Annotated in this window: 43 protein-coding genes (2 of these 43 running past the window's edge); 20 read left to right on the top strand and 23 right to left on the bottom strand. The window is 35.9% G+C overall.

Annotation, left to right across the window (positions count from 1 at the left end; all coding sequences use genetic code 11):
• The 4 genes from GON26_RS04440 to GON26_RS04425 form a co-directional block, all read right to left on the bottom strand.
• Nucleotides 1-534, bottom strand: the 5' portion of a protein-coding gene (locus GON26_RS04440) for a DUF4276 family protein (protein WP_160373522.1). 150 nt of this gene lie to the left of the window's left edge; 534 of the gene's 684 nt are visible here — the first part of the coding sequence; its start codon is at nucleotides 532-534; the stop codon falls past the left edge of the window.
• On the bottom strand, nucleotides 531-1,628 hold the full coding sequence (locus GON26_RS04435) for an AAA family ATPase (RefSeq protein ID WP_160373521.1): 1,098 nt from the start codon (nucleotides 1,626-1,628) through the stop codon (nucleotides 531-533). Before GON26_RS04435 ends, GON26_RS04440 begins: the two co-directional genes overlap by 4 nt.
• A gap of 81 nt (nucleotides 1,629-1,709) precedes the next feature.
• Nucleotides 1,710-3,506 (bottom strand): translation elongation factor 4, encoded by a 1,797-nt coding sequence (gene lepA / locus GON26_RS04430; protein ID WP_160373520.1) that lies wholly within the window; start codon nucleotides 3,504-3,506, stop codon nucleotides 1,710-1,712.
• 163 nt (nucleotides 3,507-3,669) lie between these two features.
• The gene (locus tag GON26_RS04425; protein WP_160373519.1) at nucleotides 3,670-4,386 is read right to left on the bottom strand and encodes an NUDIX hydrolase; all 717 of its coding nucleotides are present in this window, start codon (nucleotides 4,384-4,386) and stop codon (nucleotides 3,670-3,672) included.
• 391 nt (nucleotides 4,387-4,777) lie between these two features.
• Here GON26_RS04425 and GON26_RS04420 point away from each other — a divergent pair, with 391 nt between their 5' ends.
• The 15 genes from GON26_RS04420 (at nucleotide 4,778) to GON26_RS04350 (ending at nucleotide 35,000) form a co-directional block, all read left to right on the top strand.
• Nucleotides 4,778-6,271: a xylulokinase gene (locus GON26_RS04420; RefSeq protein WP_160373518.1), complete on the top strand. Its 1,494-nt coding sequence runs from the start codon at nucleotides 4,778-4,780 to the stop codon at nucleotides 6,269-6,271.
• Nucleotides 6,272-6,273: 2 nt separating this feature from the next.
• Nucleotides 6,274-7,593 (top strand): xylose isomerase, encoded by a 1,320-nt coding sequence (gene xylA / locus GON26_RS04415; protein ID WP_160373517.1) that lies wholly within the window; start codon nucleotides 6,274-6,276, stop codon nucleotides 7,591-7,593.
• 47 nt (nucleotides 7,594-7,640) lie between these two features.
• A complete protein-coding gene (locus tag GON26_RS04410; protein ID WP_160373516.1) occupies nucleotides 7,641-10,730 on the top strand; it encodes a SusC/RagA family TonB-linked outer membrane protein in 3,090 nt (1,029 codons plus the stop codon).
• Between the two features lie 12 nt (nucleotides 10,731-10,742).
• On the top strand, nucleotides 10,743-12,323 hold the full coding sequence (locus GON26_RS04405; RefSeq protein WP_160373515.1) for a RagB/SusD family nutrient uptake outer membrane protein: 1,581 nt from the start codon (nucleotides 10,743-10,745) through the stop codon (nucleotides 12,321-12,323).
• Between the two features lie 17 nt (nucleotides 12,324-12,340).
• Nucleotides 12,341-13,213 (top strand): hypothetical protein, encoded by an 873-nt coding sequence (locus tag GON26_RS04400; RefSeq protein ID WP_160373514.1) that lies wholly within the window; start codon nucleotides 12,341-12,343, stop codon nucleotides 13,211-13,213.
• Nucleotides 13,214-13,351: 138 nt separating this feature from the next.
• Entirely contained in the window at nucleotides 13,352-15,835 is a 2,484-nt protein-coding gene (locus GON26_RS04395) for a glycoside hydrolase family 2 TIM barrel-domain containing protein (RefSeq protein ID WP_160373513.1), read from the top strand.
• Nucleotides 15,836-16,026: 191 nt separating this feature from the next.
• Complete coding sequence (locus GON26_RS04390; protein WP_160373512.1) at nucleotides 16,027-18,426, top strand: glycoside hydrolase family 31 protein; 2,400 nt, start codon at nucleotides 16,027-16,029, stop codon at nucleotides 18,424-18,426.
• 185 nt (nucleotides 18,427-18,611) lie between these two features.
• Nucleotides 18,612-20,618 (top strand): glycoside hydrolase family 97 protein, encoded by a 2,007-nt coding sequence (locus GON26_RS04385; protein ID WP_160373511.1) that lies wholly within the window; start codon nucleotides 18,612-18,614, stop codon nucleotides 20,616-20,618.
• Nucleotides 20,619-20,753: 135 nt separating this feature from the next.
• Nucleotides 20,754-22,913, top strand: coding sequence for a glycoside hydrolase family 3 C-terminal domain-containing protein (locus tag GON26_RS04380; protein WP_160373510.1), 2,160 nt, complete (start codon nucleotides 20,754-20,756; stop codon nucleotides 22,911-22,913).
• Between the two features lie 5 nt (nucleotides 22,914-22,918).
• Nucleotides 22,919-24,508 (top strand): GH39 family glycosyl hydrolase, encoded by a 1,590-nt coding sequence (locus GON26_RS04375; protein WP_160373509.1) that lies wholly within the window; start codon nucleotides 22,919-22,921, stop codon nucleotides 24,506-24,508.
• A gap of 40 nt (nucleotides 24,509-24,548) precedes the next feature.
• Nucleotides 24,549-26,789, top strand: a complete 2,241-nt coding sequence (locus GON26_RS04370; RefSeq protein WP_160373508.1) for a glycoside hydrolase family 3 C-terminal domain-containing protein — start codon at nucleotides 24,549-24,551, stop codon at nucleotides 26,787-26,789.
• 174 nt (nucleotides 26,790-26,963) lie between these two features.
• Nucleotides 26,964-28,466 carry a cellulase family glycosylhydrolase gene (locus tag GON26_RS04365; RefSeq protein WP_160373507.1) on the top strand — a complete coding sequence of 501 codons (1,503 nt, stop codon included), beginning with the start codon at nucleotides 26,964-26,966 and terminating at the stop codon, nucleotides 28,464-28,466.
• Between the two features lie 134 nt (nucleotides 28,467-28,600).
• A complete protein-coding gene (locus tag GON26_RS04360) occupies nucleotides 28,601-30,550 on the top strand; it encodes a sialate O-acetylesterase (protein WP_160373506.1) in 1,950 nt (649 codons plus the stop codon).
• Between the two features lie 8 nt (nucleotides 30,551-30,558).
• Nucleotides 30,559-32,061 (top strand): family 43 glycosylhydrolase, encoded by a 1,503-nt coding sequence (locus GON26_RS04355; RefSeq protein WP_160373505.1) that lies wholly within the window; start codon nucleotides 30,559-30,561, stop codon nucleotides 32,059-32,061.
• Nucleotides 32,062-32,603: 542 nt separating this feature from the next.
• Nucleotides 32,604-35,000, top strand: coding sequence for a glycoside hydrolase family 95 protein (locus GON26_RS04350; RefSeq protein ID WP_160373504.1), 2,397 nt, complete (start codon nucleotides 32,604-32,606; stop codon nucleotides 34,998-35,000).
• A gap of 68 nt (nucleotides 35,001-35,068) precedes the next feature.
• Here GON26_RS04350 and GON26_RS04345 read toward each other — a convergent pair whose 3' ends face one another.
• A complete protein-coding gene (locus GON26_RS04345; RefSeq protein WP_160373503.1) occupies nucleotides 35,069-35,629 on the bottom strand; it encodes a CvpA family protein in 561 nt (186 codons plus the stop codon).
• A 275-nt stretch (nucleotides 35,630-35,904) separates the two neighbouring features.
• On the opposite strand from GON26_RS04345, the gene GON26_RS04340 reads away from it, so the two are divergent.
• The 3 genes from GON26_RS04340 to GON26_RS04330 all read left to right on the top strand — a co-directional run bounded on the left by GON26_RS04340 (nucleotide 35,905) and on the right by GON26_RS04330 (nucleotide 37,927).
• On the top strand, nucleotides 35,905-36,261 hold the full coding sequence (locus tag GON26_RS04340; RefSeq protein ID WP_160373502.1) for a hypothetical protein: 357 nt from the start codon (nucleotides 35,905-35,907) through the stop codon (nucleotides 36,259-36,261).
• A 119-nt stretch (nucleotides 36,262-36,380) separates the two neighbouring features.
• Entirely contained in the window at nucleotides 36,381-37,400 is a 1,020-nt protein-coding gene (gene pheS, locus GON26_RS04335; protein WP_160373501.1) for a phenylalanine--tRNA ligase subunit alpha, read from the top strand.
• A 119-nt stretch (nucleotides 37,401-37,519) separates the two neighbouring features.
• Nucleotides 37,520-37,927: a hypothetical protein gene (locus tag GON26_RS04330; RefSeq protein ID WP_160373500.1), complete on the top strand. Its 408-nt coding sequence runs from the start codon at nucleotides 37,520-37,522 to the stop codon at nucleotides 37,925-37,927.
• Between the two features lie 192 nt (nucleotides 37,928-38,119).
• On the opposite strand, the gene GON26_RS04325 is transcribed toward GON26_RS04330, so the two are convergent.
• From GON26_RS04325 to GON26_RS04315, 3 genes are all read right to left on the bottom strand, one after another.
• Nucleotides 38,120-39,115 carry an NAD(P)H-dependent glycerol-3-phosphate dehydrogenase gene (locus GON26_RS04325; protein WP_160373499.1) on the bottom strand — a complete coding sequence of 332 codons (996 nt, stop codon included), beginning with the start codon at nucleotides 39,113-39,115 and terminating at the stop codon, nucleotides 38,120-38,122.
• 372 nt (nucleotides 39,116-39,487) lie between these two features.
• The gene (locus tag GON26_RS04320; protein ID WP_160373498.1) at nucleotides 39,488-40,645 is read right to left on the bottom strand and encodes an iron-containing alcohol dehydrogenase; all 1,158 of its coding nucleotides are present in this window, start codon (nucleotides 40,643-40,645) and stop codon (nucleotides 39,488-39,490) included.
• Nucleotides 40,646-40,756: 111 nt separating this feature from the next.
• Complete coding sequence (locus GON26_RS04315) at nucleotides 40,757-41,518, bottom strand: type 1 glutamine amidotransferase domain-containing protein (protein ID WP_160373497.1); 762 nt, start codon at nucleotides 41,516-41,518, stop codon at nucleotides 40,757-40,759.
• 87 nt (nucleotides 41,519-41,605) lie between these two features.
• On the opposite strand from GON26_RS04315, the gene GON26_RS04310 reads away from it, so the two are divergent.
• Nucleotides 41,606-42,511 carry a LysR family transcriptional regulator gene (locus GON26_RS04310; protein WP_160373496.1) on the top strand — a complete coding sequence of 302 codons (906 nt, stop codon included), beginning with the start codon at nucleotides 41,606-41,608 and terminating at the stop codon, nucleotides 42,509-42,511.
• Here the strand turns inward: GON26_RS04310 and nadD are convergent, their stop codons facing one another.
• The 5 genes from nadD to GON26_RS04285 all read right to left on the bottom strand — a co-directional run bounded on the left by nadD (nucleotide 42,512) and on the right by GON26_RS04285 (nucleotide 45,632).
• The gene (nadD, locus tag GON26_RS04305; protein WP_160373495.1) at nucleotides 42,512-43,093 is read right to left on the bottom strand and encodes a nicotinate (nicotinamide) nucleotide adenylyltransferase; all 582 of its coding nucleotides are present in this window, start codon (nucleotides 43,091-43,093) and stop codon (nucleotides 42,512-42,514) included.
• A gap of 59 nt (nucleotides 43,094-43,152) precedes the next feature.
• Nucleotides 43,153-43,518, bottom strand: coding sequence for a four helix bundle protein (locus GON26_RS04300; RefSeq protein ID WP_160373494.1), 366 nt, complete (start codon nucleotides 43,516-43,518; stop codon nucleotides 43,153-43,155).
• Between the two features lie 102 nt (nucleotides 43,519-43,620).
• A complete protein-coding gene (gene gmk, locus GON26_RS04295) occupies nucleotides 43,621-44,193 on the bottom strand; it encodes a guanylate kinase (RefSeq protein ID WP_160373493.1) in 573 nt (190 codons plus the stop codon).
• Nucleotides 44,194-44,233: 40 nt separating this feature from the next.
• On the bottom strand, nucleotides 44,234-45,094 hold the full coding sequence (locus tag GON26_RS04290) for a YicC/YloC family endoribonuclease (protein WP_160373492.1): 861 nt from the start codon (nucleotides 45,092-45,094) through the stop codon (nucleotides 44,234-44,236).
• Between the two features lie 184 nt (nucleotides 45,095-45,278).
• Nucleotides 45,279-45,632 carry an arsenate reductase family protein gene (locus GON26_RS04285; RefSeq protein ID WP_160373491.1) on the bottom strand — a complete coding sequence of 118 codons (354 nt, stop codon included), beginning with the start codon at nucleotides 45,630-45,632 and terminating at the stop codon, nucleotides 45,279-45,281.
• 77 nt (nucleotides 45,633-45,709) lie between these two features.
• On the opposite strand from GON26_RS04285, the gene GON26_RS04280 reads away from it, so the two are divergent.
• On the top strand, nucleotides 45,710-46,165 hold the full coding sequence (locus tag GON26_RS04280; RefSeq protein WP_160373490.1) for a DinB family protein: 456 nt from the start codon (nucleotides 45,710-45,712) through the stop codon (nucleotides 46,163-46,165).
• A gap of 16 nt (nucleotides 46,166-46,181) precedes the next feature.
• Here GON26_RS04280 and GON26_RS04275 read toward each other — a convergent pair whose 3' ends face one another.
• The 10 genes from GON26_RS04275 to hppD form a co-directional block, all read right to left on the bottom strand.
• Nucleotides 46,182-46,667 (bottom strand): septal ring lytic transglycosylase RlpA family protein, encoded by a 486-nt coding sequence (locus GON26_RS04275; RefSeq protein ID WP_160373489.1) that lies wholly within the window; start codon nucleotides 46,665-46,667, stop codon nucleotides 46,182-46,184.
• Nucleotides 46,668-46,755: 88 nt separating this feature from the next.
• Nucleotides 46,756-47,178 carry a hypothetical protein gene (locus GON26_RS04270; protein ID WP_160373488.1) on the bottom strand — a complete coding sequence of 141 codons (423 nt, stop codon included), beginning with the start codon at nucleotides 47,176-47,178 and terminating at the stop codon, nucleotides 46,756-46,758.
• Between the two features lie 99 nt (nucleotides 47,179-47,277).
• Nucleotides 47,278-49,935: a TonB-dependent receptor gene (locus GON26_RS04265; RefSeq protein ID WP_317164679.1), complete on the bottom strand. Its 2,658-nt coding sequence runs from the start codon at nucleotides 49,933-49,935 to the stop codon at nucleotides 47,278-47,280.
• Nucleotides 49,936-50,264: 329 nt separating this feature from the next.
• A complete protein-coding gene (gene pgi, locus GON26_RS04260; protein ID WP_160373486.1) occupies nucleotides 50,265-51,908 on the bottom strand; it encodes a glucose-6-phosphate isomerase in 1,644 nt (547 codons plus the stop codon).
• Nucleotides 51,909-52,035: 127 nt separating this feature from the next.
• A complete protein-coding gene (locus GON26_RS04255) occupies nucleotides 52,036-52,788 on the bottom strand; it encodes a hypothetical protein (protein ID WP_160373485.1) in 753 nt (250 codons plus the stop codon).
• Nucleotides 52,789-52,841: 53 nt separating this feature from the next.
• Nucleotides 52,842-53,462, bottom strand: coding sequence for a hypothetical protein (locus GON26_RS04250; RefSeq protein ID WP_160373484.1), 621 nt, complete (start codon nucleotides 53,460-53,462; stop codon nucleotides 52,842-52,844).
• A 39-nt stretch (nucleotides 53,463-53,501) separates the two neighbouring features.
• Nucleotides 53,502-54,722: a M23 family metallopeptidase gene (locus GON26_RS04245; RefSeq protein ID WP_160373483.1), complete on the bottom strand. Its 1,221-nt coding sequence runs from the start codon at nucleotides 54,720-54,722 to the stop codon at nucleotides 53,502-53,504.
• Between the two features lie 21 nt (nucleotides 54,723-54,743).
• Nucleotides 54,744-55,688, bottom strand: a complete 945-nt coding sequence (locus GON26_RS04240; RefSeq protein WP_160373482.1) for a tryptophan 2,3-dioxygenase family protein — start codon at nucleotides 55,686-55,688, stop codon at nucleotides 54,744-54,746.
• Nucleotides 55,688-56,461, bottom strand: coding sequence for a DUF3108 domain-containing protein (locus GON26_RS04235; protein WP_160373481.1), 774 nt, complete (start codon nucleotides 56,459-56,461; stop codon nucleotides 55,688-55,690). Before GON26_RS04235 ends, GON26_RS04240 begins: the two co-directional genes overlap by 1 nt.
• Before the next feature lie 292 nt (nucleotides 56,462-56,753).
• Nucleotides 56,754-57,671, bottom strand: partial view of a 4-hydroxyphenylpyruvate dioxygenase gene (gene hppD / locus GON26_RS04230; RefSeq protein WP_160373836.1) — the 3' portion only. 243 nt of this gene lie beyond the right edge of the window; 918 of the gene's 1,161 nt are visible here — the last part of the coding sequence; its start codon lies off the right edge, out of view; its stop codon occupies nucleotides 56,754-56,756.

Genomic DNA, 57,671 nt, shown 5'->3' with positions numbered 1-57,671 from the left:
TAGTCTTTTTGATGGTGCGCCTTGCAAAGAGCCATTTATGTCTTCAACGTTTTGATACTGCTTACAAATCTCTAAAACTGAATTTTTAATTTTATCACTTTCTAGATAAAACCCCTCTTCTGGATTAGAAAAAAGCAATGTTTCCATTTCATGTTTTTGAATATATGGAACGAAATACCTGTATGGGCTAATAGATTGGACAACATCATTTAATTTCGACTCTAAGTAATTGACTCGGTCGTTGGTTAAAGCATAATTTAGTGATGTAGAATAGCCAGGTAGTTTTTTTTCACTATTTAATTGGAAGTAATCAATCAGAGTAGTGATTATTGGCTCATTCTGATAGTTTAATACAGGTGTTATTGTGTTTATAAAATGTTGAATATTATTAAAACCATGCCCACCACCACTCATAGTTATAGGATATCCTTGTATATGGCATGAGATACCTTGAGAATAAAAATAAGGGATCAAGATTTTATTGACAAATTCTAATTCTGTTTCGCCTTCAACAATAAAATATAAATCTTTCATGGTCTGCCTCCAATTACGTTTTTTGACCATAAATCACCTAAACTATATTTGGTCATCCAATTTGTTAAGTTTTCATTATCGTCGATTCTATTAAAAACTGATTGGTTGTCTAATCTGTCAACAGTTACAATGTCTTCTGGTTTGAAATTATCAACTAGATTCACAGATTGAGTTGAGATTATAATTTGACTTGAAGCAGAAGCTTTTTTAATTAAACCTGCTAATTTATTAATTGCAAAAGGATGTAGTCCTAATTCTGGCTCATCGATTATAATTGTTTTAGGTAAATTAGGTTGAAGCAATAATGTTGCTAAGGCAATAAATCTAATTGTTCCATCTGAAAAATTCCCTGCATTAAAGTAACTCTCGGGTTGGCTTTTTTCAATCCACTCTAAAGAGATTCTTTCTGGTTTTAGTCGGTTTGGTTTTAAGTCAAACCTTTCGAAAAATGGTGCAATAGATTGGGTTATTCTTTGTATTTTTTCGAAATCATTTGGTTTTTTTTCCTTGAGATAATATAAGAAAGCGGGTAGATTACTTCCATTTTCTTTAAGCTGTTGATTGTCATTTATATTACATGAAGAACGTAGAGGAGCATTTTGGCTAGTATCATGAAAATGATAAATTTTAAAGCTTCTTAGATAAATATTAACGTAGCTTGGAATCCCATTTGAAAAATTTCTAACAACACTTTCTTTTACATTTCCAGCAATCCAATCCCAACTCCAACCTGGGCCAAATTCTGCAGACCTTCCTCCTTTTGATTTATTGAAACCAGTATGTTCTGTTTCAATAAAAAGTTTGTCATCATTTGTTGGTTTAAGTGAGAAACTATAAGCATTTTTTTCATCAAATTCTAAATATGCTTTTATTTCTGCAGTATTTCTTTTTCCAAAATGCATTAAGCTATCTGCACCTTCTGTCAGTGAATATAATTCTAACCTTTGCTCGTAAATAACGTTTATTAATTTGAAAAAAGAAATAAAATTTGATTTACCAACTCCATTTGAACCAATAAGTACGTTTATAGGTTTCAATTCAAGATCTAAATCTTTAATTGATTTATAACCTTTTATTTGAATTCTGTTTATCATTTTTATGGATAATAGTAGCCAAACATACAAAAAAACCTGATAACTTTAGCTATCAGGTTTCAATTATATCTTTAAAGTTCTTTAATCATTCAATTTCAAAACAGCCATAAAAGCTTCTTGAGGAATCTCAACGTTTCCTACCTGACGCATACGTTTTTTACCTTTTTTCTGTTTTTCAAGCAATTTACGCTTACGCGAAATATCTCCTCCATAACATTTTGCGGTAACGTCTTTACGAAGTGCTTTGATGGTTTCACGAGCAATGATTTTGGCTCCAATTGCTGCCTGAATCGGAATATCAAATTGTTGTCTTGGGATCAATTCGCGTAATTTCTCGGTCATTTTTTTACCGATATTATAAGCATTGTCTTCGTGAATCAAAGCCGAAAGGGCATCAACCGTTTGTGCATTCAAAAGAACATCTAGTTTTACCAGTTTCGAAGTTCTCATCCCAATAGGAGAGTAATCAAAAGAAGCGTAACCTTTAGAAACGGTTTTTAATCTATCATAAAAATCGAATACAATCTCTGCCAATGGCATATCAAAATTCAATTCGACTCTTTCTGTCGTCAAATACGTTTGATTGGTAATCTGACCACGTTTTTCGATACAAAGACTCATTACGTTTCCTACGAAGTCAGCTTTTGTAATGATGGTTGCTTTAATAAAAGGTTCTTCAACACGGTCTAAACGAGATGGTTCAGGTAAGTCTGAAGGATTGTTAACTACAAATGCAGTTTCAGGATCTTTTTTGGTGTAAGCCAAATACGAAACGTTAGGAACCGTAGTAATTACTGTCATATCAAACTCACGCTCTAAACGTTCCTGGATAATTTCCATGTGCAGCATTCCTAAGAATCCGCAACGGAAACCAAATCCTAAAGCGGCTGAACTTTCAGGGGTAAAAACCAACGAAGCATCATTCAGTTGCAATTTCTCCATAGAAGAACGCAAATCTTCATAATCTTCGGTGTCAACAGGATAAATTCCGGCGAAAACCATTGGTTTTACATCCTCAAAACCTGTAATCATATTCGTGGTTGGCGTTTTGGCATCCGTTAAGGTATCACCCACTTTTACTTCTTTTGCTTCTTTAATTCCGGAAATCAAATACCCAACATCTCCCGTCGAAATCACACTTTTAGGAACCTGATTCAATTTTAGAGTTCCAACTTCATCAGCAAAATATTCATTGCCAGTAGCCATGAATTTAATTTTTTGCCCTTTTTTGATTTCACCATTCATAACACGGAAAATAACTTCAATTCCACGAAATGGATTATAATGAGAGTCAAAAATCAAAGCTTGTAATGGTTCGTCAACATTTCCTTTTGGAGCTGGAATTTTTTCGATAATAGCCGCCAAAATATTTTCGACACCAAAACCTGTTTTTCCCGAAGCATGAATAATATCTTCTAGTTTACATCCTAAAAGATCAATAATATCATCGCTAACTTCTTCTGGATTAGCACTTGGTAAATCAACTTTATTCAAAACCGGAATAATTTCCAGATCATTCTCTAGAGCCAAATATAAGTTAGAAATCGTTTGTGCCTGAATACTTTGCGCCGCATCCACAATCAAAAGCGCACCTTCGCAGGCCGCAATCGAACGGGAAACTTCGTATGAAAAGTCAACGTGACCCGGAGTGTCAATAAGATTTAAAATATATTCTTCACCTTTATAAGTGTATTCCATTTGTATGGCGTGACTTTTTATGGTAATTCCACGCTCGCGCTCCAGGTCCATGTTGTCAAGCAATTGTGCTTTTTCTTCACGGGCAGTAACGGTTTGTGTGGCCCCAAGTAATCGGTCAGCAAGTGTACTTTTACCGTGGTCAATGTGTGCAATAATGCAAAAGTTACGTATCTTCTTCATTTTAATATGTCAATTCTCTTATTGAGATTTAGTAATTTCCGGGTATGAATATGCTCTGTAGCAATTGCTTTAGAGCGTGTTATTAAGGCGCAAAGATAACGCAAAGTTTTGGATTCTGGAATGAAGATGAATCTTTGTTAGAATTTGAGTTTTAAAACTATTTTTAAAATTCAAAATTGAATCCTTTTTCAGTCAGTTTGGTATAGATTTCAGGGTCGAATTTGAATAATTTTGCCGCCCGGTGCGAAACATCCTGCTGTTTTTCGTCAAGTGCAACCAGTAGTTTCATGTGTAGAATTTTTCGTCTAAAATTGGATTTATCCATTTCGATTCCTAAAACTTCTTCATATAAATGCATTAATTGTAATAAAGTAAATTTTTCAGGCAAAAGATTAAACCCAATAGGAGCCTGTCGGACTCTGTTTTGTAGCTGTTTTATGCTGTAGGCTAAAATTTCGTTGTGGTCGTAAATTAAATCCGGGATGCTGTTTATTTTATACCATTTGGCGTCAGAAGCTGTAAAACCGGCTTTAATGTTATAATCTTCTCTTTTTACCAGCGCATAATATCCTATTGTTATAACACGTCTTAGCGGAAAACGATCGGGATCTCCAAAAGCTTTTAGTTGCTCCAGGTAAATATTATCCAGACCGGTAAGTTCATTCAATAATCGATGCGCTGCGTCATCGGTGCTTTCTTTTTTTAAGATCCAACCTCCGGGAAGTCCCCATTTTCCTTTACTGATACCTTCTCCGTGTTGTACTAAAAGTACTTCCAGACTTCCTTTGTCGAAACCAAATATAACACAGTCAATTGTAATGGCATTCATTGCCGAATGCTCATTTTTTAAGACAGAATCTTCATCCTCAATTTTAACCATATTATATAAAATTTAAGACAAATTAAATAAATAAAATGAATACTTGAAATTATTAAGGCTTTATATTTTTTTTAAACAGCAATTTTTTGATAATCAAAAGATTGGTCAATCGATAATTTTTCGGTTGTAAACTATTTATTCTTAAATAACTGACTGTCAAAATTCTAAAATGATATTTTTTCAATAAAAAAATTAAAGGTTTTGCCCGATATTTTATGATATTAATAAAAAGAAATCCCTATTGGCTGTAAATGCAAAAATTTAACCCTAATATTTTGTTAATACAGAAAAAATGTTTTACACTTGTAGTCAAATTAACCATAAGATAAATTCATTTTGACTATAAGTTAAAATGCTACTAAAGAATAGTTTAATTAATACAATACCACAAATGCTTTTTTTAGGAATAGATTTAGGAAGCTCATCCATTAAATTATCGGTATTCGATCCGGAAAAAGGAGCGACTATTGGTGCTGTTAGCGTTCCTGATTTTGAAATGCCAATCAATGCGCCAAAATTTGGCTGGGCTGAACAAGACCCGGAATCATGGTGGCAATATGTTAAGGACGGAATCAAACAATTGGGAACTAAATCTGACATTGATTTAAAAAAAATTGCCGGAATTGGAATTGCGTATCAAATGCACGGTTTGGTTTTAACCGATGAAAATTTGAATCCTGTTCGTTCTTCGATTATTTGGTGTGACAGCCGTGCTGCTATTATTGGGGATGAAATTTATAATAAAATGGGTGCTGAAAATTCTCAGCGACAAATTTTAGGAAGTCCGGGAAATTTTACGGCTTCAAAACTAAAATGGGTAAAAGATAATCAGCCGGAAATTTTTGCAAAAGCTAAATATATGATGCTTCCGGGCGATTTTATAGCAGCAAAATTATCAGGCGTAGCACAAATAAGTACTTCAGGATTATCAGAAGCGGCTTTATGGAACTTCTCAGAAGGAAAATTGGCAACTGAAATTCTATCTCAAATGGGACTTTCCTCAGAAATTGTTCCTGAAATCGTTTCCAATTTTGGAATTCAGGCTACTATTCACTCGGCAATTGCGCAGGAATTAGGCGTAAATCCCGATGCAAAAATAACGTATCGCGGAGGTGATCAACCCAACAACGCTTTGTCATTAAATGTTTTGAAACCTGGTGAAATTGCTACAACAGCCGGAACTTCGGCAGTGGTTTATGCCGTAAGCGATCAGGATGCTTACGACAAACAAAACAGAATCAATACTTTTTTGCATGTTAACAGTACCGAAATCGAAAAGCGCAACGGTGTTATGGTTTGCATTAACGGTTCGGGAATTTTATACCAGTGGTTACGCAAAATCATGTCGGTTGACCGCTCTGAATTAATTGCGTACGAAAAACTAAATGCCGAAGCTGCAAAAGTAGCAGCAGGAAGCGAAGGCCTTCGTTTTTACCCTTTCGGGAATGGTGTTGAGCGTATTTTTAATAACAAAAATGCAACATCAGGAATTCAAAATTTAAACTTCAACATTCATCAGTCCTCACATTTGGTTCGTGCGGCTTGCGAAGGAATCGTGTTTGCCATGAACTATGGTTTTGATGTAATGAAAGAAGTCGGAGTTTCAGGAAAAGTGGTGAGAGCAGGGAATTCGAATCTTTTTTTAAGTCCTGTTTTTAGAGAAATCTTTACCAATACTACACAAACTACTTTAGAATTATACAATACTTCAGGAGCCGAAGGAGCGGCAAGAGGCGCTGCTTACGGTTTAGGATACTACAATTCGCTTAAAGAAGCTTTCTCAGGATTGCAATGTTTAGACCGAATTGAACCGAACAAAATCCTGACGTCTCAATATCAGGATTTATATCAGGAATGGAAAAATCATATTAAAATAGAACAATAAGAATGAGCACAACGAATCAATATTTTAAAAACATCGATACAATTAAGTTCGAAGGAAGAGAAAGTGATAACCCACTAGCATTTAAATGGTATGATGAAAATCGTGTCGTGGCAGGAAAAACATTAAAAGAACATTTGCGTTTTTCAATGGCTTACTGGCATACGCTATGTAATACAGGTGGTGATCCTTTTGGAGCTTCGACAGAAACATTTGCATGGGATAAAAATGAAAATGTCATTTTAAGAGCTAAAGACAAAATGGACGCGGCTTTTGAATTTATGACAAAATTAGGTTTGCCTTATTATTGTTTTCATGATGTAGATGTTGTGGATGATGCACCAACTTTGGCTGAATTTGAGACCCGTATTCAGACTATGGTTGAATATGCAAAACAAAAACAGCAAGAGTCTGGAATTAAATTGTTGTGGGGAACTTCAAACCTGTTCAGTAATCCACGTTATATGAACGGTGCTGCAACCAACCCAAATTTTGATGTGGTTGCGTATGCAGGAGCTCAGGCAAAAATCGCTATTGATGCTACTATTGCACTTGGCGGAGAAAATTATGTTTTCTGGGGAGGACGTGAAGGCTACATGAGTTTACTAAACACAGACATGAAAAGAGAATTGGACCACTTAGGAAGATTCTTAAATACTTGTAAAGATTATGCCCGTAAAGAAGGTTTTAAAGGAAACTTCCTTATCGAGCCAAAACCAATGGAACCTACCAAACATCAATATGATTTTGATGCGGCTACTTCATTAGGATTCATCAATAAATACGGACTTCAGAATGATTTTAAATTAAATCTTGAAGTGAACCATGCAACACTTGCAGGTCACTCTTTCGAACATGAATTACAGGTTGCTGTTGATGCCGGAATGTTAGGAAGTATTGATGCCAACCGTGGTGATTACCAAAATGGCTGGGATACTGACCAATTCCCGATCAATCTTCAGGAAGTTACTCAGGCGATGTTAGTGATTCTGGAAGGCGGCGGAATTCAGGGTGGTGGAGTAAACTTTGATGCGAAAGTAAGAAGAAACTCAATCGATCTTGAAGACAAATTTATTGCACACATTTCAGGAATGGATGTTTTTGCAAGAGGATTAATCTGCGCAGATCACATTTTACAAAATACGAATTACAGAAAATTACGCACAGAGCGTTACGGATCATTTGACGGCGGCAACGGAGCTAAGTTCGAAAACGGAGAACTTTCTCTGGAAGATCTTAGCAAAATAGCACGTGCAAGTGGAGAACCTAAACCAACCAGTGGTAGACAAGAATTATTTGAACAAATTATTTCGAATGCTTATTAATTAGATTAACAATCACAACTTAAACTTAACCAAATTTTTTAATTATTATGAAAAGTAACTATTGTATTAAAATAACGTTGCTTCAGTTCTGTATGGCGCTGTTGCTAAGCGTTTTTGCGATACAGTCCGGTTTTGCCCAGGGGCAGACGAATACTGTAAGCGGAAATGTAACATCAGTAGAAGATGGTATGGGCGTTCCCGGTGCCACAGTTATGGTGCAAGGATCAAAGGCAAGTGCAGCCACTGATTTTGACGGATATTACAAATTAGAAGCAAAAGCAGGGGATGTATTAGTATTTAGTTTTATGGGTTTTAAAACTCAAAAAATTACTGTTGGTACTCAAAAAACAATCAATGTTGTATTACAAACCGAATCTAATGAACTTAAAGAAATTGTCGTTATCGGATACGGAACACAAAAGAAGAAAGTGAACACGGCTGCAGCATCATTAGTATCCGGAAAAGATATTCAGAATGTTGCCAGTATTGATGCTGTAAACGCATTACAGGGACAGGCTTCAGGGGTTTCGGTTACTTCATCTTCAGGACAACCGGGAGCAGGAATGGTCGTAAACATTCGTGGTGCAGGTACAGCTGGAAACAGTGATCCGCTTTATGTAGTGGATGGTGTTGTAGTAGATAACGGAATTGGCTACCTGGATCCTTCGGCTATCGAAAGAGTCGATATCCTAAAAGATGCTTCGGCTTCCTCTATTTATGGGGCAAGAGCTGCAAATGGAGTTATTTTGGTTACAACCAAAAAAGGAAAAGACGGAAAAATAAATGTGTCACTTAACAGTTATACGGGTTTTCAGCAGGTTGCGAAAAAACTAGATTTATTAAACACGCAGGAGTACACGACCATCATGAACGAAGCGCGTGTAAACTCAGGATATACACCTTTATATTCTGCTCAGCAAATTGCTTCATTGCCTAATCACGATTGGCAGGAAGATTTATTTAATGAAGGAGCTATAAAACAAAATCACTCTCTTTTGATTACCGGAGGTGATAAAAAATCGACTATTGCTACTGGTTTGTCTTACTACGGACAAGAAGGTATGATTGGCGGTCAAAGCAATCAATCGCAATACGATCGTATTACTTTTAATGTAAACTCAACTTCGGAAGTTATTGAAGGACGCTTAAAAGTGGGGGAAAATTTTTCGTTTGCCAATGTTAAAAACTCAGGTATTGCTGATGACGGAATTTACAGCAATGGTATCAGAAGTTTCCTGAATGCCGCACCTATTGATGCTGCTTATGATGCGAATGGCGATTTTGCACATTCTATTATCTCTGCAGATATCAGTAACCCTTTGGCTTCATTGTATTATAATAATTTTAATCAAAGCAAAACAAACCGTTATGTAGGGAATATTTTTGCAGAATTAAAATTTCTTAAAAATTTCACCTTCAGAACCAGTTATGGTGTAGATATGACAGATAGTAATTACCGTTCGTTTAGACCAGTTTACTCTCTTTCTACAACAGATAACAATACGGTTTCCAGTGTTACACAAAGTTCTACTAAATCTTTGGGTTGGATTTTTGAAAACACGATTCAATACAAAGGAGCTCTTGATGGTATTCACCATTTTGATGTATTGGTTGGAACTTCTGCCAAAAAGAATACTTCTGATTATATGGAAGGTACAGGTAGAAATTTAATCTTTGATGATTTTGAACACGCTTACTTAACAAATGCAAAAGATCAGACATCAAATGTGGTAAGAGGTGATCGTAGAGATTATGCTATTCAGTCTTATTTCGGACGTTTGTTATACGATTATGATGATAAATATTTATTTTCAGCAACAGTTCGTAGAGACGGATCTTCTGAGTTTGGACCAAACAACAGATACGCTATTTTTCCTTCGTTTTCTGCAGGTTGGAACGTTGACCGCGATTTCTTCCCAGAGAGCAACGTGGTAAATAACTTTAAACTTAGAGCAAGTTGGGGACAAAATGGTAATGATCAGTTTGCCAGAAGATTTGCTTATATGTCAACAGTAAGTTCTGTAGATAAAAACTACCATTTCGGAACAGGTGACGAAACTTTATTAGTAGGTTCTAGCCCTGATCAATTATCAGATCGTAACTTAAAATGGGAAACTTCAGAGCAGTTAGATTTTGGTTTTGATGCTACTATTTTCAATAATTTTACTTTAACATTTGACTATTACGATAAAAAAACCAAAGACTGGTTAGTACTGGCTTCGATCCCTACTTATGCAGGAGCATTGCCTCCTTATATTAATGGTGGAGATGTAAGCAATAAAGGTTTTGAATTTGCTTTAGGATACCGTACAAAAATTGGAGAGGACTGGAATTTATCTTTAAATGCAAATCTTTCGCATAACGAAAACAAAGTGCTTAGAATCGCGAACAACGAAGGAATTATTCACGGAGAATCGAATATGTTATTTCAAGGTTTAGACGAGATGAACCGTGTGGAAGTAGGACAGCCAATGGGGTATTTCTACGGATTAAAAACAGACGGTATTTTTCAGAATTCAACTGAAGTTGCAGCAGGTGTTCAGCCAAATGCACAGCCAGGTGATGTACGTTTTGTTGACTTAAATGGTGACGGAAAAATTGATGCTAATGACAAGACTAAAATCGGAAACCCAAACCCAGACGTTATGTATGGTTTTAACTTCGACTTGTCTTACAAAGCTTTCGATTTCTCTATCTATACGTATGGTGTAGCGGGTAACCAAAATGCTTTTGGCGTTCACGATCCAACACGTGCTTACACAAACAACACAACGGATGTTTTAAACAGATGGACTTCTGAAGGAACTTCAAACACAGTACCAAGAGTAACTTACGGGACTGATCCTAACGGAAATTACACTAAGTTTTCAGACTTATACATTCAAAATGCAGATTTCTTCAGAATCAAGAGTCTTACCATTGGATGTGATTTAGTAAAATTGACAGGCAACTTAAATTACTTCAGTAAATTCAGATTGTATGTAGCGGCTAATAACCTTTACACTTTTACCAAATACCAGGGAATGGATCCGGAAATTGGATTCGGGAATGTTAATCAATCATGGGCAAAAGGTGTTGATGTTGGATTTTATCCACAGCCAAGAACCTACATGATGGGTCTGAATGTTAACTTTTAATTTATGAAAACGATGAAAAAATATATAAAATTAGTAGCACTGTCGAGCTTATTAGTCTTAGGAGCTTGTTCGGATGACTTTTTAGATAATGAGCCTTACACAGATAAGGTGACTGAAAATTTTTATAAAACGCCAAAAGATGCTTTTGAAGGTTTAGTAGCGGTTTATGATGTGTTGCAGCGTGAAGCTTACGGAGGACCTTTGTTGGTTAGTGAGCAGGCATCTGATGATTGTTTTGGAGGATTTGGTATTGCGGATCCGGCCGGAGATTTAGAATGGGATCGTTTTTTATACACGATCGATAAGGATATGAATGCCAGCATCTGGACCAATTCGTATTTAGGAATTTACAGAGCCAATATCTTATTAGAAAATTTAGATAAAGTAAACTGGGGTTCAGAAACAGCTTTGAAAACAAAATACGAAGCAGAAGCTCGTTTCCTGAGAGCACACTTTCATTTTCAGGCAGCCAAAATGTTTGGAGATATTGTTCCGTTAGATCATACGATTACAGCTAGCGAATTCGAATTACCAAGACTGGCACCTGAAGTTACATACGCTTTAATTGCAAGTGATTTAAAATTTGCTGCGGATAATTTAGGAAACGAAAATTACTCACAAGTAGGAAATGCTAATTACGGACGTATTACAAAATGGGCTGCAGAAGCTTATTTGGCCAGAACATTTTTGTTCTATACAGATTATTACAAAAAAGCTGATTTGGCTGGTGTGGTGACAAAAGCGCAGGCTGTTACCTACATCAACGATGCTGTAAGCAACAGTGGACACGGATTAATTGCAGATTATGCAAATCTTTGGGTAGCTGCTTCTTTCGAAAATTTTGCTCAGGAAGGTAATACGGAGATGGTTTGGGCTATTCGTTTTAATGGTTCAGGAAAAGGAAACTGGGATTTACACGAAGGAAACCGTTTTCAGGTAAATATCGCACCTCGTGGCGGAAGTATCGGAAGATATGCTACAGGATGGGGTGGAGCTACTGTGAATCCTGAATTGTATGAAGCGTATGAAGCAGGTGATACCCGTAGAGATGCTACTATTATTAATTATGCAGCCGAAGGTTTGAATTTTGATCCTCAGGCAAGAGAGCAACGTCAATATACCGGATATTCCTGGAAAAAATATTGCCCTATTACCAACGAAGCCGGAACAGCAATTGTTGAAATTAACGGAGGAAACTTCCAGATTGATAACTATCAGGATTTAGCAGTAATCCGTTATGCGGATGTATTATTGATGGCTGCTGAGTTAAATTTAGGCGGAAACACTGCTTTTGCACAAACTTGTTTTGATAAAGTTCGTGACCGTGCTTTCAAAAATACTTCACACAGAATTCCGGTTACTAAATCGGTAATTATGGAAGAGCGTCGTTTAGAATTGGCGCTTGAAGGATTGCGTTATTTTGACTTAACCAGACAAGGTTTAGATGTAGCTAAAGCTGCTATTGATAACAATACGGGTGATGCTCAGTTTAATGTGACTTTTAGACCAGAAACTTTAGGCTGGTTCCCATTACCACAATCTCAGGTTGTGATTTCGAATGGTACTATCTCACAAAATCCAGGTTGGAATTAACTATTAAATAAAAAATTATGAAACGTATTCTATATATAGTAATAGCTGCAGTAACCATTGGCTCATTATTATTTTCATGCGAAGCTACTGAAGATCGCGAAAGCCTGCCTGCAGTAACGCTTACCCCGGAAAATATTAAGTTTTCGGTAACGCAAAATACTGCCAACAATAATGAAGTAATTTTAAAGAACGAAGATCCAACCATCATTCCGTATTGGAGATATGTTGATGCTAATGGAAGTGAATTAGGACATTCAAATAAAAGTGAGGACAAAATCATTTTTCCTTTCGCAGGAAAATATACGGTTTATTACACCGCTTATACAAGAGGAGGTTCTGTAGAAGCTGCTCCGGTAACTGTAAATGTTCTAAAAACAGATTTATCTTCGATTACAACAGATCCAAGATGGGGAATGCTGACTAATGGAGCTGCTGGTAAAACTTGGGTTTTATACATGACGGCACCTCTTGAATTCATCGGAAAACCTACCAATTATCAAAACATTGCCGTAAGCGGTCATGGATGGTGGCCAAATCTGTCTGATATTGGATGGGCTGGTTTGGAAAACAAAGATTGGGGCGAAGTTACTTTTGACCTTAACGAAGGATATAATGTTTCTGTAACGCAAACTTCTCCTATCGAAGGAAGCACTACTAAAACCACTAAGTCAGGAACTTTCAATTTTAGCCTTACAGATGGTTCTAAAAATGACAGAATCATTTTTAATGGTGGTGTAGAAATGTTACATCCAAGTGGTCCTGCTTATTTTAGTTCTGCCTTTAGTTTTTCTAACATTCAGATTGTTGAATTAACGGAAACAACTCTTGCTTTCATTGCTATTAGAGCCGATGATGATTATTTGATTTATCATTTGGTTGCAAAACCATAACTAATTTATAGTCTCAGTTTTAAAGAAAGTTCTGAACTTTTCTTTGGAGCTGAGACTTATTTTATATAAAAGACTGAAAATCATAATTTTATTTCTATCTTTTATTCCCCAAAAACAATAAAAAAACTATCTATTATCATGACCAAAAAACATTTAAGTAAAGGACTGGCATTATGTATGCTAATCGGAATGCTGGTTTTAGAATCCTGCAGCAAAAAAGAAGATGCTTTTGCAAACCGAAAAGTTTCATTTAATTCTGATTGGAGTTTTCATCTTAATGATAGTATAATTGATAAAGATACCATTGGCACTTCGACAAAATGGAGCACTTTAAACGTTCCTCATGATTGGAGTATCGAAGGAAAATTTGATGAAAAAAGTCCTGCCGGTTATGGCGGAGGATCGCTTAACGGAGGGTTAGGCTGGTACAAAAAAACATTTAAAGTAGCTGCTGAAGACAGCACAAAAGTAACTTCAATCACTTTTGATGGCGTTTACAAAAACAGCGAAGTCTGGGTAAACGGACATTTTTTAGGTAAACGACCAAACGGTTACATAGGTTTTCAATATGATATGTCAAAGTATTTAAATTACGGAGACAAAAACAACGAAATAATTGTTAAGGTTGACAATTCAAAACAACCCAATTCACGCTGGTATTCTGGTTCTGGGATTTTTAGAAATGTCTGGATCGAAACCACGGATAAACTACATGTTACACAATACGGAACGTATGTAACAACACCAAAAGTTACCACTGAAAAAGCTTCGGTAAATATTGAAACTACCATTCAGAATCAATATGCCGCTTCAAAAAAAGCAACAGTAATTACTACTATTTTTAAAGAAGATACTAAAGTAACATCGGTTACTCAAAATATAACGATTGCTGCAAACGGTAATCAAATAATCAAACAACAGACAGAAGTTGAAACACCTATTTTATGGTCTGTTGAAAAACCGGAACAATATACAGCTGTTACCGAAATTTCTATTGATGATAAAATTGTTGATCAATACAAAACCAATTTCGGAATAAGAGATTTTAAATTTGATTTGAATAAAGGTTTTATTCTGAACGGGAAACAGGTAAAAATCAAAGGCGTTTGTCTGCATCATGATTTGGGGCCGTTGGGTGCTGCAATCAATACGCGCGCCATCGCACGTCAGTTGGAAATCATGAAAGAAATGGGCGTAAACGGAATCAGAACTTCGCACAATCCGCCTGCTCCGGAACTTTTAGATCTTTGTGATAAAATGGGTTTCATTGTCATGGATGAAGCTTTTGATATGTGGAAACAAAACAAAACCAAATACGATTACGCAAACGATTGGGACAAATGGCACAAAACAGATTTAATCGATCAGTTGCTTCGTGACCGAAATCATCCAAGTATTTTTGTTTGGAGTATCGGAAATGAAATCCCGGAACAATGGAACGAAAAAGGGGTTGAGATTGCTAAAGAATTAGCCGCCATCACACGTCAGTATGACAAAACGCGTCCTCTTACCGCAGCGATGAATCCGCCGGTGAATATGAATATTGATGCAGTGACTTTACAATTCGAGAAAAACAATGTTTCGATTAATCCGCTTGCGGGATCTGGAGTTTTAGATTTAATCGGATACAATTATGCACATCAAACGTATGAGCATCACCAAAAAAACTTCCCCAATACGCCTTTCATTGCAACCGAAACGACTTCTGGTTTACAAACCCGTGGTTATTATGATGCTGTTTCGGATACTATAAAAAAATGGCCTGTACGATGGGATCTTAAATTTACAGAAGGAAATCCGGATAACACCGTTTCGGCTTACGATCAGGTACAAACGCCTTGGGGTTCTACGCACGAAGCAACCTGGAAAGTCATTAAAAAACATGATTTTCTTTCCGGAATGTACATCTGGACAGGTTTCGATTATATCGGAGAACCAACGCCTTACGAATGGCCATCGGTTAGTTCTTATTTTGGAGTTGTAGATTTAGCGGGTTTCCCGAAAGACGTTTATTATATGTACCAAAGCGAATGGACAGACAAAACCGTTTTGCACCTTTTCCCGCATTGGAACTGGAAAGCGGGACAAAATGTAGATGTTTGGGCCTATTATAATAATGCTGATGAAGTTGAATTATTCCTTAACGGAAAATCAGTTGGAAAGCGCAGCAAAAAAGGAGATGACCTGCACGTTATGTGGAGAATTCCGTTTCAGCCGGGAACCTTAAAAGCAATTTCCCGTAAAAACGGAAAAACAGTTTTGGAAAAAGAAATCAAAACTGCCGGAAATCCAGCCAGTTTAAAATTGACTGCCGACAGAAGCACCATCCAAGCAGATGGAAATGATCTGTCTTTTGTAACGGTTGATATTTTGGATAAAGACGGAACTTTGGCACCAAAAGCAAATAACGAAATTAATTTTTCATTAAAAGGAAAAGGAAAAATCGTAGGTGTTTGCAGTGGAGATCCTGTAAGTCATGAGTCCTTTAAAGGATCAAAACATACTGCCCTTAACGGGAAATGTTTAGTGGTTATTCAGTCTGGCGAAACATCAGGAAGACTGGAATTAACAGCTAAAGCCAACGGATTAAAACCATCAACGATTGTAATTACAGCAGAATAATAAGTTACATTCCTGCAAGGTTTTCAAAACCTTGTAGGTATAAATAGTATTTGGGAGAACTAAACAAAGCAAAACCTACAAGGTTTCTAAAACCTTGCAGGAGAATAAAATTTTGAATTAAAGTAAAAAACAATAAACCTACATGGTTTCGAAAACCTTGCAGGAGAACTAACATCTATAATTATTAACCAATGAAACACTCACAATTAACCACATTGTTTTCAATCTGTATGTTTGGATTGTTGCTTTCGCCAAAAGTATCAGCACAGATTCAAAATGCAGAGGTATTAAATGCTCCAATAGACATCAGCAAAGATTTTCAGAATTATCTGAACACCTTTTATTTTGCTGATGAACTTACGGGTTTTGATCCTGCAACCGGAAAAGGAACTATAAAATATTTGCGTTATAATTACAAAACGCGTCAGGCTTTCAACAACATGATGATGAAACCGGATGTGGAGAAAGCAAACGAATTTCCAACTACAGAATACGAAGATTCGCCACTTTTGCCTTTCCAGATTCAGTTTGTATCGGATAGAACCATCAGAATCAAAACGACTTCAGGACCACAATTTCACCCTGAAAAAGAATCTTTGATGCTGATTGATGGTGTAGCACCCAATCATCCGGAATTATGGAAATATTCTAAAATCGAAGGAGGTCATAAATACACAAGCAAACATGGTGTTGTAGAAATTTTATCAAAACCATGGCATGTAAAAATTTATGATGAAAAAGGAAAGTTACTAACCAGTACCCTTCATGATTCGGATTTTAAAAACACCTATACACCAACGCTTCCGTTTTCGTATGTGCGCAGAAACAGCGATTATTCAAGAAGTATGGGAGCGGCTTTTAGCTTAGAGCCGGACGAAAAAATATTTGGTTGTGGAGAATCATTTACACAATTCAACAAACGCGGTCAAAAAGTAGTTTTATGGACCGATGATGCGAACGGAATTCAAAACGAAACCATGTACAAACCGGTTCCGTTTTATATGAGTAGCCGTGGTTACGGAGTTTTCATGCACCATTCCACTCCAATTACGGTAGATTTTGGAAGATATTATGCAAGTGCAAACGAAATGTACATTGGCGATGATGAAGCCGATTTGTTTTTCTTCATCGGAGAACCAAAAGATATCTTAGATCAATATACAGATTTGACTGGAAAAGCTGCTATGCCGCCGCTTTGGTCATTTGGTTTCTGGATGAGCCGAATCACTTATTTCTCTGAAAAAGAAGGAAGAGATGTGGCAAGAGACTTACGTAAATACAAAATCCCAACAGATGTTATTCACTTTGATACAGGCTGGTTTGATGTAGATTGGAGAAACAACTACGAGTTTGCAAAATCCCGTTTCCCGGATGCTCAAAAAATGATGTCAGATTTAAAAGAAGATGGTTTTCAGGTTTGTTTATGGCAGTTGCCTTATTTTACTCCTAAAAATACGTTGTTCAACGAAATCATGGACAAAAATCTGGCTGTAAGAGACCGTAAAGGAAATCTTCCGTACGAAGATGCTGTATTGGATTTCTCCAACCCGGAAACGGTAACCTGGTATCAGGGAAAACTGAAGAAATTATTTGATCAGGGTGTTTCGGTTTTCAAAGTTGATTTTGGAGAAGCCGCTCCGCCGGAGGGAATTTACCATTCAGGGCGTACTGGTTTCTACGAGCACAATTTATACCCGCTTCGTTATAATAAGGCTGTAGCCGAAATTACTCAAAAAGAAAAAGGATATACTTTAATCTGGGCAAGAAGCACCTGGGCAGGATCTCAGCGTTACCCATTGCATTGGGGTGGTGATGCCGAAACGACTAATGGCGCCATGTCGGCTGAATTACGTGGCGGACTTTCATTAGGATTAAGCGGATTTAGTTTCTGGAGTCATGACGTAGGAGGTTTTGCAACAAAATCGCCTGAAAATTTATACAGAAGATGGACACCTTTCGGAATGTTTACCTCACACGTAAGAAGTCACGGTGAGCCTCCAAGAGAGCCTTGGTTATACAGTAAAGATTTTCTGGAAGGATTTAGAAAAGCAGATAATATGCGTTACGAATTGATGCCCTATATCTACGCTCAGGCTAAAGAAAGTTCTCAAAAAGGATTGCCAATGATGCGTGCTTTGTTTGTAGAATATCCAAATGATCCGGGAGCCTGGTTAGTTGACAATGAATATTTATTTGGTTCCAGTATATTAGTTGCTCCATTATTTGAAGAAGTAACCGAGAGAGATGTATATCTTCCGGCCGGAACCTGGATTGACTATCAAACGAAGAAAGTTTACGAAGGCGGATGGCATAAAATCAAAGCTGGCGAAGTACCCATCGTAGTTTTGGTAAAAGACGGAACTGCTTTGCCTCACATTGGATTAGCACAATCGACTAAAGATATGGATTGGAGCAAATTAACGCTGAAAGTCTATGCAAGCGACAAAACAACTTCGGCGACAGCCAAAGTATTTTTGCCAAACGGCGATGCTGTTCAGGAAATTACGGTTACTAAAAAAGGGAATAACGTAGAAGTTGCTCCAAATGCTTTAAGTACAAAAACCACTTTTAAAACGGAGTGGATTAAATAAAAAATGAGCCACAGATTATAAGAATTATTTCTCTCGCAGATTTAGCAAATCATGCAGATTTTTTAATCTTTTGCAATCAGAAAAATACACTGAAAAAAGAAGTAAAAAAATAAAATCTGCTCAATCTGCGAGAGAAGAAATGAAAATCCTTTAATCAGTGGCAAAAAAATATAATTCTAAATACCATGAAAAAACACCTGATTCTTCCCGCTGTACTACTTTCAATTACCATTGGATACAGTCAAAAAAACAACAAGAATGCTTATGAGTTAGCTTCACCAAACGGGCAAAACAAAATAAAATTCGAGTTGGTTAACAACGCACCTAAATATGCTGTTTCACACGGAAAAACCGAAGTGATTACACCATCTGATATGGGTTTTTTACTGAAAGGAAATGAAAATTTAAGTTCTGATTTTGAAATTAAAAATGTAAAAAACACTTCTTTTGATGAAACTTGGGAGCAGGTTTGGGGAGAGAAGAAAAAGATTAGAAATCACTACAATCAGTTGGTAGTAGATTTACAGCAAAAAGGAAAAAACAAACGCAAACTTCAAATTCAGTTTCGTGCTTTCGATGACGGAGTGGCTTTTAGATATGTGTATCCAAAACAAAATGTAAAAGACAGTATTTTCATCATGGATGAAAAAACGACTTTTAACCTGAAAGAAGATGGAAAAGCCTGGTGGATTCCGGCTTACCGTGAAAACCGCTACGAATATTTATACGAGAATTCGCCAGTAAGTACTCTGGATACGGTTCACACGCCAATGACTTTGGAAAGTAAAAGCGGATTAAAATTAAGTTTTCACGAAGCAAACCTGATTGATTTTGCCAGTATGACTTTGGTGAATACTACTGGAACGCAACTAAAAACGGATTTAGTGCCGTGGGCTGATGGTGTAAAAGTTCGTGTAAAAGATACCTTTACCTCTTCCTGGAGGACGATTCAAATTGGAGAAACGGCAGGAGATTTGATCGATTCGTATTTAATTTTAAATCTGAATGAACCAAACAAATTAGGAAATCCATCTTATGTAAAGCCATATAAATATTTCGGAATCTGGTGGGGAATGCACATCGGAAAATATACTTTTTGGGAAAGTGACAAACAAGGAGCTACAACCAAAAATGCGGAAGAATATATTGATTTTACAGCCAAAGAAGGTTTTCATCATTTATTGATTGAAGGCTGGAACAAAGGCTGGACTCCGGCTTGGTACGAAAACCACATGCACATGTTTAGTTTTACCAAAAGTGCCGATAATTTCGATTTGGAAAAAGTGGTCGAATACGGAAAGAAAAAAGATGTTGAACTTATCGGTTACCACGAAACAGGATCTAATTTGATTAATTATTTAAAACAAATTGATGAAGGTTTTGCTTTGTACAAAAAACTAGGAATTCATACGGTAAAAATTGGTCACGTAGGTTCTAAATTAAATATGAAAGAATGGCATCACGGTCAGTTTGGTGTAAACTATTTCAGGTATGTTTTAGAAAAAGCGGCTCAATATGATTTGGCTGTTTTCTATCACGAACCAATAAAAGATACAGGAGAACGCAGAACATACCCAAATATGTTAGCCAGAGAAGCAGCTCGTGGACAGGAATATAATGCGTGGAGCGAAGGTAATCCGCCAAATCACGTAGTTATTTTGCCATTTACCAGAATGTTGTCTGGTCCTATGGAATATACGCCTGGAGTTCTAGATGTAGAAATCAAACAAGGATATCCTGGAAAAAGAGTACACGGAACAACGGCGCAGCAATTGGCTATGTACGTAGTGTTTTATTCGCCTATTCAAATGTTAGCCGATTTGCCTGAAAATTACAAAGGAGTTCCTTCTTTTCAATTCTTAAAAGAGGTTCCTACAGACTGGGCTGATACTAAAGTATTGAATGCTGAAATTGGAGAATACCTTACTACAGTTCGTAAAGATCAAAATAGTGCAGATTGGTATTTAGGTTCGATGACCAATGAAAAAGCGCGTGATTTAGAAGTTTCCCTTTCTTTCTTAGATGCTAATGCTACTTACGAAGCTCAGATTTATGCAGATGCTGAAGGTACTGATGAAACACATAATCCAACAGGAGTTACGATTTCTAAGAAAACAGTTAAAGCTTCGGATTCACTAAAATTACATTTAGGTGGAGCAGGCGGAACTGCGATTAGATTTAAAAAATTATAAATTATAGAATTTCAAACCCGACAGGTTTCAAAAACCTGTCGGGTTTATTCAACATCACGATTAGATTTTATAAAAATTTCTAATCCGACAGATTTTCAGAAAAATGCCGGATTTAAATAACCACAATTTTTTTAAATGAAAAACCTCATATTACATACCATTTTTCTACTGACGCTTACTTTAGGTATGGCTCAGCAAAAAGAGCAATATCCTTTTCAGGATGCTACATTAGATTCTGAAAAACGTATTGATAATTTGCTGGCGCTCATGACCCTTGATGAAAAAATCCAGGCATTGAGCACGAAGCCATCAATACCAAGATTAGGAGTTGTAGGAACAGGTCATGTTGAGGGTTTACACGGATTGGCTTTAGGCGGTCCGGGTGAGTGGGGCGGAAAAAACAAACCGCCATTGCCTACCACCACTTTTCCTCAGGCTTACGGTTTGGGAGAAACATGGGATACCGAATTGCTTCAGAAAGTGGCTCAGGTGGAAGGTTATGAAACACGTTATGCTTTTCAAAAATACAACAGAGGAGGCTTGGTAGTTCGTGCTCCAAACGCCGATATTGCCCGTGATCCCCGTTGGGGACGCACCGAAGAAAGTTATGGTGAAGATGCTTTTTTTAACGGAACCATGACAGTGGCTTTTGTAAAAGGTCTTCAGGGAAATGATTCAAAATACTGGCAAACGGCTTCGCTGATGAAACACTTTTTAGCCAACAGCAACGAAGACGGGCGAACCTATACATCATCTGATTTTGATGAAAGATTGTGGAGAGAATATTATGCTCTGCCTTTTCAGATGGGCGTTGTCGAAGGAGGATCCCGCGCTTATATGGCAGCTTATAATAAAGTAAACGGAATTCCGGCGATGGTACATCCGATGCTAAAAGACATCACACAAAAAGAGTGGGGACAAAACGGAATTATTTGTACCGATGGAGGCGCATTCAAATTACTGCTTTCGGATCATAAATATTATGCCGATAAATATTTGGGCGCTGCAGCAGCGGTAAAAGCAGGAATCAATCAGTTTTTAGATGAATATACCGAAGGGGTTTACGGAGCAGTTGCGCTGGGTCATTTAAAAGAAAAAGAAATAGATGCCGCAATCCGTGGCGATTACAGAGTGATGATAAAACTCGGAATGCTGGATGCTCCAGATGAAAATCCGTATGCTAAAATTGGAACCGGAAAAGACACCATCGATCCCTGGAAAACCGAAGCACATAAAAAAATCGCTTTAGAGGCCACTCAAAAATCAATCGTTTTACTTAAAAATGATTCGGAATTACTGCCTTTACAAAAAGAAAAATTAAAAAAAATAGCCATCATCGGTCTTCGTGCAGATGAAGTACTGCTGGATTGGTACAGCGGAACGCCGCCTTATATCATTACTCCTTTGCAGGGAATAAAAAACAAACTGGGTGATAAAGTAGAAATTTTGTACGCTAAAAATAATACTGACGGTAAAGCGGCTGAAATTGCCAAAAAAGCGGATGCTGTAATTGTAATTGTTGGTAATCATCCGGTATGTAATGCTGGCTGGGCAAATTGCCCTCTGCCAAGCGAAGGTAAAGAAGCCGTTGATCGCCAGTCTTTAACATTGGAACAGGAAGATTTAATAAAAGTAGTGTATCAGGCCAATCCTAAAACAGTTGTGGCGCTGATTAGCAGTTTTCCGTATGCGATTAACTGGACACAGGAACACGTGCCGGCAATTGTGCACATGGCCCAAAACAGTCAGGAAACAGGAACTGCTTTGGCGGATGTTTTATTTGGAGATTATAATCCTGCAGGACGATTAACGCAAACCTGGGTGAAGGATATTACCGATTTACCAGATTTTTTAGATTATAACATTCGTAACGGAAGAACGTACCAATATTTTAAAGGGAAACCTTTGTATGCTTTTGGCCACGGACTGAGTTATACGACTTTCAAATACAATTCGGTTGAAACAAATTCGGGTTTTATTACTAAAAAAGGGGAAATAAAAGTGACCATTTCAATTACAAATTCAGGCAATAAAGACGGTGACGAAGTGGTTCAGTTGTATGTAAAACAATTGCAGTCAAAAGTAGAACGCCCGGAAAAAGAGTTGAAATCGTTTCAAAGAGTATTTTTTAAAGCAGGAGAAACCAAAAATGTTTCTTTGGTTTTAAAAGCAAAAGATTTAGAATACTGGAATACGTCTAAACAACAATTTGAATTAGAAAATAACACGATTGAAATCCAGATTGGAAGTGCTTCAGATCAAATTCTTTTAAATAAAAAAATCACAGTAAAATAATTATAATGAAAAAAAAGATACTGCTATTAATCGTTTTATTTAGTCTGACCTATGTTACAGTATGGGCTCAAAATACTAATGCTGAAAGTACATCAGAAAGAATTATAAAAGTTGATTATCATAAAACGGCTGGCGAAATGAATACCATGTTCAAAGAGTGTATTGGAGCCGGAAGAGCCAATGAAGGATTGCGTGCCGACTGGCAGCAGCAACTGGCTATGGTAAAAAAAGAATGTGATTTTAAATACATCAGAATGCACGGTTTATTATCTGATGATATGGCGGTTTACAGAGAAGAAAGCAAAGGAAATCCGGAATACAATTATCAGTATATTGATGTTTTGTATGATTTTCTGATTAGTATAAAAATGAAACCTTTTGTAGAATTAGGTTTTATGCCTTCAGCTTTGGCAAGTGGTCCACAAACTATTTTTTGGTGGAAAGGAAATGTAACGCCTCCAAAAGATTATAAAAAATGGGAAGATTTAATTCGAAATTTAACCCAGCATTTTACAGAACGTTATGGGGAAGAAGAAGTAAAAACCTGGTATTTCGAAGTTTGGAATGAGCCTAATTTAACACCGGGTTTCTGGACGGGAACTCAGGAAGAATATTTTAAATTATACGAATATGCAGCCCGCGGCGTAAAAAGCGTAAATCCTGCTTACAAAGTGGGAGGACCCGCAACAGCAGGTGCGGCATGGGTTCCTGAAACTATTGAATTTGCAACAAAAAACAATGTGCCGCTTGATTTTATTACGACACATACGTACGGAGTTAAACAAGGTTTTCTGGACGAATTTGGAACTTCGGGAACGGTTTTAAATAAAGATGATTCTAGTGTAAGCGGTGATGTAATCAATTCGCGTAAGCAGATTTCTTCTTCGGCAAAGCCAAATTTAGAATTGCATTACACAGAATGGAGCAGCTCGTACACTCCGGCAGATCCTATTCATGATAGTTATCACTCGGCAGCGTATATTTTGCAAAAATTAAAACAAGTTGGAAATGCTGCCAATTCGATGTCGTATTGGGTTTTTACCGATATTTTCGAAGAACCGGGACCAAGATTCACCCCTTTTCACGGAGGATTCGGATTGTTGAATACACAGGGAATTAAAAAACCGGCTTATTTTTCGTATTCACTTTTGAATAAATTAGGAGAAACCGAGCTTCAAAATACAGATACTTCATCCTGGACAACCAAAAATGATAAGGGCGATGTACAAATATTATTATGGGATTTTACCAATACACATCCGGGTGATTCTGTTAATAATCAGGTGTATTACATAAAAGATCTGCCTTCTAAATCAAAAGGAAGTATAAAAATTCAGGTGGATGGTTTACAAAAAGGAAAGTATAAACTGGAGATTTACAAAGTGGGTTATAAAACCAATGATGTTTTCTCGGATTATCTGGCCATGAACAAACCAAGCCAGTTAACACTGCAGCAGGTTAAAACGCTGAAAGAAAAAAACAATACCGCCCTTATTACCACCGAAAAGGTAAGTATTGATTCTAAAGGAGTATTTAGCAAAGATTTTAAGATTAACGAGAATGATGTTTTCTTGTTTAATCTTGTCAAACAATAGATTTTTAAAAAACAACAATTCTAAATAAAATTATTCACACATGAAAAACAAGATGTTATACCTATCAGTAGCAGTAGCATTTTTTGCATTTACTTCTTGCAAAAATGATTCGGCTAGCGGTTCTGGAAACGGAGACGGAACAGAAAAAACGTATCAAGGGAAAGAAATTGGTTCTGAGTTTGATGCAGAAATAGACAAATTAGTTGCTCAAATGACACTTGAGGAAAAAATAGGAATGCTGCACGGTAACAGTATGTTTACTAGTGGTGGCGTAAAACGTTTAGGTATTCCGGAACTAAAAATGGCTGATGGTCCGTTAGGAGTTCGTGAAGAAATTTCACGCGACAACTGGGCTCCGGCGGGTTTAACAAATGATTTTGCAACCTATTATCCGGCTGCAGGTGCTTTGGCTGCAACCTGGAATGATGAAATGTCCTATACTTTTGGTAATAGCGTAGGTCAGGAAATGCGTGCCAGAGACAAAGATATGTTGCTTTCGCCAGCAATCAATATTGTCAGAACACCACTTGGAGGAAGAACGTATGAATACATGACCGAAGATCCATTTTTGAATAAAAAAATGGCAGTTCCGATGATTGTTGGTTTGCAGGACAACGATATTATGGCTTGTGTAAAACACTTTGCAGCAAACAATCAGGAAACAAATCGTGATTTTGTCGATGTACAAATTGATGAGCGTACACTTCGTGAAATTTACTTACCAGCCTTTGAAGCAGCTGTAAAAGAGGCTCACGCGTATAGTATCATGGGAGCGTATAACAAGTTTAGAGGCGAATATTTATGCGAGAATGATTACATGTTGAATAAAATCCTTCGTGACGAATGGGGTTTTAAAGGTGTTGTAGTTTCAGATTGGGCAGCGGTACATTCAACAGAAAAATCATTAAAAAGCGGACTGGATATCGAAATGGGTACGCCAAAACCTTTCAATGAATTTTTCCTTGCCGATAAATTAATCGCAGCAGCAAAAGCAGGAACAGTTTCAGAAGCTGAAATTGATATTCATGTAAAAAGAATTTTACGCGTTTTATTCCAGGTGAAAGCTATGGGAGGCAAAGAACGTGTAAAAGGAAGTCTGGCTACAGAAGCACACTATCAGGATGCTTACAAAATCGCAGCAGAAGCAGTGGTGTTGTTGAAAAATGATAACAACGCATTGCCTTTACAATTAGAGGGCGTAAAATCTATTGCGGTTATTGGAAACAATGCTACCAAGAAAAATGCTTTAGGCGGATTTGGTGCAGGTGTAAAAACAAAAAGAGAAGTAACGCCTTTAGAAGGATTAAAAAACAGATTGCCTAAATCCATCCAGATTAATTATGCTGAAGGATATTTAGAGCGTTACGATGAAAAAAATAAAGGAAATTTAGGAAACATTACTTCTAATGGTCCTGTAACGATAGACCAATTAGATCCTGCAAAAGTACAGGAAGCAGTCGAAGCGGCTAAAAAATCAGATATTGCTATTGTTTTTGCGGGTTCTAACCGTGATTACGAAACAGAAGCTTCGGATCGTAGAAACTTAAAATTACCTTTTGGACAAGAAGAATTAATTAAAAAAATAGTAGCGGTAAACCCAAGAACAATTGTAGTAGTAATTGCTGGTGCTCCTTTTGAAATTGAAGATTTAAGCAAAAAAACTTCTGCTTTGGTTTGGAGTTGGTTTAATGGTTCTGAAGGTGGAAATGCGTTGGCAGATGTGTTGTTAGGAAAAGTAAATCCTTCAGGAAAATTACCTTGGACAATGCCTAAAAAATTGATGGATTCTCCAGCACATGCAACCAACAGTTTCCCAGGAGAAAAAGCAGTAAATTATGCTGAAGGAATTTTAGTAGGATACCGTTGGTTTGATACTAAAAATATTGCGCCGTTATATCCTTTTGGATACGGATTGTCTTATACTTCTTTTACGTTTGATAATGCCAAAGCGGATAAAACTTCGTATGCTCAAAACGAAACAATTTCTGTTACTGTAGAAGTAAAAAATACGGGAAAAGTTGACGGAAAAGAAGTAGTGCAATTGTATGCCGCTAAGTCTGATTCTAAAATTACACGTGCTGCAAAAGAATTAAAAGGATTCAAAAAAGTATTGGTAAAATCAGGAAGTTCAAATACAGTAACGATTCAGGTTCCGGTTAAAGAATTGGCCTATTATGACGTAGCTGCTAAAAAATGGACAGTTGAGCCAGGAAAATACATTCTGAAAATTGGAAATTCTTCAAGAGACATCAAAAAAGAAATTCCGGTTACCATTAAATAAAAAACTTTTTAGCACTAATTATGTAGCCTTATTTTATTATAAAAGGTTATGAATAAGGATGAAAAGGATTGTTATGTTTTAACGTGTTGGCTGTAATTCAATTAATTACAGCCAATGGGTTATGTTTTATATTACGTTGAATAAATAGCTTACTTACTAACCAAATATTATAAAATGAAAAAAACAATTAACCAATACATAATTAGTGCTATATTATGTATCGCCTTTTTTGGTGTTTTTGCCTGCAGTGCAGACAAAGAAACGCCGCAAAATTTATCAGTAGGATCACTTACTGTAGATAAAAATAAAGTTGAATTTCCAAGCACGGAAAGCAATGCTGATATTAAGATTGAAACCGATGTTACCGCATGGTTATTGAGCAGTTCTGATGCAAGCTGGCTAAAAATCAGTCAGGCAGGTGGAACGGCAGGTACAATAAATGTTAAGATTACTGCATTGGTAAACACCGGTAATTCTCAAAGAACCGCAATTATTACATTAAGTTCCAATCAGGCCAAATCCATACAAATTACCGTAACTCAGGCTGCTAATACTGCAGTACCAGGTTTGTTTCCGGACTACAATACCAATCCTCTTGCAGCTGATGCGTCAGGAATGGGAAGCAATGCAACCCAGCTTGCCGCTAAAATGAATTTAGGCTGGAATATCGGAAATACTCTGGAAGCTACAGGAAGCGAAACTGCCTGGGGAAATCCTAAGGTTACTAAAGCCCTGATTGATTTGGTTAAAGCAAATGGTTTTAATGCCATCAGAATTCCTTGTTCCTGGAATCAGTATCTTGAAAATGCTTCAACGGCAAAAATCAATACACAATGGTTAGACCGTGTAAAAGAAGTGGTACAATATTGTGTTGACAATGATATGTATGTAATTGTAAACATCCACTGGGATGGCGGATGGCTGGAAAACAATGTTACCGATGCCAAAAAAGAAGAAAATAATGCCAAGCAAAAAGCATTTTGGCAGCAAATCGCAACGCACTTACGTGGGTTTGATGAGCATTTACTTTTTGCAAGCGCTAATGAACCAAATGTTGAAAACGCTGCTCAAATGGCCGTCTTAACATCCTACCACCAAACATTTATTGATGCGGTACGTTCTACCGGAGGAAAAAACGCCTATCGAAATTTAATTGTACAGGGACCATCGACAGATATTGAAAAAACAAACCTATTGATGACTTCCTTACCAACTGATTCAGCAACAAACAGAATGATGGCTGAGGTTCACTTTTATCCGTATCAGTTTACTTTGATGACCGAAGATGCAGACTGGGGCAAAATGTTTTACTATTGGGGAGCAGGAAATCATTCCACTACAGATACGGAACGTAATGCAACCTGGGGTGAAGAAGCCGATATCGATAGATTTTTTCTAATGATGAAAACACAATTTGTTGATAAAGGAATTCCTGTAATTTTAGGAGAATTCGGAGCAATAAAACGTGATTTAACCGGTGATGCCTTAACACTGCATTTAAAATCCAGAGCTGCATTTCTAAAATACGTCGTAAAACAGTCAAGAGCAAACGGTATGGTTCCGTTTTATTGGGATGCAGGAAATTTAGGAGCCAATACGATGTCTTTATTTGACAGATCCAACAACACAGTCTATGATAGTCAGGCTTTAGAAGCTTTGCTGGAAGGATTGGAATAATAAAAAAATAGAATTCACCATATAAGTGATATAAGTAAAAATTAAGTAATGTATCGTATAAACTTAAATTTACTTATATCACTTATATGGTTTTAAACATTTTTAGGTTAACTTTTTAATTTAAAATAATACTAATGAAAAAATATATCGCCTTTCTTCTTTTAATGTTCAGCAGTATCATAAATGCAAATGTTCGAATGCCTTTGTTATTTTCTGACGGAATGGTTTTACAACGCAATAAGCAAATTCCGGTTTGGGGCTGGGCAGATGCCAATGAAAAAGTAACCGTTCATTTTAACAAACAAAGCAAAACAATCCAGGCCGATAAAAACGGAAAATGGATGGTAAAATTAAACGCTGAAAAAGCAGGAGGTCCTTTCGAATTAATCATCACAGGAAATAATAAAATTAGCATCAAAGATGTTTTGGTGGGCGAAGTATGGATTTGCAGCGGACAATCGAACATGGAATTTCAGATGTACAAAACTATGAATGCTGAAAAAGAAATGCAGGACTCTGATTATCCAATGATTCGTCATTTTGGTGTGGCTCAGGATTTAAGCGGAACTCCAAAAGAAGATTTAAAACAAGGAAAATGGGCCGTTGCTAACAAAGAAAACATAAAAGACTTTACAGCAGCAGGTTTCTTTTTTGCCAAAAAAATATACGCTGAGCTAAAAATCCCAATCGGAATTATCAATACTTCCTGGGGCGGAACCTGTGTAGAAACCTGGACAAGCCGTGAAGCTTTCGAAAAAAGTCCTGACTTCAAAACCATGATTGCCGAAGTTCCACAAGTTGATATGGACGCGGTTTTTGAAACCTACAAAAAATCACTTTTAGAGAATATCAAAAAAATACAAGGTTTTGATGTAACGATGAATAATGAAAATCAGTTCTCAGCAGCTGATTATAACGATGCCAGCTGGCCGGAAATCAAAACACCTTCCTTGTGGGAAAACCTACAAATTGGCAATATCGATGGTGTAGTCTGGATGCGAAAAACCATTACTTTAACAGCGGAACAAGCTAAAAAAGAAGCCGTTTTGCATTTGGCCAAAGTAGATGACGAAGATGTTACCTACGTAAACGGAGTTCAGGTTGGAACAAACAATATTTGGGAAGCCAAAAGAATTTACAAAATCCCTGCCGGAGTTCTTAAAGAAGGCAAAAACGTAATCGCAGTCCGAATTTCAGATTATTCAGGCGGTGGCGGAATTTACGGCGAAGCTTCAGATTTCAAAATCGATTTCAAAGATTCCAATTTGCCGCTTGAAGGACTTTGGAAATTCAATGTCGTACAGGTAAAAATGTCGGTTTCTCCCAACAGTTATCCTTCACTTTTGTACAATGCAATGGTAAATCCGTTGATTCCGTACGCTTTTCAGGGCGTTTTATGGTATCAGGGCGAGGCCAATGTCACCAGAGCCGAACAATACAAAAAAGCATTTCCTTTAATGATTACAGATTGGAGAACCAAATGGAATCAGGGCGATTTCCCTTTCTATTTTGTGCAATTATCCACTTTCGACGAATTCAAAGGAAACAGCAAAGTCGGCAGCCGTTGGGCAGAACTCCGCGAAGCACAAACCGAAACACTAAAATTACCAAACACCGGAATGGCCGTAACCACAGATATTGGTAACGCAAAAGACATTCACCCCACAAACAAACAAGACGTCGGACTTCGTTTGGCAGCAATTGCACTCAACAATGTTTACGGCAAAAAAAGAGTTTTTAGCGGCCCAATGTATCAATCTCAGGAAATAAAAGGAAACCAAATTATACTGACTTTCAATCACACAGGTTCGGGATTGACCGCTTCAGACAATTCTGAAAACGTAAAAGGTTTCGAAATCGCGGGTGCCGACAAAGTTTTTTATTCCGCGAAAGCGATAATCAAAAACAACAAAATAATCGTTTCCAGCGAAAAAGTCCCAAATCCGGTAGCCGTTCATTACGGTTGGGCAGACGATGACACGGAGATTAATCTTTTCAACAAAGAAAAATTGCCCGCATCTCCTTTCAGAACCGATAATTGGGAAATGATTACGGCAAACGAAAAATATCAGGTTAGTAAATAACTTCAATCATGAAAAAATCAATTTTATTATTTATATCTTTTTTCTCTCTAGTCGTAAATGCGCAGCATCAAAGCAACCAGGGAAATGATGTAACCTATCAAAATCCAATATTTGCAGGCGATTATCCAGATCCATCTATAATTAGAGACGGTGAAGATTATTACATTGTACATTCTTCTTTTAATTATTATCCCGGATTATTAATTTGGACTTCCAAAGATTTGGTAAACTGGAAACCCGTTACACATGCACTTAAAAAAAGTGTAGGTTCAGTCTGGGCTCCGGATTTGGTAAAACTCAACAATAAATTTTATATTTACTTTCCGGCAAACGAAACCAATTATGTCGTTTGGGCAGATAATATCAATGGTCCGTGGAGCGATCCTGTCGATTTAAAAATTGGAAATATTGATCCCGGTCATTTTACAGATGAAAAAGGAAACAGATACTTGTATTTCAGCAATGGTAGTTATGTCCCGCTTTCGAAAGACGGACTGACAGTTGCAGGCGAAAGCAAACAGGTGTACGAAGGATGGAAAATTCCTTTAGAATGGTCAATTGAATGCTTTTGCATGGAAGGACCTAAAGTTCTAAAAAAAGGAGATTATTATTACCTGACCACAGCTGAGGGAGGAACCGCTGGACCTCCTACAAGTCACATGGTTATTTCGGCAAGATCAAAGTCACCATTCGGACCTTGGGAAAATTCACCTCATAATCCAATTTTAAGAACCAATAACGCCTCCGAAAAATGGTGGTCAAAAGGGCACGCCACATTAATTGATGATGTGAAAGGAAATTGGTGGATGGTTTTTCACGGTTATGAAAACGGCTATTACAACATGGGACGACAAACATTGCTACAGCCTGTAGAATGGACAAAGGACGGATGGTTTGTAATGAAGTCTGATATTAAAACCGAAGATAAAATAAAAAAACCGGCAGGTGAATCCATAAAAAGTGATTTCATACTTTCGGATACTTTTGCAGGTATGAAACTCAATCCGCAATGGCAATTTTTTGATGAATATGATACTCAAAGAGTCACATTTTCTTCAAAAGGCATAAATATCAAAGGAAAAGGAACAGGTATTGGTCAAAGTTCACCATTGTTATGTACGCCTTCGGATCATTCGTACACTGCTGATGTTGAAATTGAAATAGAAGGTAATGCGTCCGCAGGATTAGTTCTTTTCTATGATACTAAATTATTTACGGGAATCGCTTTCGATAAAGAAAATATTATGGCGATCCTTAGAGTATGGCAATTTCCTACTGTAAAAGGAGTAAATAAAACACATTTGTTTTTGCGACTGGAAAAAAAGGAACAGGTAGTAAATATGTTTTACAGTATCGAAGGTAAGAATTGGTTAAAAATCGAAAACTCCGCTGAGGTAAGCTCGTTCAATCATAATGTACTAAGTGGTTTTATGAGCCTTAAGTTAGGGCTTTCTGCAGTTGGAGAAGGTTCAGTTACGTTCAGGAATTTTACGTATAAACCTATTTATTAATTTTAATGGCATAAGTTGGGCGTGACCCCATCCCGATAAAAGGGCAAATCAACTTTGCGCGTATTCGCCCTTTTATCGGCATGAGGTCGGGCTATCCATGCTACTTCGGTAGCTTATTCCTATCCCTCACGCGCGCAAAATGTCATTAAGTTAAAGAATTTAAAATAAAATAGATCTCTGATTACAATGATTTAAAAGATTAAAATGAAATCTGCAGAATCTGCGAAATCTGCGAGGAAATAAAACGTCATTTTTCTTATCTTAACTTGTTGGGTGAGATTATTTTAACACATAGAAACATAGTTTATTGAACTCAAAAAAGGCGTTTCACTTGCATTAAAACATCCCTATAGTTATCGGGACTATGTGTGAAGAAACGAGTTTCTTTTTGATTTCCTTTTTTTCAAAATCATAAAATCTATGTTTTCTATGTGTTTAATTAAATTTTTATTAATTACACACAACTGGTTAACTTAGTAATCTATAGATAAAACAAATTAAAATAAAGTTCCGTACGAACGAAACATATTAAACGACGCAAAATGAAATCAAACAGTATAAAAATATTTTTCATTTTTCTTTTTACCATAAAAATGTCGGCGCAATCCAGTCATGTTTTATGGTACAGCCAACCCGCCGAATTCTTTGAAGAAAGTCTGGTTTTAGGAAACGGAAAAATGGGTGCAACGGTTTTTGGAGGCGCCAATTCAGATAAAATTTACCTGAACGACATCACACTTTGGTCGGGAGAACCCGTAAATGCCAACATGAATCCGGAAGCCTACAAAAACATTCCTGCGATTCGCGAAGCACTCCAAAACGAAAACTACAAACTGGCCGAAGAACTCAATAAAAAAGTGCAGGGCAAAAACTCCGAATCTTTTTCGCCTTTAGGAACTTTAGAAATCAATAATGAAGAAAAAGGAAAAGCGGTAAATTATCGTCGGGAACTGGATCTTTCGAACGCCATATCAAAAGTGAGTTACGAAATGGCGGGTATAAAATATACACGCGAATATTTCGTCTCGGCTCCGGATCAAATAATGATAATCAAATTAACAAGCGATCAAAAAGGAGCTTTAAACTTTAATATCAATTTAAAGAGTTTATTAAAATCAAATGTTGAAGTCAGAAATAACATGTTGGTAATGACTGGTAGTGCGCCAATTCATGAAAATGCCGGATATGCTGTTTTGCCAAAATATCTCGATATAAAAGACAGGGGAACCAGATTTACGACTTTAATCCAAATAAAAAAAACAGACGGGAAAATTACCAATTCGAGAGAATCTCTAATTTTAAAAGACGCAACAGAAGCTATTATTTATGTTTCGGTTGCCACAAGCTTTAATGGTTTCGACAAAAATCCGGCAACAGAAGGTGTTGAAGATGTAGCAATTGCACTACAAAATTTGAACAAAGCATTTTCGAAACCTTTCGATAAAGTAAAGGAATTTCATATTGCCGATTATCAAAAATTCTACAATCGTGTCACTTTAGATTTAGGCAAAACAACCGCTCCCGATTTGCCAACAGATGAACGTTTGTTAAGATATTCTGAAGGTAAGGAAGATAAAAATCTTGAAATTTTGTATTTCAATTACGGTCGTTATTTATTGATAAGCAGTTCAAGAACCCTTGGTGTTCCGGCGAATTTGCAAGGTATTTGGAATCCGCATTTAAATCCGCCGTGGAGCAGTAATTATACGATGAACATCAATCTGGAAGAGAATTATTGGCTTGCCGAAAACACGAATCTTTCAGAAATGCATCTGCCTCTGTTGTCTTTCATAAAAAACCTTTCGGTAACCGGAAAAACAAGCGCTAAAACATTTTACGGCGTAAACAAAGGATGGTCGGCATCACACAATTCAGATATCTGGGCGATGACCAATCCGGTTGGTCAATTCGGAAAAGAAGATCCAATGTGGGCGTGCTGGAATACCGCAGGAGCCTGGTTAAGCACGCATATCTGGGAACATTATGTTTTTTCGCAAGACAAAAAATATCTAAAAAACGAAGGGTATCCTATTATGAAAGGTGCTTCTCAATTCTTTTTAGAGTGGATGGTTACCGATAAAAACGGAAATCTGATTACATCACCATCCACTTCACCTGAAAATCAATACCTAACACCAGATGGTTTTGTTGGCGCCACAATGTATGGAGGAACTGCTGATTTAGCGATGATTCGTGAATGTTTCGATAAAACAATCAAAGCTTCAGAAGTCTTAAATAGCGATGCCGAATTCAGAACCAAATTAGAAACTGCCCTTTCTAAAATGTACCCTTATCAAATTGGCAAAAAAGGAAACCTGCAGGAATGGTATTTCGATTGGGAAGATAAAGATCCAAGACATCGTCATCAATCACAGCTGTTTGGACTTTTTCCTGGGGACCACATTACACCATTAAAAACGCCGGATTTGGCCGAAGCTTCCAGAAAAACATTAGAAATAAAAGGCGATGAAACCACAGGCTGGTCAAAAGGCTGGAGAATTAATCTATGGGCAAGACTCTGGGACGGAAATCGCGCCTACAAAATGTACCGTGAACTGCTTCGCTACGTAGATCCTGACGGAAAGAAAACCGAAAAACCAAGAAGAGGAGGAGGAACGTACCCGAATTTAATGGACGCACATCCGCCATTTCAAATTGATGGTAATTTTGGAGGAGCCGCAGCCGTTGCCGAAATGCTGGTACAATCAGATGAAAACGAAATCAGATTATTACCTGCTTTACCAGATGCCTGGGAAACGGGTTCCGTAAAAGGAATCTGCGCCAGAGGTGGATTCGAAATCGCAATGGAATGGCAAAACAAAACACTAAAAAAAGTAATTATTTTTTCTAAAACAGGAGGAACAACAATTTTGATTAGTGGTGATAAAAAACAAACAATCACGTTGAAAAAAGGAGAGCAATCAGAAATAAACTGGTAAAAGCGATCAAACAAATTGTATCAAACCCGACAGGTTTTTGAAACCTGTCGGGTTTCATTTTATAAATATTATTTTGCTTCCGTAGGTTTTTCTTCAACAGTGTTTTCTTCTTCAGTATTCTTAGTATGATTTTCTTTAAAAGTTTCATACCATTTTTCTATCGAAGGATACACAAAAGCAGCCACTTTTTTAATCGGATTATAAAAAAAAGAATGATCCAGAGTTTCTTTTTTAGCAAACGTTTGATTGAAATTTACTTTTTCGAAGAGGGCTATGAAAATACTCAAGATCAAGATTGTTTTTAGAACTCTAAAAAATCCGCCACCCAGTTTATTGGTCCAGCCAAGCATGGCAAAATCAGCGATTCCTGTTAAAAACTTAGCCAGCAAATTTACAGAGATTACGACAAGTATAAAAGTCAGTATAAAAGCAGTAACCTGAATAGTATTAGGGTTCCAGGAAACATGTTTCATCAGAATTTCTTTCATTAAAGACGAAAATTTAATAGCCAGATAAATTCCCAACAACAAAGAAACAAAAGATGCTATTTCTACGAAAAGCCCGTTTTGGATACCTTTGTAAAAACTAAAAGCCAAGAGAGCACCCAAAAAAATATCTAAAAAACTCATAAATAGGTTTGTTTTATAAAGGAGCAAATATATATCTTTTTTTAGGTACAGAGGTTTAGAGATACAAAGGTTCAGAGGTTTTTCGATTTCCTTTATTTAAATATCAGAAACGATGTTGATCATTTTTTGAGGTCTTTGGATTTGAAGTGTGTATCTTTGCCACAATAATTTTAGAGTTCAGATTGTAGCGTTCAGATTAAAAAAATCTCAAGAACAGCAATCTAAAATCTAAAATCTAAAATCTAAAATCTAAAATCTAAAATCATAAATTAAGAATGTCAAGAGATATACAACTAAAAGAGCGCTGGGAAAAGCTCGTCGATATACTATCCAATCAGTTTTCGCAAGGCGAAGATTTAGATTTAGATGCCATCATTTACTTAATAGGAGTTCAGGAACTCGGAAAAGTACATCGCGAATTCAAAAAAGACGAAAAATTAAACCTGATGCACATCGCGATTTGCCGATTATTAGAGCCTTATGGTTATTACGAATTCGAATATTTTGACGAAGACGGATGGCCACATTATAAGGTAAAAGAAGAATTGCCACCACTAAAAGCAGGTGAACAATCGGTTTTAATGAAAGAAGCGATTGTGAATTATTTTTTGGAAAGAGAACTTATTGATTAAATTTTAGGTTTTAGAGTGTAGATTTTAGATTTAGGAATGAAGTTTTAAGAAATACTTCTTACTTCTCACTTCTAACGTTTCACTTTTTTCGCTAAATTTGCACCTTCAAAGAAAGACCGATGATAGACAAGATCAAACAACATATAGAGGAAGCTAAAGCATTCAATGATAAAAACAAAGAATCCTTAGAGCAATTCCGTGTAAAATATTTAGGAAGTAAAGGTTTGCTGAAAGAACTTTTTTCAGAGTTTAAAAACATTCCGAATGATCAGAAAAAAGATTTTGGACAAGTAATCAATACCTTGAAAGCCGTTGCTGAAGAAAAAGTACGTGCTATTCAGGAAGAGTTAGAAAGCAAAGAAGAAGTAAAAGGTATTTTTGGCGATTTAACACGTACCTCTGAGCCGGTAATTATTGGTTCACGTCATCCTATTTCGATTGTTAAAAATCAAATTATAGATATTTTTGCGAACATTGGTTTCAATGTTTCCGAAGGTCCTGAAATCGAAGACGACTGGCATAACTTTACAGCGTTGAACTTACCGGAATACCATCCGGCTCGTGATATGCAGGATACTTTTTTCATTCAGACGAATCCTGACGTGTTGTTGCGTACGCATACATCATCTGTTCAGGTGCGTTATATGGAAAACAATAAACCGCCAATTCGTACGATTTCCCCAGGACGTGTTTTTCGTAACGAAGCTATTTCGTCACGTTCGCACTGTATTTTCCACCAGGTCGAAGGATTGTACATTGACAAAGATGTTTCCTTTGCCGATTTGAAGCAGACTTTGCTTTATTTCACCAAAGAAATGTTCGGAAAATCGAAGATTCGTTTGCGTCCGTCCTACTTTCCGTTTACAGAACCAAGTGCCGAAATTGATATTTATTGGGGTTTAAAAACCGAAACCGATTACCGCATCACCAAAGGAACTGGTTGGTTAGAAATTGGAGGCTGCGGAATGGTTGATCCAAACGTTCTTAAAAATTGCGACATCAATCCTGACGAATATAACGGTTTTGCTTTCGGAATGGGAGTAGAGCGTATCGCAATGTTGCTGTATCAAATTGGCGATATTCGTATGTTTTACGAAAACGACGTTCGTTTCTTAGAGCAATTCAAAGCAAATATTTAATTTTTTATAAGTCCTTAGTCCCTAGTCTTTAGTACTTAGTATTTTTTGCTAAGAACTAGGGACTAAGGACTAAGCACTAGGAACTAAAAACTAAGCACTAAGAACTGTTTACTTAAAAAATGAAAAAAGACATAACAATCCCAGAAGTAGAAAACGTATTTCTTGCCGCTGTTCAGGAATGGAGCGACGATTTTTTGGAAAAAGTCTGGTACGCTTACCTGGTAAACGACAGCGATTTCAATCTTGATAGTGTAATGGTGGTTTCAAAAGCATTTGGAACAATTGATGGCGAAATGAAAAAAACGTCTGTTTTACGCCATGCTTTTGTTGAGGTTCCTGCCGTTTCAGTCGTAAAAATCGAAATGATCGAAAAAAGCCTTTTGGTATTAAACAACGAATTCATGGTGACATTCTTCATCGGAAACACTTTATACGACAAGAAATTCATCTTCAAATCAAACCTAATCAACGAAAACAATACGGAAGAAGTGCCGATTCTTTTTGTTGAAGGAGTAATGGTTAAGTAATATTCGCCATCCTGCAAGGTTTTCGAAACCTTGTAGGATTGAAAATAGTTGTAATTAAAAAAGACATACCTACAAGGTTTTTGAAACCTTGCAGGAAAGCAAAAAGAGCCAAAAACTAATTAAAATAGTTTTTGGCTCTTTTTTCTATTCTCTATATTCTTAAATCTTAAATCTACACTCTAAAATCTAAAATTAATCCAAAGACTCCGTCAGTTTCTTAAATACAGATTTTGCATCTTTACCTTCGTACAAAATACTGTAAACGGCATCAATTATAGGCGTTTTGGCACCGTAACCCTGATTTAGTTTATAAGCACTTTTAGTAGCGTAATATCCTTCCGCAACCATGCTCATTTCCATCATGGCGCTTTTTACCGTATAACCTTTTCCAATCATATTTCCGAACATTCTGTTTCTGGAAAATACAGAATATCCGGTAACTAATAAATCGCCCAAATAAGCCGAATCATTGATGTTACGTTTCATTTTATGTACTTTTCTAATGAATTTTTTCATCTCACGAATTCCGTTACTCATCATCACCGACTGAAAATTATCGCCATAACCTAAACCATGTGCGATTCCAGCCGCAATTGCATAGATGTTTTTTAGCATCGCCGCATATTCAGTACCAATAATGTCGTCTGAGATTTTGGCTTTGATGTAATTTCCGGAAAGATTTTTAGCAACATTTTCTGCTTTTTCAGGATCTCCACAAGCGATTGTCAAGTATGAAAGCCTTTCAAGCGCTACTTCTTCTGCGTGGCAAGGACCCGTTATAACCCCAATATTGTAATACGGAATGTCATACTGAATATGAAAATGTTCTCCAACGATTAAACTCGTTTCAGGAACAATTCCTTTAATAGCCGAAAAAATAATCTTGTTTTCCAGAGAAACGGTTAGATTTTGTAATTCAGCATTTAAAAAAGCCGAAGGAATTGCAAAAATGATATAATCTGCATATTCAACTGCTTCGTTGATATTATTGGTCAGTTTAAGTTTGTTCGTGTCAAATTCTACAGAACTTAAATAGTTTGGGTTGTGTTTGTATTTCTGAATGTGCTCTATAGCAGCGTCATTACGCATGTACCATGAAATCTCAGGAAGATTCACACATAGCATTTTTGCAATTGCCGTTGCCCAACTTCCTCCTCCAATTACTGCAAATTTTAAATTTTCGCTCATTATTTTAATAATTTAATGCAAAAGTACTTAATAATGTATTAATAATACAAAATGTGGTTTAAGAATTTTAAAAAGTGCCTTTAAATTCAATACTTTACAGCAAATGAATATAATGAAAAATATTTTTGCATTTCTACAATAATAAAAGAATTGTTGCGTTCTAAGTAATTATAAATTAGAATTCTAAATGAGTTTAGCAAAAATTGAGTTAGTTAGTTTTGTTTTAGTATTTTAAAAAGGCGTTCCTAAACTTGTTAAGAACGCCTTTTTTGTTTTTTAAAAGTCAATGTAAATTTCAAGAAAATAAAAATTCCAAAGTCCAATAATCAAGTGTGCTATTGGAATTTGGAATTTAAAAATTGAAATTTTAATTTAATAGCTTAGCTCCACAATCGATTTGACTTTGTCTAAAGTTACCAATTGATTTTCGCCCAAACCTTTCCAGCCTCTTTCTGTAAATCTGTTTACAATAAAATCAGCAGTGTCTTTGTATTCAGCTGTATATTCCGAAAGTTTAGTATCCATTCCCATAGTGTGGAAAAATTCAACCGTTTTATTTATTGCACTTTTCGCTACTTCGTCATCAGAACCTTTTAAATCAAAAATCCTGCGGCCGTATTGCGCTAATTTTCCTTTTTTAGTATCAAACATTACCTCGTATAAACTTGGGCCAATAATCGCCAAAGTTCTCGCATGGTCGATACCATACAAAGCGGTAAGTTCGTGACCAATCATGTGTGTCGCCCAGTCTGAAGGTACACCTTTCTGGATTAAGCCATTCAAAGCCATCGTACAGCTCCACATAAAGTTGGATGCCAAAGCATAATCTGTTGGGTTTTCTACCACTTTTGGACCTACTTCAATTAAGGTTTGCAAAATTCCTTCGGCAATACGATCTTGTAAATACCCTTCGTGCGGATACGTTAAATATTGTTCCATTACGTGTGTGTAAGCATCTACAACACCGTTTTGTAATTGTCTTTTTGGTAAAGAAGCAATTACAGTTGGATCGCAAATTGAGAATTTAGGGAACATGGCACTTCCGCCAAAAGCTAGTTTTTCCTGTGTAGCTTCAATAGTTACCACGGCACCGGAGTTCATTTCGCTTCCTGTTGCCGGTAATGTCAACACAGTTCCGAATGGTACAGCATTATCTTTAATCAGAATTCTTTTTTGTAAAATATCAATCGGATTTCCATCAAAATTTACGGCTGCCGAAATAAATTTCACTCCATCAATAACAGATCCGCCACCAACAGCCAAGATAAAATCGATTTTTTCTGTTTTGATAACTTCAACTGCTTTCATCAAAGTTTCAAAATGTGGATTGGGTTCAATTCCACCAAATTCCACAATATCAAAACCTTTTAAGTTATCGATCACTTGTTGGTGAATTCCGTTTTTAAAAATACTTCCTCCGCCATAAGCCAGAAGTATTTTTGCTCCTTGCGGAACCAAAGTCGATAACTTGTCTATTTGTCCTTTTCCGAAAATTAAATTCGTAGGATTGTATAATTCGAAGTTTAGCATTTTTTTTCTTTTTAAGTTTTGAGCCGCTAAGGCACTAAGTCGCTAAGTTTTTTTTTTTCTTAAGATTTTAAAATCTTAGAACCTTAGTAACTGAGGGTCTTAGCATCTTTTTTATTTCAATTTTTCCAGTAATTTTCCAGCCACTAATTTTGATGAAGCTGGATTTTGACCTGTGATTAATAGTCCGTCTTCAACAGCATACGGTGCCCAGTTTGCACCTTTAGAGAAATTCGCTCCGTTTTGAGTTAAAGCATCTTCCAGTAAAAACGGAACTACTTTAGTCAAACCTACAGCTTCTTCCTCTTCATTGGTAAATCCGGTTACTTTTTTGCCTTTTACTAAGAAATCACCTTTTACTTTCACGTTTTTTAGTACCGCTGGGGCGTGACAAACAAAAGCTACCGGTTTGTTATGGGTATAAAAAGATTCAATTAGTGCGATTGAACTTTTGTCTTCAACTAAATCCCAAAGCGGACCGTGACCTCCAGGGTAAAAAACTGCATCATAATCTTTCTGATTAATTGTAGAAAGTTTGTGCGTGTTTTTTAATTTTTCCTGTAATACTTTGTCAGCATCAAATCGTTTAGTGTCTTCAGTTGCTGATGCGGGATCGGCACTTTTAGGATCGATTGGCGGCTGACCTCCAAGTGGAGATGCAATGGTAATTTCGATTCCTTTATCTAATAACTCGTAATAAGGTGCAGCAAATTCTTCTGACCAAAATCCTGTTTTTTCTCCTGTATTGCCCAGCTTATCGTTACTGGTAACAACGAATAATACTTTTTTCATCTTTTTTTTATTTGTTTTTTGAGCTTCAGCTGATAAATTAAAAGCAGCGAATGCTATAATCGAGAATAATGCAATTTTTTTCATAGGTAAATAATTTTTTAACAAATTTACGACTAAAGTGATATCAGTAAAAATAAAATAAACTATGTTTGTTATAAATATATCTATATCATGGTGAATCTGGAATGGTACAGAACTTTCAAGTCTGTGTATAAAAATGGAAATTTTTCTGTCGCTTCTAAAGAGTTGTTTATGAGCCAGCCTGCTGTTAGTCAGCAAATAGCAATGTTAGAAGCACATGTGGGTTATAAATTGTTCAACCGAAAATCTAAAGGTGTCGAACCAACAGAATACGCTAAGTTACTAAATAACTTAATTATTGATGCACTGGATCGATTAGAAAGTGTCGAAAGTGGTTTTCGGGCGAAAGCGGAAGATTCTGTGCGATTAATTTCTGTTGGCGTTTCAAAAGATTTTTTCAATAGTTGTGGTAGTGTGCTGCTTTCTAAATTCGATTTTATCGATTTTACCTTTGCAGAGAATGATGTTCTTTTTTCTCTTGTTGATGATAAAAAGATCGACTTTGCTATCGTAACCAAACAATATGATACGTTTGATACTATTTATGAAATTGTCGGAAAGATTAAACTGGTATTGGTGGGCCCGACGAATTTGGATATCACAGAATTCCGTCAGAGATTAAAAGCAGATAATTATGCAGAAACAGAACAGTGGCTCAATGAGCAAAAATGGTACAGCCATGATGCAAGAATTCCGCATATCAAAATGTTCTGGCTGCACGCCTTTCATAAAAAAAGACCTTCGATGACACCAAATTATATTATTCCATCCGAATCTGAAATGCTCGAAATGCTGTCCCGAAATAACGGCGTTGCCATAACCTGGAATTGTAATGCGAGGAAATATATCAAGGAAAATAAACTGCAATTAGTCTGGAACAGTTTTCACGTTCCTGAAGAATACGTGTATTTATTGACGGCTAAAAATAACAATCTAAATTCTTTTTTTGATACTATTGCTAAAGAGTTGAAATTGTTTTTGGGTAACAGAATGTAGTTACTTCTTATAAAAATTATTATGATCGATATATTCCCAGACTTTTGAAGGTAAAAGCGGCTGAATATTTTTTCCTTTTTTAATATTGTTCCGAATAAAAGTCGATGAGATTTCGACAATCGGGGCATCAATAATATGTACTTTCGGATGCGATTTCAATTCCAGGTTTTCTGCTTCTGTAGAAATCCTTGGATACACATAAATATCATGATTGTCCAGAATCACTTCAAAATTCTTCCATTTATGAAGTGTTTTCAAGTTGTCTTCGCCCATAATCAACGAAAACTCATGCTGCGGATATTTTTCATGCAAATGAATCAAAGTATGTACCGTATAATTCGGTTGCGGTAATTTAAATTCTATGTCCGAGGGTTTTATTTTCGGAAAATCTTCAGTTGCCAGAAAAACCATTTGCAAACGATGATGGTCATCCAGTAAAGTAGCTTTCTTTTTTAACGGATTATGCGGTGTAACCACCATCCAGATTTGGTCTAAATCGGCAAATTCAGCCATGTGATTGGCAATAATCAAATGCCCAACATGTATTGGATTATATGTTCCGAAATAAAGACCTATTTTCATTTATTTTAGTACTTAGTTTTTTAGTTCTTAGTCCTTAGTCCTAAGTGTTGCATTTTATATTAATCTTTTAAGTTTTTTGAAAAAGCATTTATCATTTTGCTTTCTTCTTCAATCAAAAACATAATTTCATTAAATAAATTTTCATCAGAAATAAATTCTAATTCTTTTGCTATAATCAACTGTGTTTCTATTTCGTTTAGAGAACCTCTGGAAATATTCAAAAAATGATTAAATGATTTATCTGTTTGGCGACCAAAACCTTCTGCAATATTTGAAGGAACAGATATACTAGCTCTTTTTAATTGGCTTGTTAGTGCGTATATTTCTTCTTTCGGGAAGCTTCGGGTAAGTTTATAAACTAAAACAACAATTTTTATCCCTTTTTGCCAAATAAGTAATTCTTTATATGATTTAATCCCGCCCATGTTATTTGTAAGTTAATTCTATTGCTAATATAACAACTAATAACTAAAAACAAGAAAACATGTATTAAAAAAACTAAGGACTAATCACTAAGGACTAAAAAACTACTTATTTACAAAATCCTTTACCAATTGATATGCTTCTTCCTTAGCGGTATCCAAATCATAATTTTTGATGATCGTATCAAATTGAGGAGCCGTTGCCAGTTCAACCGAAGCTTTTGCAATTCGCATGTTTATTTTATCATCACTTTCGGTAGAACGTTCTTTTAAGCGGCGTTTCAGTTCGTCAACACTTGGCGGTTTTACAAAAACGGCAAGGGTTTGTTCAGGAAATTTATGTTTGATACGCAATCCGCCGGAAACATCAATATCAAAAATTACGTTTTTGCCTAAAGCCCAGATTCTTTCGATTTCAGATTTTAAAGTACCGTAAAAATTATCACGATAAACTTCTTCCCATTCCAGGAAATCTTCTGCCTTGATGTGTTTTTTGAATTGTTCCAACGAAATAAAGTAATAATCTGTTCCGTTGATTTCTTCTCCGCGAGGTTCGCGCGAAGCTGCCGAGATCGAAAATTCTAAATTCAAATCTTCTTTCCCTAATAAATGTCTTACGATAGTTGTTTTTCCTGATCCTGAAGGTGCCGAAAAAACAATTAATTTTCCTGTGCTCATTGTTGTATTGTATAGTTCTGAAAATAAATTGATTTACAATCTATAAAACATTCAAAACCTGTTCTTTAATTTTCTCTAATTCATCTTTCATCATCACAACCAACTTCTGCATTTGTGCATGATTTGATTTAGATCCCATTGTATTGATTTCACGACCCATTTCCTGTGTGATAAAACCTAATTTGCGGCCATTGGCTTCTGTTCCCTGAATTGTTTCTAAAAAGTAATCCAAATGATTCGTCAAACGAACTTTCTCCTCGGTAATATCCAGTTTCTCTAAATAATAGATTAATTCCTGCTCGAAACGATTTTCATCAACATTCACTTTCAATTCAGAAATAGCAGTCTGCAAACGATCTTTTATCGCCTGAACTCTTTCCGGATCCAATGCCAAAGCATCAGTCATGTATTGACGAATATTTCCAATTCTAAGGTTGAATTCTTTTTCAAGAGATTCTCCTTCGTCTTTTCTGAAATTTAAGATATTCTGAAGCGCTTCCTCGATAATCACCTGAATCTGATCCCAGTCATTTTCGTCGATTTCCTCACGTTCCGTTTTCAGTGTATCCGGCATACGAATCGCCATCTTCATTAACTCCGTTTCATCTGCGTCAGGATATACTTCTCTCAATTGCGCGATGTAGTTTTTTACAACAGGTACATTTACTTTTGTCGAAGTCTGTTCAGCGGTACTTTCGATGTAAATCGCAAAATCAACTTTTCCTCTTTCTAGTTTTGTAGAGATTTGCGTTCTTAAACCAAGTTCCATTTCGCGGTAAAGCGAAGGCATTCTTACGTTTAAATCTAAACCTTTACTGTTTAAGGATTTTACTTCGACTGTGATTTTTTTTGTAGGCAATTGCAAAGAAGCTTTGCCAAACCCTGTCATAGACTGTATCATATAATTGAGTATAAAGGCGCAAAGATACTAAAAAATTCACTGTGAGAGGTTCTAATTTTTTGGGCGTTCCCTTCGGTCGGGCTATCCGCTCTCAATCTTTTTTTTGAGCAGAAAAAGCTCAAAAAAAAGGATTTCCGCTTCTATCCCTAACGCGAACCAGCTTTCATTAGAACTTTTTCGGATGTTATTTTGTCAAAGCTTTCATAACCTGCAATGTCACCGGCTGCGTATTACCAATATAAATTTTCTCATCAATAATAAAAACCGGACGACTTATAAAAGTATAATGTTCCAGAATGTATTTTTTATAATCGGCTTCAGTTAAGTTTTTGTTTTTTAGATCCATCGACTTGTACAACTGTGCTTTTTTACTGAATAATGCTTCGTAACTGCCGGCAAGTTTATACATTTCTTCCAGTTCAGCTTCTGTAATGGGGTTTTGTTTGATATCGTGAAAAACCAGATTGTTGTCTTTTGGTAAACTTTTGATGATTTTTCGACACGTATCGCACGAGGCTAAGTAGTATATTTTGTTCATGATTGCAAATGTATTAGAGTACAAAGAAAATTCTTTTCAAACTTAAAATTGATTATTTTTATAAAAAAATAGCAATTATGAACTCAGCTTTAGAAGTATGTCAAACCTCAAGAAATCTTTTGTTGAAGGTTTTAGAAAATCATTCATTAGAACAATTAAATAAAATCCCACCTGGATTTAGTAATAATTTGATTTGGAATGTAGCCCATTGTGTTGCTGCGCATCAGAGTTTAGTATATAAATTATCAGGTTTACCTACTCAGGTTTCTGAAGAATTTATTACCAAATACAAAAAAGGTTCCAAACCAGAAGGCGATGTTTCGCAGGCAGAAGTAGCTGAAGTTAAAGAATTGTTATTCAAAACACTACAGCAAACAAAAGAAGATGTTGCAAATGGGGTGTTTGTAAATTATAGCGAATACACAACCAGTATGGGATTTACACTTCGCAATATCGAAGATGCACTAAACTTCAATAATTTTCATGAAGGAACTCACCTCGGCATTATAATGAGTATCCGAAAGCTGGTTTAAAGCTTTCGGATTATTTTTACTCAATTATGGTTTCTATTGTAACGGTCATTATACCAGTTCCTTTTCTCCTTACAATTTCCATAAAAGCTCGTTTTGATAAATCAATTTCTCTTGTTTTTACAAAAGGGCCTCTATCGGTAATCTTTACAATAACAAACTTACCATTGGATTCGTTGGTTACTTTAACTTTGGTGCCAAAAGGGAGTTTTTTATGTGCAGCAGTATATTCGTTGTTGCTAAATCGACTGCCACTAGCTGTTTTTCTACCGTTAAACATGTCATGATAGTAGGAGGCATGCGCTGATTTTTTGTAGAGTTTTAACTTTAAATCTTTATCCATAAAAATCGAGTCATTCTCAGTAGGTAAAGAAGTAACTGTTTTTAAAGTATCTTGTATTATTTTAGGCTCAACAGCCTTTGCCTGGCTCATTACATACGTAAAACTGCAACTCAAAAAGAGAATCGTAAGTATCGAGTGTATTATGGTTTTTTTATTAGTCATATATATTTTCGTTTTTCATAGTTTGGGGACTTATGCAAATAACGTGCCTTTATAGAAAAAACCTACAAATGGGTTGATTTTTTTTATTTTATAACCATAGACTCCATGGTAATCTGCTCAAGATTAGGATTAAGCCTAATCCGTAAAAAATCGCAAATTTTTTAAATTTTGCTTCACTATTAATCAGTTTTTTATGCGAAGACCATCCAATTGTAATTAGGGCTATCGCAATAAGATTGATTAAAGGATGCTCTAATGAAGTAAGTCTTAGTGCTGCATTCGACATCTGTCCGAAAGCAGCTTTGCCCAGCGGAGATACAAAATAGAGGAATAAAGCAACTAAAAATTGGATGTGGGTTACGATTAAAGTAAACAATCCAATCTTGCGGTCTTTGGCTGTAAATTCTTTTTTAGAAGTGATGCCAATGATAGCATTTACAACGGCTACCAGTAAAAGAACTAATACTAAGTAAGCCCAGCCTGAGTGAAATTTTTGTAAAATTTGGTACATAAAAAGGGGTTTTTAAACAAATATAATAAAAAAGGGTATAAAAAAAACGGCATTAAACTAAAAGTCAATGCCGTTTTTTATTATTTATTTTGTTTCTTATTAGAAGTTGTAGCGTATGCTAAAGTTCCAGGTTCTACCTAAACCAAAGAAACCATTGTTTACAGTATTAACGCCTTTGTAATTTACTGAAGTAGGAGTTACAGCTGTAGCTGAAGTTAACTCAGATAAATACACTTCGTCAAAAACGTTATTCACGTTTACTCTGAATCCAATTGAATCATGATTTCCTTTACCAATGAATAATTTATATGAAATACCAGCATCAACTAAATCATAGCTTGGTAATTCAATATTATCTTTAGTAACAACTGTTGAATATAATTTGTCGTAGTATCTCCAGTCAGCATCTAATGATAAGTTTCTAACAAATTCGTATTTGAAACCTAAACCATAAGTAACTTGTGCAGCATCACCTACTTTTCCTCCATCAACATCTTTAATTGTTTCGTCTAAAGTGTTTAAGCTTTCGTCTCTTCTTGTTGTTAAAGCTTCACCTTTGTATTCATAGTTTCCGATCGAAAGGAATCCAGTTACATCAAGTTTATCCATAGGTTTTGCAACTACGTCTAATTCAACACCAGTGTGGATTTGTTCAACGCCTTGGTTGGTAATCAAGATTAAATCTCCTGCATTAAGAGTAGTGCCGCCAATAACCTGTCCAGCTGTGGCAACGTTAGTAGTAGATGTAACTCTGTCTTTCCAAGATGTTCTATACCCGTTTAGACTTGCCGTTATTAATTTAGATGTAAAAGTATATCCAGCTTCTAAACCAAGAATTTTTTCGTTTTCAGTAAAAGGATTCACCTGATTTGTAAAGTTTAGGTAAATGTTATCGTGATATGGTTGACGATTGTAGTAACCAGCATTTACATATACATTGTGGTTTTCAGCAAATTTATAGCTTGTACCTGCTTTTACATTGTAACCAACATTATTTACTTTTTCTGAATCTTGGAACTCAGGTAAATAATCATATCTGTCTGTTCTTTTGTGAGATTGATTTGAAACCGATCCTTGGAAAAATGCTGAGAAATTATCATTAGAATATTCTAATTGACCAAAAACACCTCCGTAAGAAATAGTTTCTCCATAATCATAATCAATTCTTTGATTTTCATCAAGAGTATTGAAAGTAGCTGGCCAAGGTCTGGCTTTTTCAAATTCTGTAACTCTAGTGCTTAAAAGAGTACCGCTTGGTTTGTCATCGTCTCCTTTAAGGTTTCTTGTGTCTGTCCAGCTTGATAATCCCATGAAGTCAGAAACTTGTCTAAAGTGAGTTCCTTTGTAGGTTCTTAAATCAAGACCAACATTTAAGGCTAAATTGTCAGTAAGTTGATTTTTTAAGTTAGAAACAACACCATACCAAGCGTGATTGTTTACACTCGATCTGATTACGTAAGCTCCGTTGGTACTTCTACCATCACCATTTCCTGTACCATTTCCGCCAGCTATTGCTTGATTACTAGCAAATATACCATCAAAATTTATCTGACCTCCTGCTGGAGTAGCTGGTTTAGTACCGTAGTTTCCAGTTCCTCCACCACGTCCCCATGATCCGTAAAGAACTGTAGATAATTGGGTTTTATCGCTAATATCGTAATCCCAGTTTAAGTTTACAACTGGTTTGTGGTAGTAGTTTGTTCTCTCAGATTTGTATTCTCCGTTTTGAGTACCCCAGTTATTGTTGTATTTTCTACCGTATTTTAAATAACTATCGATAGATTTTGTAAAGTTTTGATCGTGCCATTGTGGAGCACCAGTCAAAAGGAAGTTGAAACTATGTTTGTCATTTGCTTTGTATCCAACTGAAATGAAATAAGTTTGACCTTCACCTCTTGTTCCGTCGTTATAACCATCACCTTGCCAGTGAGAAAGCATTACACTAGTTCCCCATCCGTTGCTGCTCATACCCGTATTGTAAGTAGCAGTAGTTTTGAAATAATTATCATTAGCAACGCCTAAAGATACAAAACCACCTTCTTTTTTGTCAGTAGCTTTAGTGATGAAGTTTACAGTACCTCCAACAGAAGAAATAGCTAATTTTGAAGAACCTAAACCTCTTTGAATTTGCACTGCATTTGCAATATCAGACATTCCAGACCAGTTAGACCAGTACATTTTACCATCTTCCATTCCGTTAATTGGTTGTCCGTTTAACAAGAAAGCGGTATTGTCCTGAGCAAAACCACGAACAGTAATTCTGGAATCTCCGTAACCTCCAGCTTGTCCAGCAACATATACAGATGGTGTGTTAACCATTGTTTGTGTAATATCTGCTGTACCAATTTTTGCCTGAATTTCAGAGGCTTTTATAGTTGAAACAGCAATAGGCGTTTTTCGGTCTTTTGCTAAATCGATAATTCCTTTACCTACTACAACAATCTCTTCTAATTGATTCGAATCTGATTCTAAAATAATAAAGCCTAAATCTTTATTTTCACCATTTGATACTGAAAATGGAATGGTTTGGCTTATGTATCCTAAATAAGTAATAACCAATTCTCCAGAGTTTGTTGTCGTACTAAGAGAAAATTTTCCATCAAAGTCTGTAGAAGTTGCAGTTGTAGAACCTTTGATAGCAACATTTGCTCCCGGCAATGAACTCGTACCGTCCGTAATTGTACCTGAAATTTTACCTTGAGAAAATGCGGTTGAAACTATTAGGAACAATAGTCCAGTGAGTAACCAATTTTTCATTGTCTTCATTTGTTATTTAGTTTATTGTTTTTGGCAAAATTATAACAATTAAATCAGATAATGTTATCGAAATGTTAAGAAAAAGCTGATTTGTGTATTCTGTTGAACATTAAAACGATTTTTATAATTACTCATAAATAAAATAATGTTTTTTTGAATTTACACTATTACTTTTTGTTAATTTCCTAATTATTGCGATGTTGTTGTCAGGCTAAACGCTCAAAAATCAGTCTTTTAGAGTGTTTTGGTGATTTTTTTATACGAAAAAACGCCTTATTTCGATCGAATTAAGGCGTTTTTATATAATTATGAGAAAGGTCTTCTAAATACTATTTATTTTTCAAAAAATGATTTAACAAAAATGAAGTTGAACTATCGTGCGTGTTTATAGTTTTAGTATTTATTTCATCCAAAATCGAATTGGCTAATTGTTTTCCTAATTCAACTCCCCATTGGTCAAAACTAAAAATATTCCAGATTACACCCTGAACAAAAATCTTGTGTTCGTATAAAGCAATCAACGAACCCAATGTTTTTGGAGTCAGTTTCTGGATCAAAATAGTATTCGTTGGTTTGTTTCCTGTAAAAACTTTAAATGGTCGTAAATAAGAAGCTTTTTCTGCAGCAAGTCCTTGTTTGTCAAATTCTGCCTGAACCTGAGCTTCGGTTTTTCCTGTCATTAAAGCTTCGGTTTGTGCAAAAAAGTTCGACATCAATTTGTCGTGATGATCATCATTACCGTACAATGGTTTTACAAATCCAATGAAATCTGTCGGAATCACTTTTGTTCCCTGATGAATCAACTGGAAAAAAGCGTGTTGCGAGTTCGTTCCAGGTTCTCCCCAAATGATAGTTCCCGTTTGGTAATTTACAGGTTTTCCGTCACGGCCAACACTTTTGCCATTACTTTCCATGGTAGCCTGTTGCAAATACGGCGCTAATTTTGATAAATATTGGGTGTACGGAATCAAAGCTTCGCTTTCGGCTCCGTAAAAATTATTGTACCAAACACTTAATAATGCTAAGATTACGGGAATATTTTGATCAAATTCTGCCGATTTAAAATGCTCATCGGTTTCATTAGCCCCTTTCAATAATTCACTATAATTATCAAAACCAATGGCCAAACTAATGCTTAAACCAACGGCACTCCATAAAGAAAATCTTCCGCCAACCCAATCCCACATCGGGAATACGTTTGCCGGATTGATTCCAAATTGGGTAACTTTCTGGATGTTAGTAGAAACTGCTACGAAATGTTTAGCAATGTCTCCCTGACTGGCTGATTTCAAAAACCATTCTTTAATTGTTTCAGAATTGGTAAGGGTTTCTTGTGTCGTAAAAGTTTTAGAAACAATGACAAAAAGTGTCGTTTCTGGATTTAATTTTTTGATGATTTCGTTTACATGATCACCATCAACATTCGAAACAAAATGTACATTTAAATGGTTTTTGTAAAACTGCAATGCTTCAACCGCCATAACAGGCCCAAGGTCAGAACCTCCAATACCAATATTGACAACATCTGTAAATGCTTTTCCGGTAAAACCTTTTCTTTCGCCAGAAACAACTTCGTGCGTAAAGTTTTTGATTTTGTTTTGTACTTCGTAAACTTCTGGCATTACATTTTCGCCATCTACTTTTATCACAGCTGATTCTGGCGCGCGTAATGCGGTGTGCAAAACAGCTCTGTTTTCAGTTTGGTTAATGATTTCCCCACCAAAATACTGTGAGATAGCATCTTTCAGTCCAATAGAATTGGCTAATTCCAATAAAAGCGAAAGTGTCTCCTGAGTAATATTATTTTTAGAATAATCAACTAAAAAGTCATTCCATTGCAAATTGAATTTTTCAACACGCGCTGCGTCTTGTTCGAATAATTCCTGTATAGTAGTAGTGTGAGTAGCGTTATAGTGGTTTTGTAGATTTTTCCACGCTTCAGTCCCGGTTGGGTTTGTTGTGTTTAAAGCCATTTTTTTGTTTAATTGAAAATTTGGTTATTAAAACGCAAAAATACTGAAATTACTTTTAATAGCTTAGTGCTTCACATTTATATAACAATTAGTTACGAAAACGTTTTATGGGAATTAGTACTTAGAATTATTCTATTTTTATTTTCTCCCATGAAGTAACTAATTTTCCGTTTTCTGTAATGTCACTGATCACAAAATACTTAAGATTATTTTTTGAGATTTTCTTAAAAAGTTTTTTAAAATCATTCTCAATAGTATATTGATCATTTAGAACAAAAGAAAATGATTTTATTTCTTTCCACTTATTGTTTTTTAAGCTATATATAGTAATTGCTTTGTAGCGGCTGGCACAAGAAGAATAATATTCGGCTATTTCGCTTTTTCCATCTTCGTCAATATCTCCAATATTTATTATACTTGTTGGATGACAGCAATTAGAGTCAGTTATAATTCGGGGAATGTTGTTATCTGTGAAATAATAAGAATCTCCTTCTTCACAATAATTCAATGCATGTAAAACAAATACAGAATCTGCTTTTTTATCTCCATTTAAGTCTCCTAAATTATTAAATCCTTCATTATAAAACTCATCGAACATTTTTCTGTGAAGTCTAATAGGGTAACATTCTTTTTTTATGCTTTCAATTTCATAATTTGAAATATCTAATTTGAACTTTCCTTTGAGAATGGAATCATTAATAAATTGAATATCGTTTGATAATATTGAATCTTTCGATGTGCCTTTCTTAATTGCTTGTAATTGTTCTTTATAAGAAAGAGTAGTAGTGATTTTAGGTTTTGAAATAACTTTTTTAGGTTTCTCATTATTTCTCTTACATCCAATGCAAAGAATTATTAGTATTATGAAAAGCTTTTTCATTATTTAAAATTTAAGTGTAAGAGTAGCGTTTTGCGAATTTTGACTAAAAAAAATTACCAAATCTTCCACCAAGGCTTTTTATTCACCGATATAGTTTTCTTCTCGGTATCGATTTCTATTCTCTTGGGTAATTCTATTTTAATTTTAGAATCATCAAAATATATTTTGCCGTTTTCATCAATTCCAATAGGAGATTTTGTTCTTGCTTTCCAATCTTCGGTTTGTAATTGTGGTATTAAATCTGAATCGATTTTGTCAATGAATTTCTTTCTGGCTTTTTCGGTGATTTCTTCTTCTAAGTTTGAAGTTGAATTCTTGAAAAGCGAAAGTGAATTATCTGGGATGTTTAAAAGAAAAATTTGGGTTTTATTTCCTGTTTTTTGAATATCCAATACTTTAAAATAAGCAATACTATCCAAAAGAAAGTGACCCATTTTTGCCGAATCAGGATTGAATTTTGATAGGTCTTTGACATGAGCACTTGCAATCAGGTACCTTACGTTTCCAGAAAGTCCTCCACCAAGAGAAGTCATGTCGGTAAACCCCTTTTCCTGAATTATTTTACCAATTTTATAATTCGAAATTAAATCTTCAGAAAGAGTAGTGTCTCTGTAAAATAGCTTTAAACCTGAAAATGTTTCATTATAAATTGCTTTAAGACGAGTGTTTTTCATGGTTTATTATTTTTTTAGAAATGGATTTTCAATAAAAAATTACAAATTCCCAATACTATCCAATTCTCTTTTCAAAGGTTCGATTTGTTTAAAGAAACGTTCTTTGTATTGTCCGGCAAGAGATTCCCCAGTTGGCAAATTCAGGCGAAGTGCATCCACTTGTACTCCGTTTTTCCAGAAACGATAACAAACATGAGGACCGGAAGCCAGTCCTGTACTTCCTACCAAACCAATTTTTTGTCCTTGCGTAACATGTTGCCCGCGACGAACCAAAATTCGGGACATGTGCAGGTATTGCGTAGAGTAAGTTTTGTTGTGTTTTACTTTTACAAAGTTTCCGTTTCCTGCCGTGTAGCCAGTTTGCTCTACAACTCCAGAGGCGGTTGTAGAAATTGGCGTTCCGGTTGGAGCCGCATAATCAGTTCCTTTGTGGGCTTTCCATCGGTGCTGTACAGGGTGAAAACGATTCATAGTAAATCTCGAAGTGATTCTGCTGAATTTAATTGGTGTTTTCAAAAAGAAATTTTTCAGAGTTTTTCCCTGATCATCATAATATTCTACTTTACCGGAAAGTGAATCTTTTTCAAACGGAAAAGCATAAATTATTTTTCCTTTGTATTCAAAAAATGCAGCTTGTAGCTCTTCAACACCGTCATACGTTTTGCCATTTATAAAGCGTTCGGTAAAAATTAATCCGTAGCGGTCGCCTTTTTTAAGTTTAAAAAAGTCAATAGACCAGGAGAAAACTTTGGTAATTCTATTGGCAAGTGCGGCTTCAACGCTATTGTTTCCTAAAGTTTCAGAAAGTGAACTTTTTAAAACGCCACCAATTATTTTCCGTCTAAGTGTAACGGGTTTTACTTTTTTGTAGGCTTTCGCCAAAGTGTCTCTAACATCAACCACGTAATAGGTGAGCGCATCAGGCTGATAAATAAAATATTCTAATTTGTTGGTTTTATTTTTCGACCGAAGCAGGGTGTAGGGTTTGTTGTACCGAATGCTTCTTACATTAAAAGAATCTTTTACCTGAGCGACTATGGTATAGACTTGTTTGTCGCCAATGTTCTGACTTTCGATAATGGTTCCAAATGTGTCGCCCTTTTTTATGGTATCCTGAACAATATTAAAGTCAGCGTAATTAAAGCCAAATTCTATTTTTTTAGGTTTTGGTTTACTAATTTTAGTTTCAACTTTTTCGGCAGTTTTGTTACATGAAAATATTGAAAATAATACTATTATAATTACGAATGCTTTTTTCAAACTTTTATTTTTTTTTAGAAATTAAACGGTTGGTTCATTTCCCCAATTAGACAATTCTTCTTCGCTCCACAATTTAGGAAAAAAGATGCGTCTTTGAAATTTTGGATGCATATATTTTTGCCAGTCGCTTCCGCCAGTCGCTTCGCCGTTGCCTTTTCCGCTTTCCAGGATGTATTTTATCGCTGTATTAAGGTGTTGCATGACCCAGGTAATGTTCACGGTATGGTCATAATGGCGCATTGCTTTTATCAGCTCCGGATTTTCCTGTGCTTCGGTAGGTAATTGTGTAAATTTTTGCCAGATATTTTTGGTTTTAAAACTCTTCATCTGACGTAAAAATTGCTCTTTATATTTATTTTCAAATTCCTGAAGTAAATAGGATTTTTGACCTGTTTTATAATCTTTTCCAGCTGCCTGCCAATACAAATGTTCAAAACTGGTTTCGAAATCGGTATTTTCATCAAAATTTGCTTTGTATCTGCGATCTGTCAGGTTGATAACATCGGTTGAGGCAAACTCAATCATTCTGTATTGTGCACTCTGAAAACCACTTGCGGGTGTCAGAGTGTTTCTGAATTTCATATATTGCTCGACTTCCATTCCGTTTTCCATAATACTGAATGAATTGGTCAGCATATCAAAATAGCGTGTGATTCTGGATAGTCTTTCGCTGAAAAAAGCAACCTGAATATTTTCAGTATCAGCTATCTGATCAATTTCCCACAAAATCATCTTAAAAATCAACTCGTTTACCTGATGATACATGATAAAAACCATTTCGTCAGGCAGTGTGGTACGTTGGGTTTGAAGACTTAAGAGTGCATCAGTTTGAATGTAATCCCAATAGGTAATAGGTTTTGACCAAAGTAAACCTTCTAATTGTACATCAGTTTTTTGATTTATTGCCTGGTATTTGAGATCAATTTCTTTTAATATTGATGCTGAACTGTCCTCTGTGGTATTCATTATTTTTTTACTTTAAATGGATGTTTTAATCCTTTGTATGCGTCCAGATCTGCTTTGAGCGATCCAACGGCTAAATCTGCTTTTATTCTTACAGGAACTTTGTTGTCATCGTCTGAAATCCAAAGCGTTAAGCTTTCTTTTTCTTTAAAGACACGCCCGGTTTGTACCAATGGTTTGAAAACCATGCAAGAAACGGTGCCAAATTTAGTCGTAATATCTTGACGACCTACATATTTTAACTTAAATTTTGTGATTTCGTCATCAAAAAACATATCAATTCCGATGGATTCACCTGATTTAAGCTTGTCAATGTTGGGGTGATTTCTTAAATAATAAAAAGAAGAAACAATGTCTTGTACGTCGTCATTATTAATTACAAGTGTTTTTTCAGACTTGTGTTTGTAGTCTTTAACCAAAATTCTGTTTTCTTTTTGATTAAAAATGCCTTCCTGATTTTTAGTGTAGCCGCCTTCGTCTATTTTTCGAATGTAACGATAAGGGTTTCCGGTTTCTTTGTCGAAATAACTTTCGTATAAATCTTCTACTTTAAAGAAAAATTTTGACATTCCGGTTGTGTAACCTTTACCCACAGCATGAAAAACTTTTTTATTATTAATTGTTGCGTCTTTTACTTCAAGTGTTGCGTAACCGGCATTTACAATTCCGTAATGAATCCTGAATTTGAAGTATTCGCCAGTATCAAAGGCGTCCTCTTGTTGTGTATCAAAGCTAAGTGAAGTGAGTATTAATATGGTGAGAATCAATTTTTTCATAGTACTATTTGTCTGTTTATTTGTATTAAACGCAAATTCTATTCCAAATTTAACAAAACAAAAAAACTCAGTCAAGTAATGACTGAGTTTTTATGCTATTAACTAACCAAAAAACTATAAATTATGAAATTTATATCAATTAGGAAGGAAACCACCCCTTCCTGATTTGCGAGTGCAAAGATAGATACAAAGTTTATAAAATAAATAGCAAAAAGTGAGTTTAACAAAACATTTGCATAAAAATCAACGTTTTACGGTGTATTTTTTTGCATAATGTAAAAAAAAAGCAGTTTTACAAAGTTCCTCTCAATTCCTGTTCTCTCTCAATCGACTCAAAAAGGGCTTTAAAGTTACCTGCACCGAATCCTTTTGCTCCCATTCTTTGAATAATTTCGAAGAAAAGTGTTGGTCTGTCCTGAACAGGCTTAGTAAATATCTGTAATAAGTAACCGTCTTCATCGGCATCGACCATGATGGCTAATTTTTCGATTTCGTTCAAATCTTCTTTCATCATATCCATGTGAACGCCTAAACGTTCAGGAATTGCCTGGTAATACGTATGGGGCGGAGCCGACAAAAATTCTACTCCACGTGCTCTTAGTTGCGAAACCGTTTTGATAATATCATCGGTTGCGATGGCAATATGCTGAATGCCAGGTCCGCCATAAAAATCTAAATATTCTTCAATTTGTGATTTTTTCTTTCCTTCTGCTGGCTCGTTGATCGGGAATTTGATTCTTCCGTTTCCGTTAGACATTACTTTACTCATCAATGCCGAATATTCTGTAGTAATTTGTTTGTCATCAAAGGATAGGAAATTCACAAAGCCCATAACGTCTTCGTAGAATTTTACCCAGATATTCATTTCGTTCCAGCCTACATTTCCAACCATGTGGTCAATATATTTCAGACCAGTAGGCTCCGGATTGTAATCGGATTTCCATTCTTTGTAACCTGGTAAGAAAACACCGTTGTAGTTTTTTCTTTCTACGAAAATGTGAACGGTTTCTCCATACGTATAAATTCCAGAACGTACGACTTCTCCAAATTCATCTTTTTCAACCGTTGGTTCCATAAAGGAACGAGCGCCTCGTTTCATGGTTTCCTCGTATGATTTTGTAGCATCTTCAACCCAAAGAGCAGCTACTTTTACACCATCCCCGTGTTTTTGAAGATGTGCATGTATTGGAGAATCCTGTGTTAAAGGTGT

The organism is Flavobacterium hydrocarbonoxydans (genome assembly GCF_009789235.1).
Lineage (GTDB): Bacteria > Bacteroidota > Bacteroidia > Flavobacteriales > Flavobacteriaceae > Flavobacterium > Flavobacterium hydrocarbonoxydans.
The sequence above is the reverse complement of the archived record's forward strand: the minus strand, read 5'-3'. Positions and strand labels throughout refer to the sequence as shown.

Excerpts from the sequence above, each read along its gene's own strand:
- GON26_RS04250 (WP_160373484.1), bottom strand. The coding sequence starts at position 53,462 with ATGAAAAACACTCGTCTTAAAGCAATTTATAATGAAACATTTTCAGGT.
- GON26_RS04425 (WP_160373519.1), bottom strand. The coding sequence starts at position 4,386 with ATGGTTAAAATTGAGGATGAAGATTCTGTCTTAAAAAATGAGCATTCG.
- lepA (WP_160373520.1), bottom strand. The coding sequence starts at position 3,506 with ATGAAGAAGATACGTAACTTTTGCATTATTGCACACATTGACCACGGT.
- GON26_RS04330 (WP_160373500.1), top strand. The coding sequence starts at position 37,520 with ATGAAAAAAGACATAACAATCCCAGAAGTAGAAAACGTATTTCTTGCC.
- GON26_RS04290 (WP_160373492.1), bottom strand. The coding sequence starts at position 45,094 with ATGATACAGTCTATGACAGGGTTTGGCAAAGCTTCTTTGCAATTGCCT.
- GON26_RS04355 (WP_160373505.1), top strand. The coding sequence starts at position 30,559 with ATGAAAAAATCAATTTTATTATTTATATCTTTTTTCTCTCTAGTCGTA.
- GON26_RS04285 (WP_160373491.1), bottom strand. The coding sequence starts at position 45,632 with ATGAACAAAATATACTACTTAGCCTCGTGCGATACGTGTCGAAAAATC.
- GON26_RS04370 (WP_160373508.1), top strand. The coding sequence starts at position 24,549 with ATGAAAAACAAGATGTTATACCTATCAGTAGCAGTAGCATTTTTTGCA.
- GON26_RS04395 (WP_160373513.1), top strand. The coding sequence starts at position 13,352 with ATGACCAAAAAACATTTAAGTAAAGGACTGGCATTATGTATGCTAATC.
- GON26_RS04275 (WP_160373489.1), bottom strand. The coding sequence starts at position 46,667 with ATGACTAATAAAAAAACCATAATACACTCGATACTTACGATTCTCTTT.
- GON26_RS04300 (WP_160373494.1), bottom strand. The coding sequence starts at position 43,518 with ATGGGCGGGATTAAATCATATAAAGAATTACTTATTTGGCAAAAAGGG.
- GON26_RS04405 (WP_160373515.1), top strand. The coding sequence starts at position 10,743 with ATGAAAAAATATATAAAATTAGTAGCACTGTCGAGCTTATTAGTCTTA.
- GON26_RS04320 (WP_160373498.1), bottom strand. The coding sequence starts at position 40,645 with ATGCTAAACTTCGAATTATACAATCCTACGAATTTAATTTTCGGAAAA.
- GON26_RS04420 (WP_160373518.1), top strand. The coding sequence starts at position 4,778 with ATGCTTTTTTTAGGAATAGATTTAGGAAGCTCATCCATTAAATTATCG.
- GON26_RS04365 (WP_160373507.1), top strand. The coding sequence starts at position 26,964 with ATGAAAAAAACAATTAACCAATACATAATTAGTGCTATATTATGTATC.
- GON26_RS04240 (WP_160373482.1), bottom strand. The coding sequence starts at position 55,688 with ATGAATACCACAGAGGACAGTTCAGCATCAATATTAAAAGAAATTGAT.
- GON26_RS04325 (WP_160373499.1), bottom strand. The coding sequence starts at position 39,115 with ATGAGCGAAAATTTAAAATTTGCAGTAATTGGAGGAGGAAGTTGGGCA.
- pheS (WP_160373501.1), top strand. The coding sequence starts at position 36,381 with ATGATAGACAAGATCAAACAACATATAGAGGAAGCTAAAGCATTCAAT.
- GON26_RS04255 (WP_160373485.1), bottom strand. The coding sequence starts at position 52,788 with ATGAAAAAGCTTTTCATAATACTAATAATTCTTTGCATTGGATGTAAG.
- GON26_RS04345 (WP_160373503.1), bottom strand. The coding sequence starts at position 35,629 with ATGAGTTTTTTAGATATTTTTTTGGGTGCTCTCTTGGCTTTTAGTTTT.
- GON26_RS04310 (WP_160373496.1), top strand. The coding sequence starts at position 41,606 with ATGGTGAATCTGGAATGGTACAGAACTTTCAAGTCTGTGTATAAAAAT.
- GON26_RS04340 (WP_160373502.1), top strand. The coding sequence starts at position 35,905 with ATGTCAAGAGATATACAACTAAAAGAGCGCTGGGAAAAGCTCGTCGAT.
- GON26_RS04360 (WP_160373506.1), top strand. The coding sequence starts at position 28,601 with ATGAAAAAATATATCGCCTTTCTTCTTTTAATGTTCAGCAGTATCATA.
- GON26_RS04265 (WP_317164679.1), bottom strand. The coding sequence starts at position 49,935 with ATGAAAAATTGGTTACTCACTGGACTATTGTTCCTAATAGTTTCAACC.
- xylA (WP_160373517.1), top strand. The coding sequence starts at position 6,274 with ATGAGCACAACGAATCAATATTTTAAAAACATCGATACAATTAAGTTC.
- GON26_RS04390 (WP_160373512.1), top strand. The coding sequence starts at position 16,027 with ATGAAACACTCACAATTAACCACATTGTTTTCAATCTGTATGTTTGGA.
- GON26_RS04385 (WP_160373511.1), top strand. The coding sequence starts at position 18,612 with ATGAAAAAACACCTGATTCTTCCCGCTGTACTACTTTCAATTACCATT.
- GON26_RS04410 (WP_160373516.1), top strand. The coding sequence starts at position 7,641 with ATGAAAAGTAACTATTGTATTAAAATAACGTTGCTTCAGTTCTGTATG.
- GON26_RS04270 (WP_160373488.1), bottom strand. The coding sequence starts at position 47,178 with ATGTACCAAATTTTACAAAAATTTCACTCAGGCTGGGCTTACTTAGTA.
- pgi (WP_160373486.1), bottom strand. The coding sequence starts at position 51,908 with ATGGCTTTAAACACAACAAACCCAACCGGGACTGAAGCGTGGAAAAAT.
- GON26_RS04435 (WP_160373521.1), bottom strand. The coding sequence starts at position 1,628 with ATGATAAACAGAATTCAAATAAAAGGTTATAAATCAATTAAAGATTTA.
- GON26_RS04375 (WP_160373509.1), top strand. The coding sequence starts at position 22,919 with ATGAAAAAAAAGATACTGCTATTAATCGTTTTATTTAGTCTGACCTAT.
- GON26_RS04400 (WP_160373514.1), top strand. The coding sequence starts at position 12,341 with ATGAAACGTATTCTATATATAGTAATAGCTGCAGTAACCATTGGCTCA.
- nadD (WP_160373495.1), bottom strand. The coding sequence starts at position 43,093 with ATGAAAATAGGTCTTTATTTCGGAACATATAATCCAATACATGTTGGG.
- GON26_RS04235 (WP_160373481.1), bottom strand. The coding sequence starts at position 56,461 with ATGAAAAAATTGATTCTCACCATATTAATACTCACTTCACTTAGCTTT.
- gmk (WP_160373493.1), bottom strand. The coding sequence starts at position 44,193 with ATGAGCACAGGAAAATTAATTGTTTTTTCGGCACCTTCAGGATCAGGA.
- GON26_RS04380 (WP_160373510.1), top strand. The coding sequence starts at position 20,754 with ATGAAAAACCTCATATTACATACCATTTTTCTACTGACGCTTACTTTA.
- GON26_RS04315 (WP_160373497.1), bottom strand. The coding sequence starts at position 41,518 with ATGAAAAAAATTGCATTATTCTCGATTATAGCATTCGCTGCTTTTAAT.
- GON26_RS04350 (WP_160373504.1), top strand. The coding sequence starts at position 32,604 with ATGAAATCAAACAGTATAAAAATATTTTTCATTTTTCTTTTTACCATA.
- GON26_RS04280 (WP_160373490.1), top strand. The coding sequence starts at position 45,710 with ATGAACTCAGCTTTAGAAGTATGTCAAACCTCAAGAAATCTTTTGTTG.